The 57,671-nt window shown below is 53.0% G+C and carries 49 protein-coding genes, 2 pseudogenes and 1 riboswitch (2 of these 52 cut by a window edge); of the genes and pseudogenes, 24 read left to right on the forward strand and 27 right to left on the reverse strand.

What is annotated here, in order from left to right; genetic code table 11:
• The 8 genes from EPD59_RS04400 to EPD59_RS04435 form a co-directional block, all read right to left on the reverse strand.
• On the reverse strand, nt 1–1,390 hold the 5' portion of the coding sequence (locus tag EPD59_RS04400; RefSeq protein ID WP_133271723.1) for a peptidylprolyl isomerase. 932 nt of this gene lie to the left of the window's left edge; the window shows 1,390 of its 2,322 coding nt (coding positions 1–1,390); the start codon lies at nt 1,388–1,390; the stop codon falls past the left edge of the window.
• 173 nt (nt 1,391–1,563) lie between these two features.
• On the reverse strand, nt 1,564–1,977 hold the full coding sequence (locus tag EPD59_RS04405; RefSeq protein WP_133271724.1) for an ATP-binding protein: 414 nt from the start codon (nt 1,975–1,977) through the stop codon (nt 1,564–1,566).
• 21 nt (nt 1,978–1,998) lie between these two features.
• Nucleotides 1,999–2,328 carry an STAS domain-containing protein gene (locus tag EPD59_RS04410; RefSeq protein WP_133271725.1) on the reverse strand — a complete coding sequence of 110 codons (330 nt, stop codon included), beginning with the start codon at nt 2,326–2,328 and terminating at the stop codon, nt 1,999–2,001.
• Between the two features lie 14 nt (nt 2,329–2,342).
• A complete protein-coding gene (locus EPD59_RS04415; protein ID WP_133271726.1) occupies nt 2,343–2,999 on the reverse strand; it encodes a PP2C family protein-serine/threonine phosphatase in 657 nt (218 codons plus the stop codon).
• Nucleotides 2,966–4,438 (reverse strand): GAF domain-containing protein, encoded by a 1,473-nt coding sequence (locus tag EPD59_RS04420; protein WP_133271727.1) that lies wholly within the window; start codon nt 4,436–4,438, stop codon nt 2,966–2,968. Before EPD59_RS04420 ends, EPD59_RS04415 begins: the two co-directional genes overlap by 34 nt.
• Before the next feature lie 379 nt (nt 4,439–4,817).
• Nucleotides 4,818–6,290, reverse strand: coding sequence for an IMP dehydrogenase (gene guaB, locus EPD59_RS04425; RefSeq protein ID WP_133271728.1), 1,473 nt, complete (start codon nt 6,288–6,290; stop codon nt 4,818–4,820).
• A 221-nt stretch (nt 6,291–6,511) separates the two neighbouring features.
• Nucleotides 6,512–9,052, reverse strand: a complete 2,541-nt coding sequence (hrpB, locus tag EPD59_RS04430) for an ATP-dependent helicase HrpB (RefSeq protein ID WP_133271729.1) — start codon at nt 9,050–9,052, stop codon at nt 6,512–6,514.
• Between the two features lie 62 nt (nt 9,053–9,114).
• Entirely contained in the window at nt 9,115–9,438 is a 324-nt protein-coding gene (locus EPD59_RS04435; protein ID WP_133271730.1) for a rhodanese-like domain-containing protein, read from the reverse strand.
• Between the two features lie 80 nt (nt 9,439–9,518).
• On the opposite strand from EPD59_RS04435, the gene pnuC reads away from it, so the two are divergent.
• From pnuC to EPD59_RS04450, 3 genes are read left to right on the forward strand one after another with little or no spacing between them, the layout of a single operon-like run.
• Complete coding sequence (gene pnuC / locus EPD59_RS04440; RefSeq protein WP_240731618.1) at nt 9,519–10,151, forward strand: nicotinamide riboside transporter PnuC; 633 nt, start codon at nt 9,519–9,521, stop codon at nt 10,149–10,151.
• On the forward strand, nt 10,151–10,678 hold the full coding sequence (locus tag EPD59_RS04445; protein WP_133271731.1) for an AAA family ATPase: 528 nt from the start codon (nt 10,151–10,153) through the stop codon (nt 10,676–10,678). The genes pnuC and EPD59_RS04445 overlap by 1 nt, the downstream gene beginning before the upstream one ends.
• The gene (locus EPD59_RS04450) at nt 10,675–11,553 is read left to right on the forward strand and encodes an aldose 1-epimerase family protein (RefSeq protein ID WP_133271732.1); all 879 of its coding nucleotides are present in this window, start codon (nt 10,675–10,677) and stop codon (nt 11,551–11,553) included. Before EPD59_RS04445 ends, EPD59_RS04450 begins: the two co-directional genes overlap by 4 nt.
• A gap of 115 nt (nt 11,554–11,668) precedes the next feature.
• On the opposite strand, the gene EPD59_RS04455 is transcribed toward EPD59_RS04450, so the two are convergent.
• On the reverse strand, nt 11,669–11,914 hold the full coding sequence (locus EPD59_RS04455) for a hypothetical protein (protein WP_133271733.1): 246 nt from the start codon (nt 11,912–11,914) through the stop codon (nt 11,669–11,671).
• Nucleotides 11,915–12,114: 200 nt separating this feature from the next.
• Nucleotides 12,115–12,236: riboswitch (TPP riboswitch) on the forward strand.
• Nucleotides 12,237–12,294: 58 nt separating this feature from the next.
• Between EPD59_RS04455 and EPD59_RS04460 the strand changes: the two genes are divergently transcribed.
• Nucleotides 12,295–14,793, forward strand: a complete 2,499-nt coding sequence (locus EPD59_RS04460; protein ID WP_133271734.1) for a TonB-dependent receptor — start codon at nt 12,295–12,297, stop codon at nt 14,791–14,793.
• Nucleotides 14,794–14,904: 111 nt separating this feature from the next.
• On the opposite strand, the gene EPD59_RS04465 is transcribed toward EPD59_RS04460, so the two are convergent.
• Nucleotides 14,905–16,644, reverse strand: coding sequence for an APC family permease (locus tag EPD59_RS04465; protein WP_133271735.1), 1,740 nt, complete (start codon nt 16,642–16,644; stop codon nt 14,905–14,907).
• Nucleotides 16,645–16,928: 284 nt separating this feature from the next.
• On the opposite strand from EPD59_RS04465, the pseudogene EPD59_RS04470 reads away from it, so the two are divergent.
• A pseudogene (locus tag EPD59_RS04470) lies at nt 16,929–18,163 on the forward strand (acyl-CoA dehydrogenase family protein).
• A 157-nt stretch (nt 18,164–18,320) separates the two neighbouring features.
• On the forward strand, nt 18,321–18,656 hold the full coding sequence (locus tag EPD59_RS04475; protein ID WP_133271736.1) for an HIRAN domain-containing protein: 336 nt from the start codon (nt 18,321–18,323) through the stop codon (nt 18,654–18,656).
• Nucleotides 18,657–18,709: 53 nt separating this feature from the next.
• Here the strand turns inward: EPD59_RS04475 and EPD59_RS04480 are convergent, their stop codons facing one another.
• Nucleotides 18,710–19,219: a DUF4268 domain-containing protein gene (locus tag EPD59_RS04480; RefSeq protein ID WP_317128450.1), complete on the reverse strand. Its 510-nt coding sequence runs from the start codon at nt 19,217–19,219 to the stop codon at nt 18,710–18,712.
• A gap of 190 nt (nt 19,220–19,409) precedes the next feature.
• On the opposite strand from EPD59_RS04480, the gene EPD59_RS04485 reads away from it, so the two are divergent.
• From EPD59_RS04485 to queG, 4 genes and pseudogenes are all read left to right on the forward strand, one after another.
• Entirely contained in the window at nt 19,410–21,401 is a 1,992-nt protein-coding gene (locus EPD59_RS04485) for a monovalent cation:proton antiporter family protein (protein WP_133271737.1), read from the forward strand.
• A gap of 260 nt (nt 21,402–21,661) precedes the next feature.
• Complete coding sequence (gene ruvB / locus EPD59_RS04490; protein WP_133271738.1) at nt 21,662–22,714, forward strand: Holliday junction branch migration DNA helicase RuvB; 1,053 nt, start codon at nt 21,662–21,664, stop codon at nt 22,712–22,714.
• 231 nt (nt 22,715–22,945) lie between these two features.
• The gene (locus EPD59_RS04495; protein WP_133271739.1) at nt 22,946–23,368 is read left to right on the forward strand and encodes a hypothetical protein; all 423 of its coding nucleotides are present in this window, start codon (nt 22,946–22,948) and stop codon (nt 23,366–23,368) included.
• 141 nt (nt 23,369–23,509) lie between these two features.
• Nucleotides 23,510–24,442 (forward strand): annotated as a pseudogene (gene queG / locus EPD59_RS04500) (tRNA epoxyqueuosine(34) reductase QueG); the annotation flags it as partial.
• Between the two features lie 105 nt (nt 24,443–24,547).
• Here queG and EPD59_RS22210 read toward each other — a convergent pair.
• The 5 genes from EPD59_RS22210 to EPD59_RS04525 form a co-directional block, all read right to left on the reverse strand.
• Nucleotides 24,548–24,736, reverse strand: coding sequence for a hypothetical protein (locus tag EPD59_RS22210; RefSeq protein ID WP_133274592.1), 189 nt, complete (start codon nt 24,734–24,736; stop codon nt 24,548–24,550).
• Between the two features lie 259 nt (nt 24,737–24,995).
• On the reverse strand, nt 24,996–25,877 hold the full coding sequence (locus EPD59_RS04510) for a ferritin-like domain-containing protein (RefSeq protein ID WP_133271741.1): 882 nt from the start codon (nt 25,875–25,877) through the stop codon (nt 24,996–24,998).
• A gap of 23 nt (nt 25,878–25,900) precedes the next feature.
• The gene (locus EPD59_RS04515) at nt 25,901–26,608 is read right to left on the reverse strand and encodes a ferritin-like domain-containing protein (RefSeq protein WP_240731619.1); all 708 of its coding nucleotides are present in this window, start codon (nt 26,606–26,608) and stop codon (nt 25,901–25,903) included.
• A 204-nt stretch (nt 26,609–26,812) separates the two neighbouring features.
• Nucleotides 26,813–27,802 carry a ferritin-like domain-containing protein gene (locus EPD59_RS04520; RefSeq protein ID WP_133271743.1) on the reverse strand — a complete coding sequence of 330 codons (990 nt, stop codon included), beginning with the start codon at nt 27,800–27,802 and terminating at the stop codon, nt 26,813–26,815.
• 49 nt (nt 27,803–27,851) lie between these two features.
• Nucleotides 27,852–28,616: a ferritin-like domain-containing protein gene (locus tag EPD59_RS04525; RefSeq protein ID WP_133271744.1), complete on the reverse strand. Its 765-nt coding sequence runs from the start codon at nt 28,614–28,616 to the stop codon at nt 27,852–27,854.
• 294 nt (nt 28,617–28,910) lie between these two features.
• Between EPD59_RS04525 and EPD59_RS04530 the strand changes: the two genes are divergently transcribed.
• The 6 genes from EPD59_RS04530 (at nt 28,911) to EPD59_RS04555 (ending at nt 35,585) form a co-directional block, all read left to right on the forward strand.
• Nucleotides 28,911–30,401 carry a BatD family protein gene (locus tag EPD59_RS04530; RefSeq protein ID WP_165963471.1) on the forward strand — a complete coding sequence of 497 codons (1,491 nt, stop codon included), beginning with the start codon at nt 28,911–28,913 and terminating at the stop codon, nt 30,399–30,401.
• Nucleotides 30,402–30,581: 180 nt separating this feature from the next.
• On the forward strand, nt 30,582–31,661 hold the full coding sequence (gene aroC / locus EPD59_RS04535) for a chorismate synthase (protein WP_133271746.1): 1,080 nt from the start codon (nt 30,582–30,584) through the stop codon (nt 31,659–31,661).
• A gap of 150 nt (nt 31,662–31,811) precedes the next feature.
• Nucleotides 31,812–32,435, forward strand: coding sequence for a NifU family protein (locus EPD59_RS04540; RefSeq protein ID WP_133271747.1), 624 nt, complete (start codon nt 31,812–31,814; stop codon nt 32,433–32,435).
• A gap of 147 nt (nt 32,436–32,582) precedes the next feature.
• Nucleotides 32,583–33,182: an RNA polymerase sigma factor gene (locus EPD59_RS04545; protein ID WP_133271748.1), complete on the forward strand. Its 600-nt coding sequence runs from the start codon at nt 32,583–32,585 to the stop codon at nt 33,180–33,182.
• Nucleotides 33,157–34,545: a hypothetical protein gene (locus EPD59_RS04550; RefSeq protein ID WP_133271749.1), complete on the forward strand. Its 1,389-nt coding sequence runs from the start codon at nt 33,157–33,159 to the stop codon at nt 34,543–34,545. Before EPD59_RS04545 ends, EPD59_RS04550 begins: the two co-directional genes overlap by 26 nt.
• Nucleotides 34,546–34,718: 173 nt before the next feature.
• Nucleotides 34,719–35,585, forward strand: coding sequence for a hypothetical protein (locus tag EPD59_RS04555; RefSeq protein ID WP_133271750.1), 867 nt, complete (start codon nt 34,719–34,721; stop codon nt 35,583–35,585).
• 93 nt (nt 35,586–35,678) lie between these two features.
• On the opposite strand, the gene secDF is transcribed toward EPD59_RS04555, so the two are convergent.
• From secDF to EPD59_RS04575, 4 genes are all read right to left on the reverse strand, one after another.
• Nucleotides 35,679–38,669 (reverse strand): protein translocase subunit SecDF, encoded by a 2,991-nt coding sequence (secDF, locus tag EPD59_RS04560; RefSeq protein ID WP_133271751.1) that lies wholly within the window; start codon nt 38,667–38,669, stop codon nt 35,679–35,681.
• Between the two features lie 142 nt (nt 38,670–38,811).
• Entirely contained in the window at nt 38,812–39,054 is a 243-nt protein-coding gene (locus EPD59_RS04565) for a hypothetical protein (RefSeq protein WP_133271752.1), read from the reverse strand.
• A 333-nt stretch (nt 39,055–39,387) separates the two neighbouring features.
• Nucleotides 39,388–40,020, reverse strand: a complete 633-nt coding sequence (locus tag EPD59_RS04570; RefSeq protein WP_133271753.1) for a uridine kinase family protein — start codon at nt 40,018–40,020, stop codon at nt 39,388–39,390.
• 207 nt (nt 40,021–40,227) lie between these two features.
• On the reverse strand, nt 40,228–40,812 hold the full coding sequence (locus tag EPD59_RS04575; RefSeq protein WP_133271754.1) for a non-canonical purine NTP diphosphatase: 585 nt from the start codon (nt 40,810–40,812) through the stop codon (nt 40,228–40,230).
• Nucleotides 40,813–41,447: 635 nt separating this feature from the next.
• Between EPD59_RS04575 and EPD59_RS04580 the strand changes: the two genes are divergently transcribed.
• From EPD59_RS04580 to EPD59_RS04605, 6 genes are all read left to right on the forward strand, one after another.
• A complete protein-coding gene (locus EPD59_RS04580; RefSeq protein WP_133271755.1) occupies nt 41,448–41,693 on the forward strand; it encodes a type B 50S ribosomal protein L31 in 246 nt (81 codons plus the stop codon).
• 181 nt (nt 41,694–41,874) lie between these two features.
• Nucleotides 41,875–43,083: a GlmU family protein gene (locus tag EPD59_RS04585; protein ID WP_133271756.1), complete on the forward strand. Its 1,209-nt coding sequence runs from the start codon at nt 41,875–41,877 to the stop codon at nt 43,081–43,083.
• A gap of 40 nt (nt 43,084–43,123) precedes the next feature.
• The gene (locus EPD59_RS04590; RefSeq protein WP_133271757.1) at nt 43,124–44,257 is read left to right on the forward strand and encodes a DNA polymerase III subunit; all 1,134 of its coding nucleotides are present in this window, start codon (nt 43,124–43,126) and stop codon (nt 44,255–44,257) included.
• A gap of 222 nt (nt 44,258–44,479) precedes the next feature.
• Nucleotides 44,480–45,448, forward strand: a complete 969-nt coding sequence (gene hemC, locus EPD59_RS04595; protein WP_133271758.1) for a hydroxymethylbilane synthase — start codon at nt 44,480–44,482, stop codon at nt 45,446–45,448.
• Nucleotides 45,449–45,662: 214 nt separating this feature from the next.
• The gene (locus EPD59_RS04600; protein ID WP_133271759.1) at nt 45,663–46,169 is read left to right on the forward strand and encodes a peptidylprolyl isomerase; all 507 of its coding nucleotides are present in this window, start codon (nt 45,663–45,665) and stop codon (nt 46,167–46,169) included.
• Between the two features lie 87 nt (nt 46,170–46,256).
• Nucleotides 46,257–47,162: an SDR family oxidoreductase gene (locus EPD59_RS04605; RefSeq protein ID WP_133271760.1), complete on the forward strand. Its 906-nt coding sequence runs from the start codon at nt 46,257–46,259 to the stop codon at nt 47,160–47,162.
• A 666-nt stretch (nt 47,163–47,828) separates the two neighbouring features.
• Here EPD59_RS04605 and EPD59_RS24025 read toward each other — a convergent pair.
• From EPD59_RS24025 to EPD59_RS04630, 5 genes are all read right to left on the reverse strand, one after another.
• On the reverse strand, nt 47,829–48,464 hold the full coding sequence (locus tag EPD59_RS24025; protein ID WP_394347223.1) for an ABC transporter permease: 636 nt from the start codon (nt 48,462–48,464) through the stop codon (nt 47,829–47,831).
• Between the two features lie 143 nt (nt 48,465–48,607).
• On the reverse strand, nt 48,608–48,826 hold the full coding sequence (locus tag EPD59_RS22215; RefSeq protein WP_165963473.1) for a hypothetical protein: 219 nt from the start codon (nt 48,824–48,826) through the stop codon (nt 48,608–48,610).
• Entirely contained in the window at nt 48,823–49,875 is a 1,053-nt protein-coding gene (locus EPD59_RS04620) for an ABC transporter permease (RefSeq protein ID WP_133271763.1), read from the reverse strand. The genes EPD59_RS22215 and EPD59_RS04620 overlap by 4 nt, the downstream gene beginning before the upstream one ends.
• A gap of 6 nt (nt 49,876–49,881) precedes the next feature.
• Nucleotides 49,882–51,618 (reverse strand): ABC transporter substrate-binding protein, encoded by a 1,737-nt coding sequence (locus EPD59_RS04625; protein WP_133271764.1) that lies wholly within the window; start codon nt 51,616–51,618, stop codon nt 49,882–49,884.
• 147 nt (nt 51,619–51,765) lie between these two features.
• Nucleotides 51,766–51,963 (reverse strand): hypothetical protein, encoded by a 198-nt coding sequence (locus tag EPD59_RS04630; protein ID WP_133271765.1) that lies wholly within the window; start codon nt 51,961–51,963, stop codon nt 51,766–51,768.
• A gap of 746 nt (nt 51,964–52,709) precedes the next feature.
• On the opposite strand from EPD59_RS04630, the gene EPD59_RS04635 reads away from it, so the two are divergent.
• On the forward strand, nt 52,710–53,855 hold the full coding sequence (locus EPD59_RS04635; RefSeq protein WP_133271766.1) for a hypothetical protein: 1,146 nt from the start codon (nt 52,710–52,712) through the stop codon (nt 53,853–53,855).
• 78 nt (nt 53,856–53,933) lie between these two features.
• Here EPD59_RS04635 and EPD59_RS04640 read toward each other — a convergent pair whose 3' ends face one another.
• On the reverse strand, nt 53,934–55,970 hold the full coding sequence (locus tag EPD59_RS04640; protein WP_133271767.1) for an OmpA family protein: 2,037 nt from the start codon (nt 55,968–55,970) through the stop codon (nt 53,934–53,936).
• Nucleotides 55,971–56,069: 99 nt separating this feature from the next.
• A complete protein-coding gene (locus tag EPD59_RS04645; protein ID WP_133271768.1) occupies nt 56,070–57,131 on the reverse strand; it encodes a tetratricopeptide repeat protein in 1,062 nt (353 codons plus the stop codon).
• Nucleotides 57,132–57,434: 303 nt separating this feature from the next.
• On the opposite strand from EPD59_RS04645, the gene EPD59_RS04650 reads away from it, so the two are divergent.
• Nucleotides 57,435–57,671, forward strand: the 5' portion of a protein-coding gene (locus EPD59_RS04650) for a BrxA/BrxB family bacilliredoxin (RefSeq protein WP_133271769.1). The gene runs 186 nt beyond the window's last position; the window shows 237 of its 423 coding nt (coding positions 1–237); it begins with the start codon at nt 57,435–57,437; the stop codon falls past the right edge of the window.

Below are 57,671 nucleotides of genomic sequence, written 5' to 3' on the forward strand. Positions count from 1 at the left end.
TCACAAAGCGCGGATCAGCGCCAGCGCGTGCGCGCTGACCTTGCTGCACATAGGCCAGAAAGTCCTTGATGGGGTAGGGTTTGCCTTTGATGGTAAACAGCGGAGCATCACCGTTGACAACTAGCTCACCTTTTTTGCGCTTGCCACTCGGGAATTTGCTCAAGAACGTTTCTGACTTGAAACGGCCATTTACCAGCGCTGTATCGGCTTGGGCCAACAAAGCGTCGCGAACGGGGGGCATTTCTACGAACTGGTTTTCCTGCCGGATGCGCTTGAGAAAGGCCGCCCGATTTAGCTCCGAGCGCGAGTCTTTAGCTACTTTGCTCTTTAGTGTAGGAGCCATGGCCTCAAAGGTGGGCACAGGCTGCTTTTCGATAAGCTTGATGATATGCCAGCCATACGGCGTCTGAACGGGCGCTGAAATGTCGCCGGGCTTCTGGAGCTTAAAGGCTACTTCCTCAAAGCTTGGAATCATGCGCCCGGTGCCGAAAGCAGGCAACTCGCCGCCATTGGCCGCCGAGCCGGCATCTTCTGAAAACTGCGTTACCAGCTTATCCCAATCCTCACGGCGCCGTAAGCGGGAATAAAGTTCATCAACCTTCTTTTTAGCCGTTACCGAATCGGCCTTGGGCATGCCGGGCGTGGCCCGAATCATGAGGTGGGCTACTTTAATCTCGCCCTGAGCCGGCCGCACGTCGTTGACTTTGATTACGTGGTAGCCAAAGCGCGTCCGGACGGGCGCCGAGACTTCGCCCTCTTTCGTCTTGTACGCTACATTTTCAAATGGATACACCATTTGCATAGCTGTAAAATAGCCGAGTTGCCCGCCATTATCACGCGCCGAAGGATCTTCGGAGGCCTGACGAGCCACTTGGTTGAAGTCTTCACCGCTGGTAACGCGCTGCCGCAAAGCCACCGCCTTTTGATACGCTGCTAGTGTATCCCGCGGATCGGCGTCAGGAGCTACGCGCACCAGAATATGGGAAGCGCTGATTTCCTTGCTTAGCCGGTCGTAGGCCTCCCGCACAAGCTGATCGGTCACGCTTTTCTCCGTGAGATAGGGCTGCGCCAGCTGCTGCTTGTAGCCATCCAGCTCACGCTGAAAGGCCTGCGTGGTATCCAAGCCACGTTGCTCGGCTTCCAGCACCTTCAGCTTGAAGTTGGTGTACAAATCCAGGTATTCCGTCACATTGGCGCGGGTCCCATAATTGGGAGCCGTAGCGTTGTTTTTCCGGTATACGTAGGCGAATTCCGAGGCTGGTACTACCTGCTTTCCTAAGGTAACTACAGCAGGCTGCTTGGCAGCAGAAGTAGTTGACTTGGTAGACTGGCATCCGACGGCCAGTAGCGCGCCGGCTGCGAGGCTGGCGTACAAAATGCGTTTGGGCATAAAGAAAAAAAGATGCGAGACGAACAATAACTCCCCTGTGACCCTGAGGGCCGAGTCGTTGCCAGGTGCAATTTTACGGATTTTTTTCGGCCTAACTCAGCGCGCTAGCAAACTGAGCGTGTACAAAAAAGCCCCCCAGGTCTTGGGGGCTTTTTGAAAATCAGAACGTTGAACTACACCACTTTCTTGTAGAGCCGGCAAACGTTGTGGTTGCCGGAGGAAGAAAACTCTACGCGGTCCATGATGCGGTTGACGAGTGCCATGCCTACGCCACCTTTCTTCCCAAGCCGGATATGCTCCAGCAAATCGGGCTCTCGGAAGGTTGACGGCAAATACGATTCCTTGCTGTCGTCCTCTATCTCGATGCCAAACATGTGGTCTTCCATAGCCAGCTTGAGTTGCAGATACTGCGATTCGTTCTCGGCATTGGCATGAATAATCAGGTTGGCCACGACCTCATCAACGGCCAGCACAATCTGATTGATATGCAATTCGGATAAGTGGTACACCGACAGATAGGCGCTCACAAAGTCGCGCACTATCTTCAGGTTAGCCCGGCTACAGCTTATGCGAATTACGTTCTTCATCCCCTCGTTACGCTGTCAAGCTTAAATGGCAGTGGCTTCCGACTCGGAAGGCACGATGGTCATCAGCGTATCTAACCCCAGAATTTCAAATACGTTGTGCACTTTTTCCTGCATGTTAAAAAAGACCAATTTGACATTGGCATCCTGGAAGCGCTGGAGGTGAGAAATAAAGACGCCAAGACCTGCGGATGAGATGTAATTCAGGCGCTGGCAATCAATTAATACTTTCTGATAATTCAGGATTTCGGGCTTCGTCAGTTCCGTATCCAGAATCACTGAAGAGCTGGCATCCAACTCGCCATCGAGGCTGAGCGTGAGCGTATGCGCGGTGGTTTGTTGCGTGATTTTCATAGGACCCATCTACGTCAGACGGTTGGTTCTGGTTGAGACGCCCGGAACTTGATAACAAGCAAGGTCTGGTCGTCGTGAATTGGTTGACCACGGCTGAACTCCGCTAAGTCTTCCAGAATCATATTCTTGATTTCTTCGGCCTCCAGATAATACGTGCGCTCCAGCATCTGTTGCAGACGATCCTCGCCGTATTCTTCCTTATTTGCCCCCCGCGCCTCCACAATGCCATCTGTGTAGATTACCATTACGTCGCCGGGGTTGTAATCGTAGAATTGGTTCTTAATATGTTTCTCGTAGGAGTCTTGGCGAATAATGCCCAAGCCTAAGCCCGTAGTGCGGAAGTACGATACCTCCTCCTTAATAGAGTGGTAATACAAGGTGTGACAATGCCCGGCGCGTGCAAAAACGAAGCCACGGTTCTCATAATCTATTATATATAGCGATGCTGTAATAAAAGACGACTTTTCGAGGCAATGCACCAGCGCTTTATTAGCCATAGCCATGAACTTGCTGGGCACCGGAAACTTTTCGCGCTCATTACGAGCCAGCGGGTTTTCCTGCATCAAAGCATGAAAAATGCCTTTCATCTGGGCCATATGAAAAGCCGCTGTGATGCCCTTACCCGACACATCGCCGATCAGAATAGCCAGGCGCTGACCCGGCAGGTGCAAGAAGTCATAAAAATCGCCCCCACTTCCTTGGCAGCCAGCGCATGCGAGCTGATTTCAAACCAGTTGTCAATGGGAAGATCTTTCGGAATTAAACTTTCCTGTACGGTGGAGGCAATTTTAAGCTCCTCCTGCACACGCTCATTCTGAATAGAAGCCGCTACCAGCTGAAGGTTCTCAATGCTAAGAATCGTCTGGCTGGTAAAGGTTTGCAGAATGCCCAGGTTCTCGCGGTCGAAGCCTTGAGGCTGGTTTTTCAGCATATACAAGGCTCCGTACTGGCGCTTCGCGGAGCGCAAAGGCATCACGATCAGCGAACCGAAAGGCAAGCCTAAACTGCGAAAGCCGCTGCTATTCGGCAGGTCATTATTCAGGTATTCAATGTGGCCCAAATTGTAATCAGCCAGCAGCCCCCGAATGGCAGTACACTGTTCCTCAGTGATATGGTAGCGTTGGCCTTTGTATGTTTCGTCGCTTGCTTCTACATCAAGCCAGGCGGCATCGGCTTCCACCGTTTGCACCGTCGCATCGAAGAGCATGCTGTATACATCCTCCTCCGTTTGCCCCCGCTGAATAAGCTGCGTGAGGCGCTGTAAACTCAGAATTTCTTCTCTTTTCTGCTCAAAGACGCCTGCTGTGGGCAAATTGAAAAAGGTGACAAATAGCCCCATCACGGCATAAAAAGCCGCGAAGAATACCGTAAGCAGTAAGAAAGCATGCTGCGGTTCGGGAGCTATCAGCTTCGGATCGTACTGAATTCGCACGAAGTAGGCTACGAAGATGGTCATGCACAGCAGGATAGCCAGCTGCATAAAGACCACTTCCCACTTCTGCCGTCTATTCAAATATGCTACCCATTTCTGGTTGCCGCTCAGATACACGCCAAAAATGGCCAACCCACCCACAATCAGTAGGGATACAGGAGTAGGCAAATCCCAGCCCAGAAGCCGAAACAGGAGCGTGCCGCCTAATAGGATTTCAAAAAGCTCCCACTCGCGGCGCAGCCGGCCCGTAGATCGGAACAGCACCAACGACCGCCACGTGTAGGTAGTACTAGCCAAGAACAGGATAAATAACCCTAAGTTGATGGTATAAATTACCGCAAAGAAGGTCCGGTCGCTACTCGGTAGCTGGTACTGTACAAAGCGCTCAAGTAGATGTAGCGCTACGCAAATACTGGCCAGTATGCCTGGTCCGAGCACTAATCGACGGAATAACCCGACAAAGTCGGTGCCCCGCAATGGATCTGGCTGGAGGCGGTAGTACATGAACACCCCAGCAGCAAATACAGCTTGGGCAACCAGAGTCACCCAATCGGGCAGGGCAGATAGAGAAGTCGTTGCCGACGGGCTAGCGCGAAGAAGCGTACTAACCAGCAGCACGACCCAGCTAAGCAGCGTAAGGGGTAATAGCGTGGCTGTAAGCCTCTGACTAGAGGGCATAGAGAGTAATTAAATACAAATTACGCGTATCGAAAAGCAACCGGTGTAGACTGAAATATAGAGCAAGATAAAGCCTTATTAATTAAATAAGGCCTGCCGTCTTTTTGCTTACTCACGACGCATATTCAGAATAAGGTAGCTCTGAGTGAAGGCCACCTAATGTAATCTAAATCTGGATGAGTATATTATAAGCTGTAGGGCGCAGCTTATGTAAATTGTAGGGCTACGTACTTATGACAATTATTTTGAGTACAAATACGAGGCCTGATTTCGTCGTTATATGCTTGCCGCAACACCTAAGAAATAGGTTCAGTAGCCATAAGAATGCCACCAGCTAATAAGCTGGTGGCATCGTATAATTCAATCCAAACCCAGAGAGTTAGCGGCTGCTATAGTTAGGCGACTCACTGGTAATTTGGACATCGTGGGGGTGACTTTCACGCAAGCCAGCGCCGGTAATGCGCACCATACGAGCTTCCTGTAGTACAGCTATAGTTGGAGCACCACAGTAGCCCATGCCAGCTCGCAAGCCACCAGCTAACTGATACAGGACCTCACCCACGCCGCCTTTAAAAGGCACGCGACCTACAATCCCTTCTGGTACGAGCTTTTTTACATCATCTTCGGCTGACTGGAAGTAGCGGTCTTTCGAGCCGTCTTCCATTGCCTCCACTGAGCCCATGCCCCGGTAGGTTTTGAATTTGCGGCCTTCATAAATAATAACTTCACCAGGAGCTTCCTCCGTGCCAGCCAGCATGGAGCCAATCATCACAGAGGAGGCACCACCGGCAAACGCTTTTACAGCGTCGCCCGAAAACTTGACGCCACCATCAGCAATAAGAGGTACACCAGTGCCTTCGAGGCCACGGGCGGCTTCCAAAACGGCTGAGAGTTGCGGTACGCCAATGCCGGCAATGATGCGTGTAGTGCAGATAGAGCCGGGCCCAACACCTACTTTAACGGCATCGGCACCGGCATCTGCTAATGCACGGGCGCCTTCTGCAGTAGCGACGTTGCCCGCAATTACTTCTAAGCCAGGGTACTCTTGTTTTATACGGCGAACGGCATCTAATACTCCTTTGGAATGACCATGAGCCGTATCTACGCTTACTACATCTACCCCGGACTGAACGAGAGCAGCTACGCGTTCCAGCAAGTCGGGCGTCACACCTACGGCAGCGCCCACGCGTAAGCGCCCGAATACGTCTTTGCAAGCGCGAGGGGTGCGGCGGCGTTTGCGAATGTCTTTATAGGTGATCAGGCCGGTAAGGCGGCCTTGCTCATCGACAACGGGAAGCTTTTCTACTTTAAATTCCTGTAACAGGTCTTCGGCCTGAGCCATGTCGGTGCCGGTAGCCGCTGTTATCAGGTTGTCGCGGGTCATTACATCCGCTACGGAGCGCTCCATATCCTTCTCGAAGCGCAAGTCACGATTGGTCAAAATGCCTTTGAGATGACGCTGCTCGTCAATAATCGGAATGCCGCCGATCTTGTGCTGGCGCATGAGCTGTTTGGCATCGCCAAGGGTAGCCGTTTCGGACAGCGTAAATGGGTCCAGAATCATTCCGCTTTCTGAGCGCTTCACCCGGCGCACTTGCTCCGCCTGGTCCTTGATGCTCATGTTCTTGTGAATAATACCGATACCACCCTCCTGGGCCATCGTAATGGCCAGCTCATATTCGGTCACGGTATCCATGGCTGCCGACACAAAAGGCAGGTTCAGACGAATATTCCGGGTAAGCTGGGAGCTGGTGTCGGCGTCGCGGGGCAATACCTCCGAATAGGCAGGTAGCAGCAGAACGTCGTCGTAGGTAAGGGCCTCGAAGGCAATTTTGGCAGATTGGTCAGCCATGGCAACAAGAAGATTAGGTGACTCTTATTGCCGGGTAAAGCTACGACGAAAAGTTGGGTTACGTCGTTGACATTGAGAATCTTCTCGTTATTAAATAGTGAAGCAACCCCTAAAAGCAGGCACTAGTAGGCATGTTTCCTTGAAATTTGCCCCCCACCAAGCCCAACTAAAACAAAGGACTAGACCGGCCTGAACTATCACTACGGAACAAAGAGTACCGCTTACTTCAAGCCATTTTGCCGACGGGTGCCGCGCATAGGTTCTGCTTCCAGCGGATTATCGGGCCAATAATGCTTCGGGTAGCGGCCGCGCATATCCTTGCGCACTTCGAAGTAGCCGGTGGCCCAAAAGCTGCGCAAATCCCGGGTTACCTGAACTGGTCGGTGGCCGGGCGAAAGTAAGTGCATGGTAAGCGGAATTTGCCCCCCAGCCACTCGCGGAGTATCTAACAGCCCAAAAACCTCCTGTAGGCGCACGGCCAGTGCGGGAGCAGCGGGGTCAGCATAATCGACCCGGATGCGTGAGCCGGTAGGAACGACCACGTGGGAGGGCGCCAAGCGGTCCAGCTCCTGACGATGGGACCAACCGCCGGGCAACCAGCTCAGTAGAGCTTCGCTTAAGTCTAGCCGGTTTATCTCCACAAGCGTGCGCAGGCTGGTAATGAAGGGTCCCAACCAATGCGGTAAGTGCAGGAGCAACGCTGCATCTGACACATCGGGCCATTCATTGGGCAGGTGATGGTGCAGAAAAGCCAGCCGCTCCCGCAGGTGTTGGGCTTCTTCTGTCCACGGTAAGCGTTGAATTCCCTGACGGCGTAATCCATTGAGCAGAGCATCTTCAACTGCCGATGGATCAGGTTGAGCAAGTGGTTGATCAGCGAGGGTTAGTGCGCCTAGGCGCCGCAAACGACGGGATGTTACTCTGCCAGCGGCCTCCTCCCAGCGTACTTCTTCTGTACTGGTTATCAGGTCTGCAAAGTGGGTTTCAAGCTCGGTACGGTCTACGGGGGCAGCCAGTACGGCACGCGGCGCGGCGGCATTGCCATCTAAGTGAGCCACCGCAAAAAATACGGATTCCTGCCCAAAATGCTCGGCTGGCAGTACGGCGCGCTGGCCGGTTACTAGTCTGACGCGCTCAGAGGTTTCGCGCTGGGCCAGGCGGTCGGGGTAAGCTAAGGCAGCTAGTAGTCCGGCTGCATCCGGCTCAATAGGAGAGTTAAGAACAGATGCACGGTTGCGAAGCACGGCTGCGGCCTCCCGCACCCGATGCAGGGCACCACTATCGGGCACTAAGCCGGGCAAGGGAGGGCGTCCCGTCATTAGGGCTTCCAGGCGCAGGCGCAAATCGGGTGGGGCAGGAGTACTGTCGGCGGGACGTAATAAGTCGCGCTCCGTAAGCAAAGCGGCCAAGGCGCAGGCCGTAGCGCCGTAGCCCGCTTCTTTGCCCCGCAGTACCAAATGCCCTAAGCGGGGCACTAGTCCTAGGCCAGCCAACGCGCGGCCATGTGGCGTAGGAGGGCCGGGGGGCAAAATTGCTCCTAACCTGACCAGTAAGTCGCGGGCCTGGGCCAGCGCCGCAGCAGGTGGTGCATCAAGCCAGCGCAATGCCGCCGGATCGTGGGTTCCCCACAGCGCCAGCTCGAGGGCAAGGCTGCTCAGGTCGGCGGTAAGGATTTCGGGGGGCAAATGCGCCGGATGCTCAGCGTGCTCGGCTTCGGTCCACAATCGTACGCAGGTTCCGGGCCCTAAACGGCCGGCGCGTCCGCGACGTTGGTCGGCCGCAGCCTGACTCACGGGCACCGTTTGCAGGGTGCTTAGGCCCGTGCGAGGCTCGAAGTGCGGCACTCGGGCATAGCCTCCGTCAATCACCACCCGCACGCCTTCAATAGTCAGGCTGGTTTCGGCAATGCTGGTGGTCAGCACGATTTTGCGCCGCCCAACGGGAGCCGGACGAAGAGCCGCATCCTGCTGTTCGGCGGGCAACTCGCCATGGAGCACATGTACATCAACCGTTGTCGACAGCGTGCCAGCCAGGCGCTCTGCCACGCGCCGCTGATCGGCTAGGCCAGGCAAAAACACCAGCACGTCACCAAGAGGATGTTGAGCCAAGGCTTCACGGATGGCCGTTGGTACCAAGGCCGTCAGTCGTTCGGTAGGTCGGTTGCCGGCTGCCGCTACCCGACTGGGGGGCAAATAATGTGTGCTGACCGGGTGCTGCAGGCCCGCGCTACGTACCACCGGTGCCCCGAGCCAAGCGCCCAAACGTTCCGCTTCCAGCGTGGCACTCATAATAAGAATCCGTAAGTCGGGGCGCAATACTGCCTGAGCATCTAGGGCCAACGCCAGGCCCAAATCGGCCTGCACGCTCCGCTCATGAAACTCGTCGAATAACACGGCCGCTACGCCTTCCAGCGCCGGATCATCCTGCAACATGCGGGTCAGAATAACCTCCGTGGCTACTTCAATCCGCGTTTTGGCCGAAATCCGGCTTTCCAATCGCACTCGATACCCCACCGTTTGACCTACCGGCTCGCCCAGAAGCTGAGCCATACGCGCCGCTGCGGCTCGTGCCGCAAGCCGCCGCGGCTCAAGCACGATAATGCGTCCGGTGGGGGGCATCCAGGATGCATTCAAGAGCGCCAGCGGTACCAAAGTCGTCTTGCCTGCTCCGGGCGGCGCCTGCAATACGGCACAATTCGTTGAGCCAAGCGTAGCAAGTAGCTCGGGCAAGGCCGCGCGGATAGGCAGGTCAGGCAGTTGCAAATCGAGTTTTCCTTAGAGATCTTATTTATAAGCAGATGCTTTGCGGCACTCTGCATGACCGGTTAATATATCGCTACCGAAGGATCTACCTGAACGCTCCAAGCATGGATGCCGCCGCGCAGGTTCAGCAGGTTTGTTAAGCCGTGGCGGTGTTGTAGGTAACCTAATGCCTGAGCCGAGCGCACGCCGTGGTGGCAGATAAGTACCACCGGCCGGTCGGTGGCCAGCTCCTCTACATGCTGCGGCAGGTCACCCAAAGGCAGCAACAGGCTACCTTCTATATGACAGTATTCATACTCCTCCGGCTCGCGCACATCCACGAGTTGCACGGGCTCGCCGCGCTGTAGGCGGGCTTGCAGATCTTGGGGCGTTAGTTCGGGGAGCATAAAGCGAGAATAGGGTAGGAGGCAAAAAGGCGATTGGGGGGCAAAAATAAGGGAACCCTTGCTACCTTCGGTCTTTCTTCTTGTTTAAAGAACCGCGCGTGGACGTATCCGAATTGTGGTCTGGCTTGCTGGCCAGCAGTCCCGTAGAGTTGGCTGGGGTGATAACGGGCATCGCCTGCGTATGGCTGGCCGCTCGCAATTCCATCTGGAATTTTCCTACTGCACTGGTCAGCTGCGCCCTCTACGTTATCGTATTTTGGGAGGCGCGCCTTTACTCCGACATGGCCTTGCAGGGGGTATTTATTGCCCTCGCATTTTATGGCTGGTACCAATGGCTGTACGGCGGACCGCAAGCCCAAGAGCTACCCGTAACCCGGGCTACCGCGCGGCAATGGACGTGGCTAAGCGCGGTGGGAGTGGCTTATGCCGTAGGAGTGGGCTATGCTTTGAGCGAGCACACGGATGCCGCTATTCCGTACTGGGATAGCTCTACCACGGCCATTAGCTTGGTAGCGCAAGTGCTGCTAACGCGCAAAAAGCTCGAAAACTGGATTCTTTGGCTGGTGGTCGATGTAGCCTACATTGGTCTGTACTGGCACCGTGAGCTTTATCTGACGGCGGGTTTATATGCGGTGTACTTGGTGTTGGCCGCCTATGGCTACCTGGAGTGGCGCCGTTTGCTACGTGCTACTCTTAAGCCGCAAACTGCCTGATGCTGCGCGTTGCTATCACCGGCCCCGAGTCGACGGGAAAATCCACGCTGAGCCGTCTGCTGGCCGAGCATTACGCTACCACTTGGGCGCCCGAATATGCCCGCCAGTATCTGGAAGAAAATGGTCCCCGCTATACGCTGTATGATTTAGAGCAAATCGCCCACGGCCAGCTTGCCGCCGAAGCCTCGGCCGCCGCTGCCGCGCGCGAAGTCGTATTCTTCGATACCGATCTGTTGGTTATCAAAATATGGGCGGAGGACGCGTTTGGGCAGTGCCCGGACTGGATTCAGCGCCACTTGGAGCAGCAGCGCTATGATCTGGTGCTGCTGCCCGGTATCGACTTGCCCTGGGAGTTTGACCCCCTGCGTGAGCACCCCCACCGTCGCCAGTACTTTTATAATCTATACTTAGCCCAGCTGCAAAAGATGGGCGCCACTTACGTTGAAATAAGCGGCACAAGTGGCCAACGCTTTGAGCAAGCGCGTAAGGCAGTAGATGTTCTAAGAAAACAAGCTCTCACTTCATGACTTTTTCTCTCGAAAACGATCAGTGCCGCGTAACGGTGAACTCCTTTGGCGCTGAGTTAAGCAGCTTCATCCGCAAAGATTTCAACGACCTAGAGTACATCTGGCAAGCCGACCCAGCCGTGTGGGCGCGTCATGCGCCGGTGCTTTTTCCTATCGTTGGCCGCTTGCCCCAGGATACCTATCTGCATCAAGGCAAGGAGTATAAGTTGTCGCAGCACGGCTTTGCCCGCGACCAGCAGTTTGCCCTGCTCAGCCAAACCAGCGAGGAGCTGACATTTAGCTTAAAAGCCAATGAGACGACGCACGCGCTGTATCCGTTTGACTTTGAGCTCATCATTCGCTACCAGCTGCGAGTCAATATGCTAGTGGTAAACTGGCAGGTAAACAACCTTGGGGCGGAGCAAGAATTATTGTTTAGCATTGGGGCGCACCCTGCCTTTCGGTGCCCATTGCTGCCTGATGAGCAATTCGAAGACTATTATTTCGAGTTCGATCATGCCGTTAGCTTCGAGCGCCATCTGCTGACGGGTGGTCTGCTCACGGGCCAGACGGAACCCGTGCTAAACGACCAGACCGAACTGCCACTGACCTACGAGCTGTTTGCCGATGATGCGCTGGTTCTAAAGAAATTCGACTTTACCCATCTCACCCTACGAAGCCATACATCCGAGCGCGCCGTGCGCTTGCGCTTTGATGGGTTTCCGTACCTAGGCCTCTGGACCAAAGGGCCCGGCGCGTCTTTCGTGTGCGTGGAGCCCTGGCAGGGCGTGGCCAGCACCGTCGGTGGCCCGCAGGAGCTAGCCGATAAAGAAGGTATTCTGAATTTGCCCCCCAATCAGACGTTTACCACCGAATACAGTATTACGGTGGAATAAAGGCCCCATCGGTTGGCTTACACGAAAAGGCCCCTACGGCCTGCTCCAGATTGCTGCGTCAGCCACGATGACAGCAGGGGAGCGGGCCGTAGGGGCCTTTCTTACTTAACTACCGCTAAGAAAGGAGCGGCGCAGTAGGCCGACTCGGGGAAGTAGGCCGACGGTTGTAGTCGGGTTCCCAGTCGTTGATGGGTCGCGTGATGCCGGGGGGCAAATCTAGGTCGGGTAGGCCGTCATCGAGGGGTTCACCGCCCTCATCATCGTTATCAGTGGAGGGTGGGCGCTGGTAACGACGCCGGGGCACGACCATGAAATAGGCGAGAATGGCAAGAACCACGAGCGTATAAACAAGGCTGATCATGGCGGGTAATGACTGGAGTTCAACGCAGTAAGAAGACCATAGGCTCCGATGATAGCTAACGGGGCCGGGGGTGGAGTTGTTTTCGAACACCACAATTTTCCTGGCCGGTTAGAGCCTTCTCTAAGTTACATAGTTTTTACCTGAAAGTAAAGGCCCGGCCTGCATCGGTAGGAAGTATAAAGCACTGGTTGTAGCTTTACAGCGAAGTTTAGGGGTGCCCCACCAACTTAACCGGTCATTTTGCCGGCAGCGGGGCTGAGATCATACCCATTGAACCTGATCCGGGTAATGCCGGCGAAGGGAACAAACGGTCCGCGAACGTAAAAACCGATCCTCCGACCCCTGGAGGGCGGTTCGTTCCACTTTTACATTTCTCACTTTTGAAAAAGTATGTATTAACCGGTGCAGCGCTTCTGGCGCTATCCGGCGCGGCATGGGCGCAAGGCCCCGTGTCCGGTAGTCTGCAAGCCTCCGGCTTCAGCGCCGAAAAGCAGCCCGTGCCCGGCGCTACCATCTATCTCGATGGCCAGGCTGTCGGCGCAACGACCGCCGACGGGTCCTTTCAAGTGCCGGCCGTGCCCGCCGGTTCGCATGCGCTTCGGTTCACAGCCATTGGCTTCGAGCCTACCACGATACAGGTACTAGGACGGGCCGAAGCGCAGCAAGTGGCGCCAGTAACCCTGCAAACAGCCTCGGTCGTAACACCTGAAGCCCTCGTAACGGCTTCCCGCGCCAGCGACCGCACCGCTACGGCCTACTCCAACCTTAGCCGCGAAGACCTGGACAAGCGCAACCTCGCCCAGGACTTACCTTATCTGCTCGATCAGACGCCCTCCGTCGTGGTGACCTCCGACGCCGGTGCCGGTGTGGGCTACACCGACATCCGCATCCGAGGTACGAGCAACACGGGCATCAACATGACCATCAACGGCGTGCCACTAAACGATCCGGAGTCGCGGGGGGCTTTTTTGGTGAATCTGCCCGATCTGGCTTCGTCGGTGAGCAGCTTACAGGTGCAGCGCGGTGTGGGTACCAGCCAGAATGGGGGCGCGGCCTTTGGGGCCAGCATCAACATCTCCACCCTTGATTCGCGCCGCGAAGCTTACGCCGAAACCCAGAATACCTACGGCTCTTTCAACACCTGGAAAAACAATGTGCAGTTCGGTACGGGGCTGCTTGGGGGGCATTTTACCGTAGATGGCCGCCTTTCGCGCATCGCCACCGATGGCTATATGAACCGCGCCGAGTCGAAGCTGAAATCATATTACCTGGCGGCGGGCTATCAAGCCAAGAACACGCTGGTCAAGTTCATCACCTTCTCGGGCCGCGAGCAAACCTACCAAGCCTGGAACGGAGTGCCTGAGCCAGCTATTACCGGCAAACGCGATTTGCTACAAACTTATGTAGACAACGGCGAGCTGTCGACCACCGATGCTGAGCGGGTGCTGCAGGAAGGCCGCCGCTACAGCTACTACACCTACGATAACCAAACCGATAATTACCAGCAAAACCACTACCAGCTTCACCTCTCGCAGGGTTTGGGACAGGACTGGAACATCGGGGCGGCCCTGCACCTCACGCGCGGCTTTGGCTACTACGAAAGCTTCCGTGCCAATCGGCGGTTTTCGGCTTACAACCTTCCTAACGTTGTGTTGGGCAACCAAACAATTACTCGCACCGACCTCGTGGACCAGAAGTGGCTGGACAATTATTTCTACGGCGGCACTTTCGCGCTCAACTATCAGCCTAAGAATAATGACAAGTTTGAGGCGACGCTCGGTGGGGCTGTCAACCGTTTTGACAACGATCATTACGGCGAAATCATCTGGGCGCGGTACGCATCTACCAGCAATATTCGCCAGCGCTACTTCTTCAACGAGGCCACCAAGTCGGACTACAGCACCTACGCTCGCGCTACCTGGCAGGTGCTGCCCCGGCTGGGCGTGTACGGCGACTTGCAGCTCCGCCACATCAAATACAGCATCGATGGGGTAGAGGATGACCAGAACGACGTCACGACCCGCGCCGACTATACTTTCTTTAATCCCAAAGCCGGCGCCACTTTCTCCCTGGCTGAAGGGCAACAGCTCTACGCCAGCTTCGCCGTGGGCCAGCGTGAGCCCGTGCGGGCCGACTTCACCGACCGTCCTGCCGGCGACCAAAGCGCCAAAGCCGAGCGCCTCGAAGATTTCGAAGCCGGCTATCGCCTCAATTTGTCGGATGTGAACCTGCTTACGCCGCGAACTGCCCTGCGCTTTGAGGCCAATTACTTCTACATGAACTACCGCAACCAACTGGTGGCCACCGGGCAGCTGAACGACGTAGGTACGGCCCTGCGCACCAACGTAGCGCGCAGCTACCGCACCGGTATCGAGCTTACGGGCTTTGTGTCGGCAGACGATAAAATCAGCCTGAGCAGCACGCTCACGCTCAGCCGCAACCGCATTCTGGACTACCGCGATGTTTCCTACGATGAGGAGTTTAACCCCATAGTAGCTACTGAGGGCCGCACGACCACAATTTCCTATTCACCGTCTGCCGTATCGGCGCACACGCTGGAAGGCCAGCCATTGAATGGGCTGCGGGTGGCGCTGCTCTACAAAACCGTAAGCCGCCAGTATCTCGATAATTCCGCCAACGAAGCCCGCAGCATTCAGCCATATCAGGTGCTCGACTTTCGGGTGCGCTACGCACTTCGTCCCACGTTTATGAAGGAAATAGAGCTGGCCTTGCTGATAAACAACGTGCTCAACCGCGAGTACGTGACCAATGGTTACACCTACGGCTACCTTGGCGCCAGCGGCCAGCAAGAAACTTTTAACTGGTACTACCCGCAGGCCACGCGCAACTTTCTGGTTTCAGTCGGGCTAAAGCTCTAGAAACAAGTATTGCCTGTTCGGCAGGATAAAATATTAAAAAAAGCCCCCCATAAACTTGTGGGGGCTTTTTCTTTGGACACTAGGTAGCAAAGTAAACGCTGGTAGGGCAGCTCAGATAATCAGCCGTACGCCACCTAGCTCAGAGACATGGTAGGGAAACTGGTCGCCGGGCGAGCCAATGAACATGAAGTTCTTCGGGATTTTCCACTCCTGTGAGAGCTTGTCAATCAGTTCCGGGCCGAACTTGCCCTCCAGAGTTACAAAATCCACTTCAATCTGGTCGTAAGCGCGATCTAGTACATGGATATCAGTGAGCAAATCCTGCGGATACGTTTCGCCGGGCCTAAGCAGCGTCACGATTTTTAGCTTGGTCGTAAACTCATTCTCCACCACGTACGCCATCACCTTATTGAGGTTAGATACGTTATCCCCTTTCGTGAAAAAGACGAATTCCTGTTGGTGCAGTTCCCGTAGCATCTGCCGTAGCTTGAGGCGAAGCAGGCGCGAAAAGCGCGGCGACTGCTCAGCGAAGGAATTAGCGGCGGCCAGTACCAGGTTCAGGATACCAATGCGATTCAGCATCACATAAATCAGCACCATAGCCGGCAGGAAATACTGCAGGAACACAATCAGATAGTCGGGGTGAATTTTGATGTTGCCATACAAGGCTACTAGAATGCTGACCAGCGCCAGCGTCACAGTGAGAATACCCGCGTACACCGGCCGCGGTAGCTTAGGCCGCTTGCGCTTGAGCAGAAAGTTGCCCAGCGCGAAAAACGCCATCACCGACAAAAAAGAAATAGTATACACGCCCGACAGCGGCCCCAACTGCCCATTCGTGATCAGCAGTACCGATACGCACAGCAGGAAGAAGGTGATGAGAATGATGTAGTTGCTCTCGCGCTTGTTTTCCTTCAGAAAGAATTGGGGCAGAATACGGTCCAGGGTCATGCGCTTCATCAGGCCGCTTACACCCACAAAAGACGTGAGCACCGCCCCGCTGAGTACGGCTACTGCATCTACCGAAATCAATGTGCCCAGCCAGGCGCCGCCGGTAGTGTTGCCCAAGTGGGATAAGAGCGTTTCGGTGTGTTCGCCAACTTCGCCCATTGGTAGAGCCGCTACGGCCAAAAAGGCAATAGCTGGGTTGAAGAAGCTTACCACAATCCACATGTTGCGCAGAGTTTTGCCAAATACACCTCGCGCCTGCTCTTCCACAAAGTTGGCGGAGCTTTCAAAACCCGATATGCCGAGCATAGCCGCGCTAAACCCGAAAAACAAGGCATGTGTGATACTGCCGCCCTTCAAGGGCAAGCTGAAATTGGCAGCAAGCGTATCAACTCCGTGGGTAGCTAGATACCAAACGGCACTACCTACTAGCAGAGTAAGCGAGATAAGATGCACCAAGAAAATGGCCACTGCTACTTTCGCCGACTCAGATATTCCTAGAATAGTAAGTACCAAAAACAAGCCCAGCAGCCCCAGCGTGGCCCAGATAATCGGCAGGCCGTGCCACAGCGTGTGTAAGTAGTGCATGGCTTCGCTGGCCGAAATAACTGCCGTAGCCATGTAAGAAAGAATAGTAAGACAGGCGGCTAAAGCCGCGTTGCGTTTGCTGGTCGTATTTAGGAGCACGTTGTAGGCCCCACCATTCAACGGGAGCGCGCCCACCACTTCGCCGTATATCTTCCGAAACAGGAACAATACGGCGCCCACCATGAGCAGCGCAATCCAGGCGTACTGTCCGGCGTAGGCAATAGCCAGGGCCGATACGTACAGGCACGAAGAGGAAATGTCATTGCCGCAGATGGCAGTGGCTTCCAATTCATTGAGTTTCTTCTCGTGACTCATATAGGTAGTAAAAGCGGGCTACAGAAACGACGAACCGCAGTTGGCTCAGCCACCGACTGAGCCGCCGCTGGGGGGCTTTTTGACGAAGGTAGACGAATGAGAAGTATTCAGTCAACAACGTGGGATTGTGTCGATACGTTGGGGGGCTTTTTAGGGTAATCATTCCGCAAAAAAACTCTGCTGCCAAGCGTGAAGCCCGCCGCGAACCAAGCACAAGACGAACCGGTTCTCCTTGCTGAAACTATTATCTTTGAGCTCCTACCCACCCCATTTATCCTTCCGTTATGTCATCTCAAGCCGACGTTCTCTCGCCCGAAGCTAAAGCCCACACCGCCCAGAAAGGCAGCACCAACGCCGCTGGCTTCACTGATTATTTCGACCTCGACGGCCTGCTCACCGAGGAGCACAAGCTCATCCGCCAGAGCATTCGCGACTTCGTGAAGCGTGAGATTTCGCCCAGCATCGAGAAGTGGGCCCAGCAGGCGCATTTCCCATCTGAAATTGTCCGCAAGTTTGGCGAAGTAGGCGCGTTTGGTCCCACCATTCCAGCCGAGTACGGCGGCGGCGGCCTCGATTACATCAGCTACGGCCTGATTATGCAGGAAATTGAGCGCGGCGACTCGGGCATGCGCTCCACCGCTTCAGTGCAGGGCTCGCTGGTTATGTTCCCCATCTACCAGTACGGCTCGGAGGAGCAGCGGCGCAAGTTTCTGCCCAAGCTGGCCTCGGGAGAGTGGCTGGGCTGCTTCGGCCTCACCGAGCCCGACCACGGCTCCAACCCCGGCGGCATGGTTACGAAGCTGCAAGACAAAGGCGACTACTATATCCTAAATGGCGCCAAGCTCTGGATTTCAAACTCGCCCGAGTGCCAAGTGGCTGTAGTATGGGCCAAAAACGAAGAAGGCCGCATCAAAGGCGTGATAGTGGAGCGCGGCATGGAAGGCTTCACCACCCCCGAAATTCATAATAAGTGGAGCCTGCGCGCCAGCACTACCGGCGAGCTGGTCTTCGACAATGTGCGCATCCCGAAGGAAAATGTGCTGCCCAACGTGGAAGGACTTAAAGGCCCCTAAGCTGCCTCGACTCGGCCCGCTTCGGCATCGCCTGGGGGGCAATTGGTGCCGCCATCGACTGCTACGAGTCGGCCTTGAAATACTCCTTGGAGCGCGAGCAATTCGGGAAGCCGATTGCCGCTTTTCAGTTGCAGCAGCGCAAGTTGGCCGAAATGATTACCGAAATCACCAAAGCCCAACTCATGGCTTGGCGCCTGGGCGTGTTGAAAAATGAAGGCAAGGCCACGAGCGCCCAAATCAGCATGGCCAAGCGTAATTCCGTGGATATGGCTCTGCATATTGCCCGCGAAGCCCGCCAGATTCACGGCGGCATGGGTATCACCGGGGAATACCCCATCATGCGCCACATGATGAACCTGGAGTCGGTGATTACCTATGAGGGCACGCACGATATTCACTTGCTCATTACGGGCGCGGATATCACGGGTATTCAGGCGTTTAAGTAGCAGACACTATACTAGTTTGAAAAAGGGCCGACTTATGTAAATAAGCTGGCCCTTTTTGATTGGCTCATTTTGCTAATACAGACTAACATTATCACTGCTTTCTAACAGTAAACCTATATTAGCCCATCTTTTACAAATATCCTCCTCGCTTGCTGCTATGGCCGCCGACTCCACTTCGCCCTTAGTAATCCTCGAATGCCTGATTGCGGGCACCTCCCACCGCGAAGGGTTGAAAGCCTACGAGCCGAACCTACAACCCGGCCAGGACCTGACTGTAGCCCGGGAAGCCGACAGCGCCTACGATGACTGGGCCGTGCGCGTGTACACCGCCGGCCCCGAGCCGATGTGGCTAGGCTACTTGCCCGAAGGGCGCAATGAAACCGTGGCTCGTTTGCTCGATGCCGGTTTTAAGTTAGCCGGCCGCCTTACCCACAAAGCCTGGGAAGACGACTGGCTGTATCTGGAAATGGAAGTACTGCTCTTGAATGAGTAGCCGATCTACAAAAAAGCCCCCAAGCGCGCTTGGGGGGCTTTTTTGTAGATCGGCTACCGAAGTTCCTCAAACGCGTACTGTGCGTTGCTCCAGAATTCATCCAGCGCAATAAGGCGCGGCTTGAAAAAGGAAATCAGCTGAGGCCAGTCGTCGCGGCTGAATAGATTTACGGGTTGTAGCTCTCTATAAATGCGACTGATGGGGTGGCCATTAGCGTCTTCCGCTTCCAATTCCCACGTCCAAGCTTCACCCAGTGTTTCCTCCAGCATAGCTTTCAACTGCTCGAACTGCTCAAAAAATAGCTGGCGGATTTCCGCGTCGGTGTGCGTTAGCTCAATGCCGATAGAGGCACGGCGGTTGTCGGCGTGCAGGCGGAAATACAGGTTTTTATAGCCGGTTTTGTAGTTAATCCAGTTGGTGGGTATGCCTTCCGCTGAGGGTACTGGGGCCATATATTGCCCAAAGGCCGTCCAGAAGGCCTGGCGCAGCTGCGCGACTTCCGCTTTGCTATACATTGACTTTAGACTTCCGTTAGTATCAATTACGATGTGTTCTGGTGCCATTCTTACGAGATAGTGGCTTCCGTGACTTACGCAAAGTACACCCTCGCCATACCAGACAAGCTACTGCTACCTGCTATATTCAGGCAGCTACTGGCGCTAAGCGGGCTATTAGTTGTGAGAGAGAAGCAAATGTCAAGGCGCTTCTTGGTAAAATTACCCCCCAAGCCTTTTCCATTAGTGGTAGAAGCCTATGCATGTTCCCATATTTTCGGACGTCATTATTATCCTGCTGCTCTCGGTAGGGGTAATTCTGGTCGTAAATAAATTGCGTCTGCCCTCCATTGTGGGGTTTCTGGTCACGGGTATTGTGGCCGGTCCATCGGCGCTCCGGCTCGTGAAAGCCCAGGACGATGTAGACATGCTGGCCGAGCTTGGCGTGATTCTGCTCATGTTTACCATTGGGTTGGAGTTTTCGCTCTCTAGCCTTTCCCGCCTAAAGCGGGCCGTGTTTCTGGGGGGCTTTTTGCAGGTCGGACTCACCATTGGCGCCACGTATTTGATGGCCGTTTTCTGGGGTTTTTCGGCTGTGGAAGCTGTTTTTATGGGTTTTTTGCTTTCCCTAAGCAGCACAGCCATTGTCCTCAAGCTCCTTCAGGATCGGCTTGAGATGGAGTCCCTGCACGGGCAAGTCACGCTGGCTATCCTTATTTTTCAGGACCTGATTGTGGTACCCATGATGCTGCTTACGCCTATGCTGGCCGGCAAAGGCGCCGGCAACCCGTGGACTGATCTGGGGTTGCTGGCGGGCAAAATCGTTGGGGTGCTGGCACTGGTTTGGTTCGGAGCGCGATATGTTATGCCGCGCCTGTTGTTTGTGGTGGCCCAAACGCGCAGCCGCGAGCTGTTTCTACTCACCATCATCGGTACCTGCCTGGGTGTAGCATGGCTAACCTCAACGGTGGGACTTTCGCTGGCGCTGGGGGCCTTTTTGGCCGGCCTTATCATCTCCGAATCGGAGTACAGCTACGAGGCAGTAAGCAATATTCTACCCTTCCGCGAGATATTCGCCAGCTTCTTCTTTGTCTCCATCGGGATGCTGCTGGATGTCCGGTTTTTCTTGGAAAACCCAGTTACTATTGTGCTGATTACCTTGGCTGTAATGGCTGTTAAGCTGCTGCTTACGGTGGGGGCGGCATTGGCACTGCGCCTGCCTATGCGCTCGGTGCTGCTGGTGGGCTTGGCCTTGTGTCAGGTCGGAGAATTTGCCTTTATTCTCTCCAAAGTAGGTCTGGAGGCTGGGCTTATGCAGGAGCGGGAGTACCAATATTTCCTGGCCGTTTCCATCCTGACCATGAGCCTGACCCCTTTGGTGATGCTTGGTGCCGAGCCGTTCACTACGTTCCTGCTGCGCCTGAGCTTGTTTAAATCATTAGATCAAGGCTTACGCATTCAAACCGAACAATTGCCCCCCGAGCAAGAGCAAGCGCTAAATGACCATCTGGTGGTGATGGGTTATGGCTTCAACGGCCGCAACTTGGTAAAAGCAGCCAAATATGCCAAAGTGCCCTACGTCATTATCGAGACCAATCCCATTACAGTGCGGCAGGAGCGGGAAAAGGGCGAGCCAATTCTGTATGGCGACGCCTCCCAGGAGCATGTATTGGAGCAGGCCCACGTAGAGCATGCCCGTGTAATGGTGGTGGCTATTTCGGATCCGGCGAGCAGCCGCCGCATTGTGGTAGCTCTACGCAAGATGAATCCGAACTCCTGCATTTTCGTGCGCACGCGCTACATCCACGAAATGGAGGAACTGTACCGCCTTGGCGCCACTGAAGTAATACCGGAAGAGCTAGAAGCATCTATCGAGATTTTCTCGCGGGTATTGGCCAAATACCTGGTGCCCATGCCCGAAATCGATAAGCTGATTGGCGAGCTACGCGCGGGCCGCTACGATATGCTGCGCCGCCGTTCCCTCACAGAGGACGAGTGGTCATCGATGCACGTGTCCTTGGCCGATGCCGGAATGTCTACTTTTCAGGTGTCGCCGGAAGGAGAACTGGTGGGCAAAACCCTATCCGAAACTGAAGTGCGGCAGCGCTTTGGCATTAGTTTGCTCGCCATTCGCCGTGGGGGGCAAATGTTGTACGAAATGACGGGCGACACCATTATTAAGCCCGATGATACGCTCTATATCTTCGGCCCACCGGAGCGAATACAGGAGTTTGCCCGCAAGGCTGATTAATTTTATTGTTAATAGCTGGTTCAAATAGACCGTCATGCAGAGCGAAGCGAAGCATCTCGCGTGTTTAGTATGATTAGTAATCCAGCATCAGCGCGCGCGATGCTTCGCTTCGCTCTGCATGACCTTCTCTAGAAATAACCTTTGATCCATTGCTAATATAATTAGCTAAAATCTGCTATACTAAATATTTTTACTAAAACGGGAAGCATTTTGCCCCACAAAGCGTTACCTTTATTCAACGCCAAACTTAGTATTACGCCATGCGCGAAGCTTTTCTCACTGGTGGCAACGACCACATGGACCCTTCCGAAAAGGAGATTGACAAGGCTCTGCGGCCACTCAGCTTCTCCGACTTTACGGGTCAGGATAAGATTGTCGAGAACCTGAAGATATTCGTGGCTGCTGCTCGTCGGCGCGGCGAAGCCCTCGACCACGTGCTGCTCCACGGACCTCCCGGCCTGGGCAAAACCACCTTGTCGCACATCATTGCGGCCGAGTTGGAAGCGGGTATCAAAATGACCAGCGGCCCTGTGCTCGACAAGCCTTCCGATTTGGCTGGCTTGCTTACCAACCTGGAGCCCAACGACGTGCTCTTCATCGACGAGATTCACCGCCTCAACCCCGTGGTAGAGGAATACCTGTACTCGGCTATGGAGGACTACCGCATCGACATTATGCTCGATTCGGGTCCGAATGCGCGCTCCGTGCAGATTTCTCTGTCGCCGTTCACGCTCATCGGCGCTACAACGCGCTCTGGCTTGCTGACGTCGCCACTGCGGGCCCGCTTTGGTATTAACGCCCGCCTGGAGTATTACGATTCGGCCCTGCTGACCAGCATTGTGAAGCGCTCGGCCGAGATCCTGAATACGCCTATCCACGATGATGCGGCCTTCGAAATTGCCCGCCGCTCGCGTGGTACGCCGCGTATTGCCAACAACCTGCTGCGCCGTACCCGCGACTTCGCCCAGATAAAAGGCACCGGCACCATCACCGTTGATATTGCCCAGTTTGCCCTGAACGCCCTCGACGTAGACCAAAACGGCCTCGACGAAATGGACGTGCGCATCCTGACAACCATCATCGACAAGTTCAAAGGTGGCCCGGTAGGCTTGAGCACCATCGCTACGGCTTGCTCCGAAGAGTCTGAGACCATCGAGGAAGTATACGAGCCCTTCCTAATTCAGGAAGGCTACATCAAACGTACCTCTCGGGGCCGCGAAGCCACGGAAGCCGCGTATCGGCACTTGGGCAAGCTTATGCCCCAACATCTGCGCGGCAACTCACCCGGTGACTTATTTGGCGAGCCTGTTTAATTAGGTTTTCGCTGTAAGTAGTAAAGAATGAGCCGAGAAGCAACTGAAGATGCTTCTCGGCTCTTTTGTTTGCAAGATATTTGATGCTGGTGCCTGTAAGATTTGATAGTAGCGTAAAGCATATTATTATCGGATTATTTCGCGCTACTATCAATAAATTGATGCTACTGGCTGTTGCGCATGTCCATATGTTAGGTGTAATTTTATAGATATTAATTATTAGAAATATAAATGGGGAAATATTTGCAAAATGTACAATTTAGGCATGATCCGCTCGTAGGAAAGGAGCGACTATTAGAAGAAGCACAGAAAATATCTGCCGACTTAAAAGTAATTGAGACATATTTCAACAAACATCTTCCCAAGAAAATAGAAATTGGAAATCAAATATGGCGGTTTATAATTATGTTAACGCCAATAGCAGATAAGAATAGACTGACTGAAGTCATTGGATTGTGTCAAGACTATTATGTCTATATTGATTATAAAAAAATATTAGGGTTGCAATCCAGTGAGAGGCGAAAAGAATTATTAAATATATTCGTTTTAGGTATTAAAAGATGTTGCGAAGCCAATAATTATAAGAACGACCTGTTCCAACATATATATGAAAAAGTCAAAGAAGAAATGGAAAGGGAAGCATTTAAAGATTAAGAAAAAAATATAGATAACACACGTTCACAAAGCCAAGTGTACCCGAACCACTCGGATGTGCTTTTTTGTTGACTACGAGCACCGGCAAGCTCCCAAACTTATACAAAAGGGAAGCTGCTTGGTTCTTCCGACCTTTGCCTGATGCTTGCCTCCGACCTTATCCGCTCCGAACGAACTGCCTTTATCAAGCGCCGGGCGGCGGAACTGGGCTTTATGTATTGCGGCATCTCGAAGGCAGAGTTCTTGGAAGAAGAAGCCCCCCGCCTCGAAAACTGGCTTAACCGGCAGATGCACGGGCAGATGGGCTACATGGCCAACCACTTCGATAAGCGCCTCGATCCGCGCCTGTTGGTAGATGGAGCCAAGTCGGTGATTTCGCTGCTGCTCAACTATTACCCCGCCGAGGAAGATCAGCAGCCCGACGGCACGCTGCACATCAGCAAATACGCCTACGGCCGCGATTATCATTTTGTCATCAAGGACAAGCTCAAAACCTTGCTGACCGATATTCAGCAGGAGATAGGGGAGGTAGGCGGCCGCGTATTCGTCGATTCGGCGCCGGTGATGGATAAAGTGTGGGCCAAGAAGAGCGGCCTGGGTTGGGTGGGTAAGAACTCTAACCTGATTACGCCCGGCGTGGGCAGCTTCTACTTCATCGCCGAGCTCATTGTGGATCTGGAACTGGAGCCCGACGGACCGATTAAAGACTACTGCGGTACGTGCCGCAAGTGCATGGACGCTTGCCCTACCGATGCCATTTCGGAGCCGTACGTGGTAGATGGCAGCAAGTGCATCAGCTACTTCACTATCGAGCTGAAGGACCAGATTCCGAGCGAGGTGGGGGGCAAATTAGGCAATTGGGTATTCGGCTGCGATATCTGCCAGGATGTATGCCCCTGGAACCGCTTTGCCAAGCCCCATCAGGAGCCGCAGTTTCGGGCGCATCCCCAGCTTAAGGAAATGAGCACTACTGATTGGCAGGAAATTACCCACGAGCTATTCACGGAGCTGTTTCGGCAGTCGGCGGTAAAACGCACTGGCTACGCTGGCCTGACGCGCACTATTCAGTTTGTTACGGATCCGCAAACGGGTGTTCTTGACAAGGAAAAAGCCCCCGCGAGGAGGCCTAAGTGGCGGCTCGCGGGGGCTTTTCTTGGTACTGCTTACTCTACTTTAGCTTCAAGCAGCTTGGGCAAAAACGCGGTTGAGTATGCGCTGGTAGATGCTGGCGAACTGCTCGTAGCACCAAGCTTTTAGTTGCATTAATTCCTCTGGCACAAGCATGCGTAAGGCCTTACGCAACTCTTTCTCAAATAGGATTTTGTCGAAGCTTACTTTAAGCAGAATGGTTTTTGCATATTCCAACATCGCTATGAATAGTAATAAAGGTGGGTGGTAAAGGGTAGGACAAGAGGGGTTGTAGGTATACGAGAGCCATATAAAAAGGCTCTCTCCGGGGAGCAAAAGCGTTACTATTTTTTCAAACAGTCCAACGCCAGTAAAGTATAGTACCAAAGATAAAAAGCCCCCCATGGGGTTGCAAGCTCATGGACAAAAAAAGAGCGACGTAAGTCGCTCTTTTGAAGTATATTACGTATAAAAATTGATATTATACGTAACGCGCTACTTAGTAGGTAAAAATACTTACGAGTGATGTTGCCGTACTGGCCGGTATAGGCTCATCGAAGGCCTCGGCTACTTTAGCCACCGCCACCACCGTGTTTAACGGGGCCTGATCGAAGGGTACCTGCCTGAGGCCCGCTATGAATTGATTGACCAACTCTTCGCCGGCATATACAGCCTCGGTTTTGCCCGGCACCGCAATGCTAGCGTCGGTGGCGCTTACCCAATTCTTAACATTTGCCCCCCGCGCCCGCCGCATTGTGCGAATGTGAGACGCATGGCGCGCTTCTACTGCGTGAATGCGTAATGCCGCTTCAAGCAATGAGTTGTCGGTTTGCAGGAACCCAACTTGCCCTTTGTAAGCCCGTACGCCGGCATCTTCCAGGGTTTGGGCTACTTGCAGAAACGTATCGAAGTTGGTGAACACATCCGCAAATACGGCGGCTTGAGCGCCATTCTTACTGCCCGTAAAGTCGAAACGAGGCTTCGCGGGCAGTGTGCCACCCGAGGCCTGAATCACGCGCTCCAAGAACCGCACATGCTGCTGCTCATGGCGATAAATTGTTTCGATGGCCGGACGCGTGCCCGCCGGGAAAAAACCGGCGGGTACGCTGGGTGCGCCAGCCACGAGTCCCAGCGCACGGGCATAAAACTCGCTCTCCAAATATTCCAGCACAAGAGCGAGGTTCAGCGAATCGAGGATAGTACGGATGTCGCGGGCGTGGGCTGGTACGATGGCGGTGGCCAAGGCTACGGGTAATGCCGCCAGCGCCGCTTTACGACCTAATTTGCTCAGGGGGGCAAAAGCAGCCCGCCGCGAACTCAACCGGTCGTACAGGGTAGGATCAACTTCGGCCAGATCGGCGAGGAGTTTGAGAATATTCATAACGCGGGAATAACCGAAGAAACTTAGCTAGGCAGGCCGGCCGCCGAGATAGTAATGTTGAGAAAAGTATTTACTACAGCTATAACCTGAGCCGGCGTTTTGGCCGCATCAAGACCGTCGAACTCGCCACCGTCATTGGCCACTACATCGGCCGCAGCGAAAGAGTTGGGCAGAACCAAATCGCGGATGAGCGCCGCGTGACGCGCTTCTACGGAGGCTATCTTGCCCGCTACGCCCAAGTACACCGGGTCAATGAAAAGCTTGCCCGCACCATTGTAGGCAGCTACACCCAAGTCTTCCAGGGTTTGAGCAGCCGCGAGCACACCAGCACGCGTGGTAAGCGTAAACGAGCCGAAGTTGAATACGGCCGTGCCGATGGCGCTCGTGCCCAGTGCAAACTTGAAGAACTCGCGGTGAATGACTTCGTGGTCGCGCAGATCAGTGAAGTAAGCCAGCTCAGCGGCCGACATATCGGAGGGCGGCGTGGCTACAACTTTATCGTAGAAAGCGGCTTCCAATTGCTCCAGCAAGTACGCATAGTTGAGCAGACCAGTGTCGCCGGTGCCGAGGGTAAATGTCTGTTCGGCTGTGACCTCCGGGGTTTCATCATCCTTCGAGCAGCCTGCCAATACCAAAGCGGATGAAGCAGCGGTAGCGCCGGCCACTCTGAAAAAAGTGCGTCGCCGCACCGGTCGCGCCGCAAACAGGCGAGAGAGAGAAGTAGAATTCATATGCATATAAAGCGAAAGAACCAATCCAAAAAAGCCCCCAGAAGCAATAGCGGGCGCAACACAAGCAAAGATAGGCCGATAAGCCAAGCTCCGCTTATTGATCAGAGCCTACAAAGCTGCAAAGTGTTGCATGGTTGAGCTAAAAAACAAAAAGGGACGGCCTACGGGCCGTCCCTTTCAGGAAATCATAACTGAAAGCAGCAATTAGATGAACGTGCTGCCAGTGATAACAAACGTGCGGGCGATGTCGGATACTACCGGTACGGGTAGGGCTTCGTCGAAGGCCTCCGAGAAAGCGGCCGCCGGGAAATTCAACGAGCTTAAAGCCGTCTGGAGGTTTACACCGCCCTGCGTTACGTTCTCTTCGCCGGGGAAAGTAATAACTGCGGGTGTGTAAGCTGGGGCAGCGCCCATGCCGTATACGGCAGCCGTTTGGGCTGGGGCTGGTCCGCCGCCGTCGTTGCCGGAAACCCAGCTCTTAGGCGAAGCGCTCCGGTCGGTGCCAGCAGCCGTTTGCGAAGCCGCATTGTTCATGGCACCAGCACGACGCATCGTACGAATACGCGAGGCATGACGCGCTTCTACCGAGTGAATGTTCAGCGCGGCAGTCAGTACGTCTTTGTTGCTGGCGAGATAAGGAGCACCGCCTTTGTAGGCACGTACACCGGTGTCTTCTAGCGCCTGAGCTACGGCCAAAAAGGTAGCAGGAGCAGTGAATACCGTAGCGAAAGGACCAGGTGTACCACCTTTGCCACCCGTGAAGTCAAACGTGTTAGCAGCCGGAGCATCAATAGCGTTGGTGCCAAGTGCCGTGCGCAGGAAAGCTACGTGGGCAGTTTCGTCGTTGCGAATTTTGTCCAGCGCCGCTAGGTTGGTGGCGCTGAAGCCAGCCCGCAGAGCAGTTTGTACAGCAGTAGCCGTACCGTTCGCGGCGCCTAACCCTTGGTTATAAAAGGCCGCCTCCAGATACTCCAGCTTCAGAGCGAAGTTGAGAACATCATTTACGCCGGGAGCCATGCTGGTTTGCGCATAAGCTTTATTCAAAACGGCGCCGAAGGCCATTGGAACAGCGGCCGCGGCCAAGGTTTTGCCCATGCCGCTCATGTGCTTGAAAATGCTGCGGCGGGAGTCAAGACGATCGTACACCTCAGGGTCTACTTTCTCGATTTCAGAAATTATTTGGAAGATGTTCATAACTACAAGTCAATGAGTGAGTGGGGATGAAGACTACAAGCAACCTGCTTTAGACGAGGCCGGACACATTCAGCTTAGAGCCTTCAGCCAAGAATGTATTGGCCGCCGCTACAACCTCAGTTGGTGTCTTAGAAATTTCTAACCCACTGGAGTTAATCACGTCAGTACCTACGAAATTGCCTTCCTGCAGCAAGTCGCGGATAATAGCCGCGTGACGAGCCTCTACCGAAACGATTTTGCCGGCTAGCAACAGATAAAGAGGGCCATTGCCCGTAGTAGAAATGAATCGGCCGGCACCATTGTAAGCTGATACGCCTAAGTCTTCGAATGCCTTGGCGGCACCCAATACACTCGCCCGATCATTGAAGTTGATAGCGCTGAAGTTTGGCGTCAGGTCCTTGATAATAGCCGTTGGCGCTGCGCCCGTAATAGCGGCCTTAAAGAACTCGCGGTGAATAACTTCGTGATAGTATAAATCGTCCAGAATCTGACGCTCGGCGCTGGTGGCGTTCAGGCCAGTGTAGTAAGAGCCGGTCCGTAGCTGCGTATAAAATGCCGCCTCAAGCTGCTCCAGGGCATAAGCATAGTTCAACACGCCCACATCACCTGATCCTACACTAACCGTGGTGCCTGGGGTAGGGGTAGGAGGAGTTGGATCGGCGAATACTTCATCGTCATCGCAACCCGACAGAAGAAGGGCTGTGGCACCAGCCGTAGCGCCAGCATACATAAAGAACGAGCGACGCTTGATGGGCACGTATAGCGGCTTATCAAAGCCAGTATCGTCTCCGCCTGCTTTGGTGATTTTAGACATGAGAAAAAGATTAGGGTGAATAGTGAAGAAAATTTTAGGCAATAGCTTTCCAGCACGCCTTGGGTGGCGTTTTTTGTAATAATCTTAGAAGGAGCTATTATTTGAATACCACTTACGGCCCAGTTTATAAATCGGATTGCATCATGTGATTTTATTTTGTGTAAGCTTTTGTTATAAATATTAAACAAAGTCATAGTTCAGCTGCGAAACACTGGGCTGCTGGCACCAAACCCGCTTTCTGCGTAGCTTTGATAGATTGTCTAGTGCTGCTATGCTCAGTCGTTGGTTTGCTCTTTGGGGGCTTTTTTTCTGGTTCTGTTCTTTGGAGGCGGCATTCGGGCGCAAACTCCTGCTGTGAAGGCGCGCATCGTTCTGGGCAAAGCGGACTTTCCTATTAATGAGTACTACACGATCAGCTTTAGCCTGACTGGCGCACCGCTTGAGCGTTATTCCGACTTTCCAGATCTGGAAGGCTTTAAGAGGAGCGGTAAATCCAGTACTACGACTACCCGCATTGTGAATGGGAAGAGCTCGTCGGAGCTAACTATTACGCAGCGCTACGCGGCGTATGATGAAGGCGAGTTTGTGGTGAAGCCCTTCACCATGACCATCAATGGCTTGACTGTGCGCTCAGCGGGAGCCACCCTAACGGTTAAGCCGCAACCAGCCACCGCCTCTGCCCCGAGTGCTTCGGCTACTCCGGCCCCGCCGCCCGGGCAGGATGCACCGGGTATTGGGCTGCTCGATCAGCTGTTTGGCAAGCCCAAGCCGCAGGAATATGTGGAGCCCAAAGACAATGCTTTCTTGGCTTTAGTCCCCGACAAAACGACCATCTTTACCGGCGAGGGTGTGCATATCGGGCTGTACTTCTACCTGACGCCCTCCGATCAAGGCTTGCTGGCCTTTCATAATTTTGCCGGTCAGCTCCCCGATATTCTGCGCCAGCTGCGCCAACCTACGGCGTGGGAAGAATCGTTCGACGAGCAGGAGATTTATCCCGAAACGGTGGTGGCGGGGGGCAAAACCTACTTACGGTACCGCTTGTATGAGGCCGCATTCTATCCGCTCAATACCCAGCCCTTGGTGTTCCCGGAGGTGGCGTTGGAAATGGTAAAATACCGCCTCGCTAAGAAACCGGAGGCGGGCCTTGATAATAGACTGGCGGGGTACAAAACCTACCGCACCACGGCGCGCACCATTCCGGTACGCGTGCTGCCGCCGCACCCGCTCCGCGACCAAGTGCCGGTGGGCAACTATCAGCTGCGAGAAGCCATCGACCGCACGGCTTTCCGCACTGGGCAGGCATTCACTTACTCGTTTGTTGTGGAAGGCGAAGGCAACCTGACGACCGTAAATGCCCCCCAAGTGTCGCAGCCGAGGAAAGGACTGGAAATTTATGGCCCCGATGTGGAGCAGGAACTTACCCGCCAGGGTGGAAGGGTAGGCGGCAGCAAGCGGTTTCGCTACCGCTTAGTGCCCACCAAGCCAGGCACAGTGCCGCTCGATAGCCTGTTTTCGCTGATTATCTTCAACCCAACCACCGCCCGCTACGATACCTTGCGGGCCGAAATTGCCCCCCAGGTGCAGGGGCGCGAGCAAGCCGGAGCCACCTTTCATGCCCGCCCCGATGATCCTTTTTACCAGCAAGTATTGACCTCCGCCGACAATACCGTGCAGCCAGTGGATGCGTATGCCGCCGTGCGCCGCTATGCCAATATTATTCTGGGGGCGCTGCTCATTCTGGCGGGAATAGGCTGGTGGCGCGGTCGGCGCGTGGAGCCGTAAGGCTGCGTGAATATTGGCTTGGCTGCGCGGGCTGAAACATTTCTGTCGGAAATAGTTATTGGGAAGCCAGGGTAAGCGCGCGCTACAACTGACCGCATCGGCCGCTGCTTTGTTAGTAGCTTTGAAGCCACAAAATGCGCGGACTCCTGTAGTCTGGCTCCTCATTACAGGCTGTTATATATGAGCAACTCTTTTGGTAAGCTATTTCGAATCACCACCTTCGGGGAGTCACACGGCGTTGGGATAGGCGTAATAATAGATGGCTGCCCGGCTGGCCTTGATGTGGCAGCCGGTACCATTCAAGCGGCGCTGGATCGGCGGCGACCGGGCCAGTCAGACCTGACTACACCGCGCAGCGAGGCCGATAAAGTGGAAATTCTGTCTGGGCTGTTTGAGGGCAAAACGACGGGCACGCCCATCAGCTTGCTTATTCGCAACCAGGATCAGGCCAGCCACGACTACGCCCACGTGGAGCACGCCTACCGCCCATCGCACGCCGACTACACGTACGATATGAAGTATGGCCGCCGCGATTATCGGGGTGGGGGCCGCAGCTCGGCCCGCGAAACGGCAGCGCGTGTAGCCGCCGGGGCCGTGGCCGCTCAATTTTTAGCCCACTATGGCATTGTGGCCCAAAGCTACGTGTCGCAGGTAGGGGCCGTGGCGGTGCCGGTGGGGTATGAGCAGCTCGATCTGAATTTGATAGAAAGCAACGCCGTGCGCTGCCCCGACCCGGCTACTGCCGAGCGGATGATGAGCCTCATTCGCCAGACCCGCGACCGGCAGGATACCGTGGGCGGACTGGTGACGGGCGTGGTGCGTGGGGTGCCTGCTGGCTTGGGCGAGCCCGTATTTGATAAGCTCCACGCGGAGCTGGGCAAAGCTATGCTAAGTATCAATGCAGTTAAAGGCTTCGAATACGGCTCCGGCTTTGAGGGTACGCTGCTATTCGGCTCGGAGCACAACGACGCATTCTACACCGACGAAGCTGGTGCCGTGCGCACCCGCACCAACCACTCCGGGGGTATTCAGGGGGGCATTTCTAACGGGCAGGACATCTATTTTCGGGTCGCCTTTAAGCCTGTAGCTACCATTTTGCAGCCCCAAACGACCATCAATGACCAGGGTGAGGAAATTACGCTGGCTGGGAAAGGCCGCCACGACCCGTGCGTGTTACCCCGCGCCGTACCCATCGTAGATGCGATGACGAACCTGGTGCTGGCCGATATGCTGCTGCGCAGCCGGGCTAATAAGGTATAGGCCAAGGGCAGCCGCCCCGCTATTCCCTGTTGTTTTGGTATCTTTGCAACATCCAGCGGGCGTAGGTGGTTTTAGCTCTAACGGGCTAGCAATTCACCGTTAACCTGCGTAATTTCTCTTCGTATTCTCGCTTTTAAGCCCTTCAACCTTATGGCTGAACTAACTGCCCCGGCCGCTCCGGTTTCTATATACGCCGAAGCCAGCCCCAATCCCGAATCCATGAAATTCGTGCTCAACACCCAGTTCCTGAGTGAAGGGGTGAGCGTGGATTATCCTAACCTGGAGGCTGCGACCAACTCGCCGTTGGCGCAGGAGCTATTCAATTTTGACTACGTAGGTCGGGTATTCATCGCGGCCAACTTTGTTACCATCACCAAAACCACTGACCATCAGTGGGCGCACCTTATTCCGGAGCTACGCAGCTTCCTGAAGTCGTATGTAGAGGCAGGTGGACCCGTTTTCTTGGTCGATCCAGCTGCGGAGCAGAAAGCCGCGCAGGAAGTTGCCGCCAATGGCAGCCACTCCGAGCAGGACCAGCAAACGAGTCAGAAGATCATTGATCTGCTCGAAAACTATGTGCGCCCAGCCGTCGAGCAGGATGGAGGTAATATTACCTTCAAAAGCTACCAAGATGGTATCGTGACTGTGAACCTGCAAGGCTCGTGCTCCGGCTGCCCTTCGGCCACGGTTACGTTGAAGTCGGGTATCGAAAACTTGCTCAAGCGTATGGTTCCTGAAGTGAAAGAAGTAGTAGCCGAAGGCATTACCATCTAATACCTTCCAAGAAGTAAATAGTAAAAAAGCCCCCAGAGATATTCTGGGGGGCTTTTTTGTGTCTTAACATACATAAGCGTATTTTTTATGTGGCAGAGGCAACCCTTTTCCAGCTTTTGCCGAGTAGGTGAGTAAACTCCTGCTGCCGTGTCTCAACCCGACCACGATTCTGCGCTGCTTACGGCTCTGCTGGCTGGCTGTCGGCGTGCAGACCGGGAATGCCAGCGTCGGCTGTATGGGCAGTATTACAGCTTAGCCATGAGTGTTTGCCTGCGCTACTTGCGCAACCGGGAGCAAGCAATGGAGGCAGTGAATGATGGATTTTTGAAGGTGTTTCGAGATGCGGACCGCTTCGACGTTCGCTTGCATCTCGATATAGCTGGCTCCTTCCGGGCTTGGCTCCGCAAAATCATGGTGCACACGGCTATCGACCACTTTCGGATAGCGGAGAAACATGCTTTTCAGCAGACCCTCGACGAAGTAGCCGCGCTCCACCCCGACCCTGGCGTTTCTGCCCTTGATACACTCTCGTTCGATGAGTTGGTGGCGTTGGTGCATGGGCTGCCGGCGGCCTATCGGGCCGTGTTTAACCTATACGCCATTGATGGCTTCACGCACGAAGAAATCGCGGAGCAACTGGGCATTTCGGCGGGCACGTCGAAATCCAACTTATTTAAAGCGCGGGCTCACCTAAAGCATTTGTTAAAAAAAATTAAGCACCATGCCTACGCCAGACATGTCGGATGACGAGCTAGACGCGCTGTTTCGGCGTGGGGCGGAGGCTTACCCTGAGGAGCCGCCACCCCTGGGGGCCTGGGCGCGCATGGACGACAAACTGAACACCGCGACGGTGGCTACTTTGGTGCGCCGCAAACTGATGCGCTTGTTTGGGGCAGCAGTAGTTGTGCTGCTGCTCACCTTCCTGGGGTGGCAAGGCTATCGTGAGTTCGTCTCCCGCCCCGTAGATAATTCCGCAAAGTCGGCTTCCTCCGACACGAATAAAAACCAATCCACTCCTGAGTCTTCCGCCGTAAATAGCGCATCACAGTTCTTCCCGGATGCGGTTGGAACTGAGGCGTCATCGGACTTGCTGGCTGTAAGGTCGCCAAGTGCCGCGGCCAAGGCTCCAGCAACCATGGAGAAGAAGGAAAATCTACTACCTAAAGCAACAACCAGGGGTAGGAGCGACTCGCAGCCTGTTGCAGCATGGCTTCCGCCGCCCACACCTCGTCGTCCACAAAATGTCCCCCGGCGAGAGTTGGGTGCGGTCGGATCGACTGGGGGGCATTTTGCTGGTATTTCCAGTTTGGGTCAATCAGAAAATGTGCCCCTGCCAATGCCAAACTCAGAGGGGAACTTAACCAACTCAAGATCAGAACAACGGTTAACCAGCCAAGTAATCCCCGATTCCGTTGTCAGCCAGCCCATTGTAGCAGCTTCCGATTCCATCCAGTCTGCCCCGGCTGATTCGGTAAAGAAGCCGGCGCCAGGTGCCACGTTGCCTTTGTATCGCTGGAGCCTGGGGCTGATAGGCGGCCCCTCAGCCAGTGGAGTGCGCGCAACGGAGGGTGCCCGCCTCGGCGGTGAGATTGGGTTAACCCTCGATTACCGTGTTACGCCCCGTCTGCGGGTGCGCTCTGGTTTGGTTCGGAGTGTGAAGCGCTACGCCGCCCGCGGCAGCGACTACTACCCGCCGTATGGATACTGGCAGGCAGGCAGTCCTATTCTAGCTCTGGATGCCAACTGCCGCATCACAGAAATACCGCTCGATGTGCGCTACGATATAGTGGTGCGCCCCACGTACTCGCTCTTTCTGAGTACCGGCCTGACCACGCTGCTCATGCGCAACGAGCGTTACGCCTACCAATATGAAAGGAATGGAGCTATAACCACGGCTACCTGGTCGCTGGCGCACGGCTCCAATCATGCCCTAGGGGTGCTCAACCTGTCGGGGGGCGTGGAGCGTGCGGTAAGCGCCCGTTGGTCGGTACAGGCCGAGCCATTTTTGAAACTGCCACTGGGTGGTGTAGGATTTGGCCAAATCCGGCTGCGAAGCGCAGGGATGGCCTTTTCAGTCAAATATGGATTGTTCGGGCGGGTTTCGCCCTGATTTTTTACGCTTTGCTTCCGTGCGTTTATCAGCTCCGCTCGCGACGGGGCTACTTACCGGTGGTCGCCTTTACCCGAACGCAGTGTGCCGGGCCCAGCACACTTTGCTTAGAGTAACTGCTGCTACTAACTGATTTCTCTTTGTCAGTCAACCTTTTACTTTCAGGCACCGCTATGTTTATACTTTCCATGAATACACTGCGCCGGCGTTTGCTCGCTGGCTGCACGGCCCTGCTGTTATTTTTCACGTCGCTGGTAGTCAGTAGTTGCGACGACCTAGATGGCGTGATTCCTTTTGGCCCCAAGCCCACAATACGCATCAGCACCAGCCCTACGCTCGGGCCCTATCTGGTCGATAAGGATGGAAATACCTTGTATTACTTTGCCTTTGATGTGGCCGGTACTCCTAACTGCACTGGCGCCTGCGCGGCCCGCTGGCCCGCCTTTTATGATGCCAACCCGGTAGTAGGCAAAGGCCTCGATTCAAACGATTTTGCTACCATCACCGGCTCCGATGGCCGCCTACACACCACCTACCAAGGTTGGCCGCTTTACTATTTTGCCCCCCAGGCCACCCCAGAAAGCCCGAATGTGCGGGAAGCCCCTGGCGCTACGGGCGGCGATAATTTTGGGAGTGTATGGTTCGTGACGAAGCCCAACTATGCCTTGCGCATAGCCCGCGCTACTGTAACGAATAAAACCACTAATCAGAGTTCCGTAAAGAGTTTTCTGGTAGATAGTAAGGCTCGGACGCTCTACGTATTCGCTCCTGACCGCACCAGCCCAACTACCCAGCCTAATTGTATTGGCCCCTGCGCTAACGTGTGGCCGTCCTTTTTTGAGTCTGGTCGGGTATTGCCCACTGCTTTAAGCAGCAATGACTTTGGTACGATTACCCGGCCTGATGGCCCTAACGGCACCACCCGCCAGCAGACTATTTACAAAGGAGTGCCCCTGTATTACTTCGTAAATGATAACGCCACCCGCGGCAAAACTGAAGGCGAGGGTATTGCCAACTTATGGTCGGTAGCCACCCCGTAAACGTTGACTCGTTCCAGTCGATATAGTCTAGAATTTCAACAAAAAAGCCCCCAGACACGATCTGGGGGCTTTTTAACTAGGTGATAAGCAAGCCTAGCGCGTTACCGGGGCCGATAGCTTGGAGGCATCAGCGTCAGGGGTGTCGGTAGCTAGTGGATCGTGATGACGGCGCTCTTTGCTGCCATAGGTATCCAAAACCAGCGGAGTGGCAATAAACAGCGTTGAATAAGCACCCACAATTACGCCTATAATCATAGAGTAAGAGAAGGAACGCAAGGTTTCACCACCAAAGATGAACAACACGATTACTACCATCAACACTGTAGCCGAGGTGATAATGGTACGGGAGAAAGTACTGTTCAACGCGGGGTTCGCTACCTGAGCAAACGTTAGCTTCGGGTTTTCCTCTAGATATTCCCGAATACGGTCGTAGATAACCACGGTATCGTTGATCGAGAAACCCAGAATGGTAAGCACCGAAGCCACGAACACTTGGTCCATTTCGTAGGTGATACCAAATAGACGAGCAATCGGGAAGGCCACAATCACGAAGAGTACGTCGTGCAACAGAGCGACAACGGCGGCCATGGAGTACTGCCACTTCTCGAAGCGGAACAACACATACACGAAAATGCCGATAACAGACAGCAGCAAGCTAATAACCGATGACTGCTTGATATCGTCGGCGACGGTAGCGCCCACTTTCGAGCTGCTTTTAATAACTGGGTTGGCTGAAGCGTACTCGCGCAGACCCGCTTGCACTGCTTGCTCTACTTTTTGGTCAGCGACGGTGCTCTCATCGTTGGCGAGGTAGCTGGTCGTAATGCGCAGGCGGTTAGGTGCACCGAAGGTTTTTACTTCAATGCCTGCTTCTGCTAGGTCATCGGTGAGCGACTCCCTTACATCGGAGGCAACCATGGCCTTGTTGAAATCGACAGTGTAGCTACGGCCACCCCGGAAATCAACGCCCAAATTTGGGCCACCTTGAATAGCCATCAACACAAAGCCAAATACGATAATGGCCGTTGACACCGCATAGGCAATCTTGCGCTTGCCTACGATGTCAAAGTTGAAACTTTTGTTCAGGTTGAGCGACAAAGGTCCCTTGAAGCTTAAGCTAGCAGCAGTTTTACCCTTAATCATCCAGTCGATGATGAGGTGAGAAAGGAACACAGCTGTCAGGAACGAGGTAAGAATACCAATTCCAAGCGTGATGGCGAAGCTTTGTACCGGACCTGTGCCGAAGAAACCCAGAATAAGGGCGATGAGCAGCGTGGTAATGTTAGAGTCGAAGATAGCCGAAAAAGCAAGGCTATAGCCTTTGTTAACTGCATCCTGAATACTCAAGCCTGCCTGTAATTCCTCTCGTATACGCTCAAAAATCAGTACGTTGGCATCAACGGCCATACCGAATGTCAGTACCAAACCGGCAATACCAGGCAGCGTCAGCGCAGTGCCAAACTGAGCCAGTACACCCAACACCAAGAAGATGTTGAAGATGAGGGCCAGGTTGGCGACCATACCAGCTTTGCCGTAGTATAGGGCCATGAACACAACAATGATAATCAGACCAGCCAGCGAAGAGTAAAGGCCCTGGGCAATAGCTTCTTTACCCAGCGACGGACCAACAACGGCCTCTTCTACAATGCGAGTAGGAGCGGGCAGCTTACCGGCCTTCAGTACGTTGGATAAGTCTTGGGCTTCTTCAATCGTGAAATTGCCGGAGATGCTAGAATTGCCCCCCGAGATTTCAGCCTGCACTACAGGAGCCGAATACACATTGTCATCAAGCACGATAGCTACCTGCCGGCCTACGTTAGCAGCAGTCAGCTTCTGCCACCGGCGGGCACCAGTGGGGTTCATTTGCATCGAAACCTCAGGGCGTCCGCCTTGGTCGTAGTCTTGGCGGGCGTCGCTTACAACTTCACCACCGAGGGGCGCTACAGCATCCGTCGTTTTGCGAATGGCATACAGCTGCAGATATTCCTGCTTGTCAACGACAGTAGGCTTTACATCCCACAGAAATCTCAGGTTGGGGGGCAAAACTGCTTTTGCTTCGGCGCTTGCAAGCAAGTCGTTTACACGGGCAGTATCGCGCACGTTAGAACCCAGCGCGCCAGGCATCGTGAACAAGCGGGCCAACAGGCTGCTCTGCTGCAGATTGGTTGTGTCGGTAGTAGCAGCGGCTTTTTTCTTGGCAAGCTGGCTAGCCAGTGACGTTGAGTCGCCAGTAGCAGCAGTTGCAGCCGTGTCAGTAGTTGTAGTTGCAGCTACGGCAGGCTTGGTGCTAGCGTCTTTCGCTACCAGTACTTCGTTCAACTGATTGAGGTAGGGGGCAAATTCATCGTTGCGCCATACTTCCCAGAATTCCAGTTTGGCCTGACCTTGCAACAGCTTGCGTACACGCTCGGGGTTGTCTACGCCGGGCAATTCGATCTGAATGCGGCCGGTGCCTTTTACCCGCTGAATGTTGGGCTGATTTACTCCAAACTTGTCAACGCGGGTACGCAGAATGTTGAAAGAACGGTCGATAGCTTCTTCTACTTCCCGGTCGATAGCACCAATAATCTGAGCATTCGTGGAGTTAATGTCGATGCCGCGGCTCTTGTTGGTTGTGTTGGCGAAAATGCGAGCCAGTTTGCCCTCAGGCGCAATGGAACGATAAGCCTGCGAAAACAACGACGTAAACGGCGTGCCCGAATTGGTTTTCTGTAGCTCCTGTGCCTGCGCTAGCGCTTTGGTGAAAGCCGGATCTTTAGAGTTGCCCGACATAGCCCGGATGATCTCAACCGGCGAAACTTCCAGCGTCACGTGCATGCCACCTTTCAAGTCAAGGCCAAGACCTAGCTCGCTCTGACGCACATCTTTATAGGTGTAATCCACACCGAGCACGTTGATCACGGGTGCGCGCCATACCGAGTCGAGGTAGCGCTGACGCTTGAGTTGGTTTACCTGTCCATTGCTGGTGGCGTAGGTTTCGGCCTGCTGCTGCACCCGGCGCGACACCATGGTGAACGACAGGAAGTAAATGCACAACACCGATACAATAAGGGTGAGGGCGATAATAAGTCCTTTATTACGCATACTACTAAGTTGATTTGTTACTGTGCTATTGTGCTGAGTACTTCAAATGCTATTATTCTGCTGAGGCAGCTTGGGAGAAGCGATAAGCACCCGATACTAGCGGTGCATCAGCTTCCTGGTCAGTAGAAAAGCAAAAAATCAGCTAGGGAGCCTGCGGCGAGAGCGCAGCCAAAAGCAGGCGGGCGCGGAAAAAATCCGGTAAAGCACCGGGCTGGGGGGCAAATTTTAAGGTCTTCGCCAGCAAGCGAGGCCAAGTAAGCGGCACCGACGCCGGAAACCAAGCGTCGGCGGCGGGGGCTAGCCAAACGGCGGCGCTACCCGTGGCTTCCAGAGTTACTTTCTGCTTTACTACAGCTGCCTTTGGGGCCGCGCCAATACGCGCCATTTGCCCCCAGGCACCCGCAGCGTAGCCACTGTTCGGTGGTTTAGCCCCAGTACAAATAGCAACGTAGCCGCGAGCAGCACGAAACGGAAATGAGCTAAAAAAGTGAGGCGAGCAGAGAACATTAGCAAACTAAACGCTACAAATATAGCCATTTGGACTGCGCAGCCCAAAGTAGTTGCATCTCGGGGGACTATTTTAACCGCTAAATGCAACTGCTGCTGCTACCAAATGATTCAAAAATAAATCACCCAAACACTGCTCAACAGCTGTTCTAAACACAAAGAGCGTAGCCGTGTAGCTACGCTCTTTGTGTTTGCTTCCCTATGAAAAAGCCTACTCTTGGCGAGCGGCGGCCACTTTGGTGCGCAGAAATGAAACCAGTACTTCTAGACCTTTATCAAAGTGTCGGTTATTCGGAATCACGATGTCAGCATCCTGCTTGAAAGGCTTGATATATTTCTCGTAAGTAGGCGCTACGTGGTGGGTGTAGCGATAGAGCACATCTTCCAAATCGTAGCCCCGCTCGTCGCGGTCGCGCACAATGCGGCGCTGCAACTTCACGTGCTCGCGGGCATCGATGTATACCTTCAGGTCGAGCAGGCGTGCCACTTCCTCGAAGTAAAAAACAAAAATGCCCTCCACCACAACGATAGGGGAAGGGCGAAACACCAGCTCTTTAGGCTGAACATTCGGGTTGTTGAACGTGTACTCCGGGCGCCGAACCTCCAGCCCCTGACTGATGCGCAAGACATCAGCCGCATAGGCTGCCGAGTCGATAGAAGAAGGTAAGTCAAAATTAGTGACGCCATTGGGGTCAACCAGTTGGCTTTCACGCGGGTGGTAATAGTTGTCTTGGGATATCAGACAAATATCGTCCTCAGGAAAAGAAGCGAGCAAACGGCGCAGAAACGTGGTTTTGCCAGAGGCGCTGCCACCCGTAATACCGACGATGAAAGGATGTTGCATGGGGTGGGAAAGCGGCCCGTACCAGCAGGGCCAACCGTGCAAAATTAAGCAAAATGACGCCAGCGTTACGCCTTTTTGAAAAAAACGTAGCCGAGCTAACCTACTTGCTTCACCCTGTCTAGTTGGTTTAAACCACCATCTAGTAGCCGTTATCAAACAACAAAACTTGTTTTGGGGGGCTTTTTTACTTGAAAATAAGTTCGCGGTCTAGCTCCCCCGGTTGCTCAGAAAAGTGATCAACTCAGCTACTGCCCGGCCCCGATGACTTAAGCTGTTTTTCTGCTCAGCTGTCATTTCGGCAAATGTTTGGTGGTGGCCAGCGGGCTCAAAAATCGGATCGTAGCCGAAGCCTGCCTGCCCACGTGCTTCCTCCACAATGCGGCCTTCCACAACACCATTAAACTCCTGCCACTCTCCATTAGGCAGCACCAGCGCGATAACGGTACGAAACTGAGCGCTACGGTCTGCTGTGGGGGGCAAATCCTGGAGCAGTTTGGCCATATTGTCGGCGGCATTGCGCTGGGGGCCGGCGTAGCGGGCTGAGTATACCCCAGGCGCGCCGTCCAATGCCTGCACCTCCAGGCCGGTGTCATCGGCAAAGCAAGAGGTTTGATAGTGTTGCCACACGTATTCGGCCTTTTGCCGAGCATTGCCGGACAGCGTATCCTGCGTTTCGGGCAATTCCTCGTGACAGCCTAAATCCTGCAAACTCACCAGCTCAATCGTCGACGGCAGCAAGGCTCTGACTTCAGTAAGCTTATGTTCATTATTCGTGGCAAAGCAGATACGCATGTAGTCAGATGAAAATGTGTGTTAAAAAGCTGACCAAAGCCAGCATCTGAGGTAAGTAGATAGCGGTAAATAATTCTTACAATGATTACCGAAACAGTACCCGGATACTGTGCCAGGCCTGTTCCAACTCCTCCGAAACGGAATTCCAGAGCTGGAGAAGACCATTCTGGGCACTTTGCTGGTTTCGGGTACTAGATAATTTGCTGTTATCGGCCTGCCAAGTGATGGAGTCCGTTGCCGCGCTGGACGGATAAAGCTTTTGCCCAAATGCATACGCTCCTTTCTGAGTAGGAAACTGATACGCGAATGCTTGCGGAGCAAAGGGTAAAGGTGGAGTTGTGCTTGCTGAATATTGAGCGTAAGAATAGGCTTCTCTGACGGGTGGTAAGGTGGAAAAGCGAAGCTGCAAAGCAAGTATAACCAAGAGAAAACCAGTTGAATACACCATAAACCAGTAGTAAAAACGCAATAAGGGTAGTGCTCAAAACTAATCAAAAACCGCTAGCGTACTCATTATAAGGCGTAAGGAGTGTGAAATGCCGCTCGTAAGTTTTTAATTTCAAATGGAACGCGTACTTTTGCAATCCCTTCCGCAAAATCGGCAGGCATAGAAGGTTTTAACGGTATTTCCGATCATGAAAAAAGACATCCATCCCGAGTACCGCGAAGTCGTGTTTCAGGACACTTCCAGTGACTTCAAATTTATCACTCGCTCCACGATGAACTCTACCGAGACCATCACGATGGAGGATGGTAAGACTTATCCAGTTGTAAAAGTGGAAGTTAGCAGCGCTTCGCACCCTTTCTACACTGGCAAAAACGTATTTATTGACACCGCTGGCCGCGTGGAGAAGTTCCGCAACCGCTACCAGAAGAAGTAGTCATTCGGTTATCCGTTCTGCGCCGTCCTTTACGGCGACATACAGAACCTAGTATTAAAAACTCCCGCTGGCATGTCTGGTGGGAGTTTTTATTTGTGCCAACTTGCCGCCGAATATATCTGGGAGCCAAATTGCCCCCCAGTCATGACAACCGATTCGTGACGCCTGTCACCAAAAAGCTATGCACGTCTTACTCTTCGACGATCCTGCTATTCGGCCGCGCCTGTTGCCCTTCACGTTCACTCGGCCCGTGGCTGCCCTGCGCTGCGGCATCCTGACCATTGCCGAGAAGTGGCAGCACCGTTTGGGCCAAGAGATTTTCTATCTAACCGAACCCTACTTACAAGCCAAGTTTCCGGCTGGGGCTGTAAGCGGTCCGGCTCTAGTAATCAACGGGGCCGTGCTGCCCGATGAATTATTGGCGCGACAGATACGGAATTTGCCCCCCGGACAAGCACTCGTTGATGGCGAATTGCTGGTGGCTGCTTATCTTCCTGACGCTAGCAAAGTAGCTGAGCTAATTCAAGATGGCTTAGCCAGCACCACTGAAGTGGCTGAGCCCGTTACCGTAATCAGTGAATTGTGGCATCTGTTCCTGCGTAATGGCGCCGAGATACGGCAGGATTTCGACTTGCTCACCCGCGGTCGGCAATCAGGGCCCATTGGCGATGTCCATACCATCGTGTACGGCGCCGAAAACATCTTTATTGAGCCAGGAGTAAAAATTCGGGCAGCCATTTTGAATGCGGAAGACGGCCCAATTTACCTAGGTAAAAACGCTCAGGTTCACGAAGGCGCTATTATAAAAGGCCCCCTAGCTTTGTGCGAAGGGTCCCATATCAACGCGGGCGCCAAAATGCGCGGCGACAACACCGTGGGACCTTATTCCAAAGTGGGCGGTGAGGTAGGCAATTCCATCTTTTTCGGCTATGCCAATAAAGGCCACGACGGCTACCTCGGCAACTCCGTGATAGGCGAGTGGTGCAACCTGGGCGCTGATACCAATACTTCCAATCTTAAGAACAACTACGCCCCGGTCAAAATCTGGAGCCACGCGGCCGGCCGCTTCGTGAATACTGGGCAGCAGTTTTGTGGTCTCATGATGGGCGACCACAGCAAGTGCGGTATCAATACCATGTTTAATACGGGGACGGTAGTAGGGGTGGGGGCCAATATTTTTGGGGCAGGCTTCCCGCGCACCTTTATCCCGAGCTTCAGTTGGGGTGGCGCTGCCGGCTTCGAAACCTTCAAACTGCCCAAAGTAGCCGAAGTAGCCGAACGTGTTATGGCGCGGCGTCAGCTTGAATACGATGCCACGGAGCAAGGAATCATGCAGCATGTGTTTGAGGCAACAGCCAAGGATAGAGTGTGGGAAAAATCTATTGGATAGCTAGTACAAATTAGAATAACCTAACTGAGCGACTACGTTCATGCGCTTCGCTGAAATACCTGATCAAACCAAAGTCAAGCAGTTGCTGGTGCAATCGGTGCAGCGGCAGCACGTGGCGCACGCGCAGCTTTTTCGGGGCGCTGAGGGCTCAGCAGCTTTAGGACTAGCCCTTGCGTACGCTACATTTCTGAATTGCGAGGGCCGCACCCCTACCGATGAAGATTCTTGCGGCCGATGCTCAGCTTGTCAGAAACTGGATAAGCTCGTTCATCCAGACTTGAATTTCATCGTGCCCGTCACGAGCACGAAGCAGGTGCCGAAGGATGCAGTCAGCAGTAAGTTTGCCGCCGATTGGCGCACGTTTGTGCTGGAGAATCCTTACCAAGGGCTGAATGACTGGATGCAGCACATTGGGGCCGACAACAAGCAAGGCAGCATTTCCAAGGAGGAAAGTCTTCAACTGTTAAAGCTGGTATCACTGAAAGCGTTTGAGGGCCGCTTCAAAATTGTGATTATCTGGCTGCCCGAGCTCATGCACCCTGCGGCCTCCAACGCCGTGCTGAAGCTACTTGAAGAGCCGCCGGCGGCCACCATTTTTCTCCTGGTTAGCCACGCGCCCGAGCAATTACTGCCCACCATCATTAGCCGCGTGCAGCCCGTGGTAGTTCGGCCTTACACGGAAGATGAGCTGACGACTTATTTGCACGATGAGCACCACATACCGGAGGCCAAAGCCCGCCAGCTTGCCCAGGTAGCCAATGGTAACCTTGGGGCTGCACTAGCGGCCCGTACCGCCCCCGACAACGACTACTTCACCTTCTTCACTGAGTGGATGCGTCTGTGTTTCCAGGACAACTTTGCCAAAGTGTTGGAAAAAAGCGACGAGTTCCAGAAAATGGGGCGTGAAAATCAAAAGGAGTTTTTACATTACGCCCTCGGATTGTTACGCAAAGTGCTGCTGCACGGCCTCGACGCACAATTAATTCCGCATCTGCCTGCCGCCGAGCAACAGTTCGTGACCCGCTTCAGCCGCTTCGTGCATCTTGGAAATGCTGAGTCTATTACCACTGAGTTGAACGATGCACACTACCATGTGGAGCGCAATGCGAATCCGCGTATGGTCTTCGTGGATACCTCGTTGCGCATAGCTGAATTGCTGAAAATGCCTGCCTAAATGCCGTAAAGGCACTAAATACAGTTTGCTAAATTACTATAGCTACTGCTAAATGAGCTATAGCCATGCCATTGCTAAAGGCATTTGTAGCTTTGTATCACCATAGGGAAGGGCTTGATACAAGCAATCTCAGATGGGTTAGGCTGGGGTTGCCGAAGTATGACGGCGTTAAAATTGCCCCCCGACGTGCTTTAACCAGTTGTCATTAAGTAAAACTGTTAGTTGGAAACTACGCTCTTCAATCGTCCCATTCGCATAGGTACCCGTGGTAGCCGATTGGCCCTGTGGCAAGCGAATCATGTAGCGGCCTGCTTGGAGCGGGAATTATTTCAAACCGAAATAGTCATTATCACTACGAAAGGTGACGTAGTGCTCGACCGCTCTTTGGATAAGATCGGAGCAAAAGGCGTGTTCACGGAGGAGCTAGAAGAGAGCCTACGGAATGGCTTTATTGATATTGCTGTCCATAGCGCCAAGGACGTACAAAGCACTATTCCCGATGATCTGGAACTGCTGGCTTTTATGGAGCGGGAGAAGGTCAACGACGTAATTGTCAGCTTCGATCCTAGCTTCTCCCTACAGCAGCCGAACATTGTGCTGGGTACCAGCAGTACGCGACGGCGCTCCATGCTCAAGCGCTACTACCCAGATATCATTACAGCGGAAGCTCGCGGCAACCTCCAAACCCGATTGCGCAAGTTGGAAGAAGGGCAATACGATGCACTGGTACTAGCATTTGCTGGCGTGCACCGCATGGAGTACGACCACCTGATTACGCATGTGCTGCCCGAAACGCAGTTTGTGCCGGCGGCTGGGCAGGGAAGTGTCGCTATTGAGTGCGCCAAAAACCTAGAGTTAGGGCGTAAGATAGCGCTCCAAGGTATTCTGGACCATACGGATACTCATGCCTGCCTGCGTGCCGAACGGGCGTTTCTGCGCACTATGGAGGGCGGCTGCAGTATTCCATCCTTTGCCTTGGCTACCTACACCGATGAAGGCTTGCTGCAACTCCACGGCGGTCTCATCAGCCTTGATGGGCAGCAGTACGTAGAGGAAATAAGCGCCATTACCGACGTTGATCAAGCAGATGCAATAGGCGTTAGTTTAGCCGAAACCGTGCTTCGCCGTGGCGGCAAGCAGATATTGGCTGAAATTCGCAGCCATCGCGAGTCGGAATCGAGCACGTTTTAAGCTACATAAGCTTGAGGCACGTATTCGACAGCTATTGAATCCACTTCATTTCAACCAACTACAATTAGCGTTTTAGCTCTATGAACCATGTTTCGCGCGTCTGGGCGCTGACTTTAGCTTTTGTCTTGACTTTCACATTTGCGGTTCAGGCTAAAAAAGCCCCCGCAAAAGCAAAAAGGATGAAGTAATTACTATCAGTACCAATCTCGGTGAGATGAAGCTAATTCTCTTTGAAATGACGCCTCAGCATAAGGCTAACTTTTTGAAGCTGGCACAGAGTGGTTTCTATGATGGCACCACTTTTCATCGCGTCATTCAGAATTTTATGATTCAGGGCGGTGACCCAAATACCAAGGATACCGACACAAACAATGATGGCGCTGGTCAGCCCGATGCCGCAACCATTCCGGCCGAAATTCGGCCTGAGCTGCTCCATAAGTTTGGGGCTGTGGCTGCCGCCCGTCAGGGCGACTACGTTAATCCTACCCGTGCCAGTAGCGCGTCGCAGTTTTACATTGTGCAGAATCATCAGGGCACGAAGCACTTGGATGGGGCCTATACGGTATTCGGGCAGGTAATCAGTGGGCTCGACGTTATCGATAAAATTGCCACGCAGCCCACTGGCCCCCGCGACCGGCCGACCACCGATGTGAAGATGACTGTCAAGGTGGATAAACTGAAAAAAAAGAAAATCACCGAGTTGTATGGGTATCAATACTAAGGTTGCGGGTGATCTGCTAGTTAAGAAGCTGGCAGATCACCCGTAGTTCTTTGTAACAATCTCATCTATCTAAGAAACAATTTGTGTATGCGTATTCTGCTCACCGGTTCTAATGGATTGTTAGGTCAGAAGTTGGTCGAACTGCTTCGCCAGCAACAAGGCGTAGAAATCATTGCTACTTCTCGCGGGACCAACAAGCTGGCCGCTCTCTATCCTGATCTGCGCTTCGTGCCGCTGGATGTAACTGACCGCACCCAAGTTCAGCAAGTGTTAGGTAACGAAAAACCTACACATCTTATTCACACAGCCGCTATGACCAATGTGGATGAGTGCGAACTGAATAGGGAAGCATGCTGGCTGCAGAATGTGACGGCCGTAGAGCACCTTGTGGAAGCTTGTGAGCACCACAATATTCACCTCACCCATGTGAGCACTGACTTTATCTTCAGCGGCGAAAAAGGCCCCCTAACGGAAGAAGAGGTACCAGCTCCCATCAATTTCTATGGGGAAAGTAAGTGGGCAGCTGAGCAGATTGTACAAGCTAGTAAGGGCGCGTGGGCTATTGTGCGCACAGTGCTCGTATATGGTATTGTGCACGATTATGGCCGCACCAATATTGTGCTTTGGGTGCGTGATTCTCTACGTGCCGGCAAGCAGATCAACGTTGTAGACGATCAATTCCGCACGCCTACTTTGGCTGAAGACTTGGCTCAGGGCTGTTGGCTGGTGGCGCGCCATAATGCAACTGGCATCTACAATATCAGTAGCAGCGAGTTGCTGACGCCCTACCAGATGGCCTTGCAGGTAGCCGACTATTTTGGGCTCGACAAGTCGCTGATTGTAAAAGCCGACGGTAGTACGTTTACCCAGCCTGCCAAGCGCCCTCCCCGCACTGGTTTCATCATTAGTAAAGCCCAACGCGACCTAGGCTACAAGCCACATACTTTTCAGGAGGGGATAGCCTTGCTAGCACGCCAAACGGAAGAGGCATAAACGCAAAAAACCCGCGGGCAGAACCTGCGGGTTTTTTAACACACCTATTGCAACAACCTTTATTGTTTCGGCAGCGCCGCGAGCAAAGGCCGCGTGCCGAAACCATTTATTTTTATTTTACCAATTACCATCTGTTGCTGAGGCTACCATGCCTACAAGCAAATTACCAACTATGACTGCCCGGCCACTGCGCAAAGCAGATTGCGCCACAGCATAGGGGATCAAGTCTCCATCAATGGTTTCGAAATCTGACATCTGCGGGGCCGATTGCCGCGCCATTTCTATCAATAAGTAACGCAAAGCGTACCCCTGACGACGTTTGACAAGTAAAGAGGGCATAATGACTTAGGACAGGCAAGCGGAGTGAAAACCAGCAATGCTTCCGGGCACTGCCTGATCTTCGTTACAATAGTACGACCTCAATAGGCCTCGTGGAAAGGAACGTAAACCCGCTTTTGTGACTTGAACTATTTGAATATTTTTTGCTTATTCTTCTTTATCATACTCGTGTGATTTGCCTAGTAGCATTGGTTCTTGCCCTTTTATGAGGTTTTAATGAATTCAAGCCTCTTAAAACAAATAGTGATGCTATCAAACCTCGTTTAACTATATATCTGCTCAAAAGGAAGAAATAGTTGTTATTTGTGACATAGAGAAAATAACATATTAGGCAGAAATTTTATTGATAGTGACTTGACGGAGCGCTAACGTGGTTCCGGCAAGCGCTAAAGCTGGAAAAATAATCAACCACCAAGCAGTCGGATCAAGACGGGCCGCGGCTAATGTTCGTCCCCAACTAGGCATTTCGGGTGGAAGACCCACCCCGATAAAGGAAAGTGTGGTTTCTAAACCAATAAGGGCACTAATGCTAAGTGGAAACGCCGTGCGCACAGTTCGCCAAGCATTTGGTAAAGCATGTCGCCACAAAATTTGCCCCCCAGACAAGCCTATAGCTCTAGCTGACTCTATGTAAGGCAAAGCACGCACCCTCAGAAGCTCAGCCCGAACTAGGTGAGCTGGCTCAGGCCAATAAGTGAGAGTTAACAGGAAAAATAGGCCTATTAAAGAAGAATCTAGCACGGCAGCTAACGCCAGAATAAGCACCAACCGAGGTACTGATGCTAATAATGACGCGGCCCCTAGCACAAGTCGGTCGGTCGGGAAGGGCCAAGTGCGCTGCAACGCAGGTACACGCTTTAGAAATTTACTTGTAACGACAGCAGCAGGTATGCCTAAAAGAAGTGGCCACCACGTCAAACTAGAATCAGAAATGAATACCCCCAGAAAGAACAAAGCCCCCATTAGCCAGTAGGCAATGGGTATACGAAGCCCAGAATTACCCCAGAAACCGGCAGCACTGCCCAAAAAAGTACCCAATACAGTCGCAAAAAATGCTGCTGGCAAGCTCACCAAGAAAGCAGTGCGCGCTCCATACACCAATGCCGTTAACACGTCGCGACCAGCCCCATCGGTCCCAAGCCAGTGATGGGAAGTTGCAGAGTCGTTGGGGGCAAAAATGGTGATTGCGCTACATGATTTAGGTCGATAGAATCGGGAGGAAAGGGCAAGGGAAGCCAAGGTGCCAGCAGGGCAACACTCCCTATTACCATCAACCAGCCGATTGCAATTACGTGCCGCGCATTGTCCTTTTTCTGCAGTCTCATGCCTGCAAGCGAATTCGTGGATCCGTCAGAAAATACAGTGTATCAGCTACTATGAGGCCTAGCAAGCGCATTATTGCCACCAATAAAACGCCCCCCACGAGAACCGGAAAGTCATGGCCGGCCGCCGCATCAGCCATCAGTCGGCCCATACCAGGCAATGCAAAAATCACCTCCACTACCACGGCCCCAGCTACAAGTGCGGGCAGCAAATCGGTGAGTAGGGCAATGACTGGCAGTAGCGCATTGCGTAGGGCATGTCGCGTAGCTACCTGATAAGTCGAGAGTCCTTTGGCGCGAGCAGTAATTGCATAATTAGCTCCCAACTCATGCCGCAGCGCATCATGTAGTTGAACAACCAAGGAGGGTAGCTTCACTAAAACTAAACTGGCTAACGGGAGCGCGCTGTAATACAAATAAGAGCTAATCTGCTCGCTCCAAGGGGCATTTTCAAGGGTTTGTTGGCCCATGCCATACGCAGGAAAAAGCGGGAGAATATCAGGATTGGCAAGCAGAAGTAATAACCCCAAAGCCACTACAAATAGTGGCAGCGCATCAATTCCGTACAGAATAGTGAGTAAAAATGCTGGCCCACCGCACACAAGCCACAAGCCCAGAGCTATGGAGAGCAGGGTAGCTAGTAGCGCAGCACTGATGGTAAGCGGCAAAGTAAACCGCAGCGCCTCACCCAACACGGCTGTAACTGGTTGGCCACTGCGATATGATTGGCCCAAATCGCCGTGCACTGCGCTCCTAAGCCACCGGTGGTATTGATTGTCACTGCCATTCCATTGCCACACTGTGCCCGTAGATGACCGACTTCGGGAAAAATAGAAGACAGGCCCAGCAAGCCCTAGGCGTTGCTGTACCCGCAGAAGCGCATTTTCACGTTCGGCGGTAGTAATGCTTCGGCTTCCTGTATTTTCATTGAGGAGAGCTTGGTTTAATAATTCATCGGTGGGCAGCGTCCGACTAAGCAGAAAAACCAGCGAAACAATAGCCCACGTGGCTGGAATAGTGCGTAGAAGTCGGTACAGCAGAAAACGCCCCATGCTGATTTAACTTTCTGGCAGAGGTTCGATCGTCGTAACGTCGTAGCCCGGGCGTAGCCCCGATACGCGCAAATTGGTAAGCTCTCGATCTGCAGCGAGACGGTAGCGATAAAAAAATAGAACAACAACAGGACTTTCTGTTCGCATAATAACCTGAAACTTGCGCAGCAACTGTGCCTTCTGGGCTGGGTTTTCCTCGCGTACAATAGCTTTAATAAGCTTGTCACTTGTTGGTGTTCCAAAACGAGTAAAGTTGCTGATGTCTATACTCGAAGAGTGTAAAAGTGGGCTAAAATCGTAGGCAAAGGGATTTCCTGACAGTGTACGCAGGTAAATATCAAAGTTGCCGGTCCGCAGCTTGCCCAATAGCAGCGTTGATTCTGTAGGCCTCAACTGGATGGGTATGCCAAGCTGCGCCGCGGCGTTGCGGAGTTGTAAAGCGATGGTTTCGAAGGTGGAATCACCGGCCCGATAAGCAATGCTCAACTCCAAGGCTTGGCTTTGACCACCTGCTAAGGGCTTAGCCCAACTGCCTGTACTTTGCCGCATCCAGCCTGCTTGCTTCAATAGCATTTCTGCCCGTTGGGGGGCATATTTGAGTAGAGGCAGGCTATCATTATACAATGCCTTTTCCTGCGGATTGATGAGGCCAACACTCGGATATGCCATTCCATTTTGGGTGGCTTTGATGAGTGCCGGTATATCAAATAAGTAGCTTAAAGCCTGGCGCGTGAGCCGATCATTCAGTGGCACACGGCTGGTATTAAAGCCCGCCAGAACCATCTCATAGGAATCGGCTGTATAAAATTGCAATGTTTTCTTTCCGCCTTCCGATGTACGCAGACGGTCGAATTCGTTTGCGGGCACCATCGGGAAAAGGTCTATGTCTCCCCGTCTTAACGCCAGCAACGCCGTGGCATTATCCGGAATAATCTGAAATTCAATCTGTTTTGGCTTAGCTACTAAGGGATGCTGCTGTACCGGCAGTCGGTCGGCCCACCAGTTTGTCTTACGGCGGAAAGTTAGGGCTTGCCCGCTACGCCAAGATGCTAGCTCATAAGGCCCTGACCCAGGAAGATTCATTGGGCTCTTATCCAAATTAGCCGCATTATAACGCTTCACAAAAGCTGCTAACCCGGGATATTTACTCAAAGAAATAGGATTGGGCTGGGTTAGTACCGTTAAGGGAATAGTGCGTAGCTGGCGTTTCGGATCTAGGGCGTACTCAGGAAGAATAGGATAATCGCCGGAAACATCTGCGAACTCTGGGGCGCGCCCCCGACACACAAGCGTAAACTGACGTGTATCGGTTGAGTCTAAGCGCACATCCTGAATAAAGCTGAAGGTGGTTCGGGCTACTTCATTGGGCAAACCCGGCAAGTTCATTATCTTCAAGGTAAAGGCCACATCCTGAGCTACTATGGGTTGCCCATTGTCCCAGGTAGCCGCGCTTCTGAGCCGATAGGTAAGTAGCGTTAGCGAATCTTGGTACTGAACTGTAGGTAGACTTTCGGCCAACCACGGTACCCATACCTTCTTTTGATTGTCTACGGTCAGCAGATTCTGGTATAATAACCCTATGGCCTGATTGGCAAGATCGTTAGGGATTGTGAGTGGATTTAAAGACTCAGGATCGCGCACCCACCGCACCCGAACAGCATCAGGAGACGACGCTTGTGGATTGCAAGCGGGCAGCAAAATAATAAGAAGATAGAGCCCCAGCCCCCTGAGTAGTCGCCGCATAAGCTAACAACCGCGTAGAAACGGCGCCGGGCAAGTTAGCTAAGATTCCCCAACTGGTGGAGATGTATCTTAGCTAACTTGCCCGAAGCGTATATAAAATGGTAGATAAAGTAGCTGTCTACCGAGCGTTTCTAGTATGAATAGAATCTAGCGAGCATTACCATCGCTCCAGCCGCTGCTGCCGCCTTGAGCTGTTAAGTTACCATCACTCCAGCCGCTGCTACCGCCTTGAGCTGAAGCTGTTTTATTGCCATCGCTCCAGCCGCTGCTGCCACCGTCAGCATTAGCAGGAGAAGAAAATACAGTAGCGAATTGAAGAAGGGCGAGAGCAAGTAATTCTAGCATGGTGTCAGTTAGTTGTGTGTAGTTCAGTCGATGAACTACACAAATGTGGGGTACCAGGAAAGAATATGAAAGGAAGATTAATGCGTAAATATGACTAGGATATTGTAAATATTAATTTGGGTATAATTGATAATAAAAAACAAATCTATTCTTAATTATATTATTTTTCCTATAGCTTTGGCATTATAGGAAGGCAAGTTTGAATCCTTTTGGTATAAAAATAAGATATAGTGTAATTATGAAATTAGCTAGCTTTAAATCTGCGTATAAGTCGTAGGTTGCTTACTTTGAAAGTGTAAATCATGGATATTTGCCTCATTACATATCAAATGCATCCAATTTCCTAAAATTGTACTCTATCTATGGAAGACATCAGTAATCTGGCTAAAATAATTATAGATAGACGGGTTGGGATGCCTCCTCTGATTGACTTTAGCGCGAAATCGTCTTCCAACAAAGAGATTGATCTCGTACAGATGCTGAGTAGTGAACAGCAGGCCACCCAACTCCAGGTCGTAAAAGCACTTTATTCCAAAGTTAATTCCACGAATCAGGCCGCTTTTCGAAAGCTGAAGTCGAGAGTACAAAAGAAGTTACTCAACCACTTATACTTCCTTGATCATACCGATCCTCGTCATTTAATCTCACGGCGATATGAGCTGCAATGCTTAGAACTGTTTCATCAAGCAAACATTCTGTTTAGGGAAAGTGAGTTTGAGCTTGCCGAACGGTTAGCTCGTAAGTGTTTGCGGCTGGCCTTAGAAGGCGAGTTTACGCAGTATACAGTGATGAGTTTAGGCTTTCTACGGGATTTATACGCCCAATTAAGAAGGCCCACGCAATACCGATCCATCTCCGCTCAACTGGTTCACTATCAGAATATAGCAGTGGTTGAGGATCAAGCTAAAAATGTGTATTTGGGTGTGCGCATGGAGCAAGCCCAAACGGTGCGTTCTCGACGCGTACTATTAAATGAACTCTCCGAACACATTGCCAAAATAGAGGCGCTACATCGAAAAATAAATACTTACAATACCTTCGAGTATGTGTATCGCTTACAATTGATGCGCGAAGAATTATCAGGGAATTTTGAGGAAATCATTAAAATAACCAGCACTACCGAGGCTTTATTTGAGGAGGGAAAGGTCAATAAAAAGCGGTTTGATACCCGATTTAATAAGTTCATCAGTGTGTGGGCGCATTTGCGGGGCCGCCAGGTAGAGCATGGATTACGGCTTGCGGAAGAATATATCAAGGATTTTCATCCTTCCTCGGCCAACTGGTTTTATTTTCTCGAGCACTACATGCTGCTGGCCTTGCACGCCAAGGAGTATAGCAAGGCATACGAAATACTGCGTTTGGCGCGCAAAAACCCCTATTATGGGAAGCAGCGTGCGGCGGCTATACAGCGTTGGGACCTGTTTGAGGTGTATCTGCACTTCATTCAGCCTGAGGGATCTTCTCTGCGGCTACAGTTCAGCCAGTTTATCCAAACCGTACCTGATTATAGTCGGGACAAGCAGGGATACAATGTGGCCATCTTGGTGCTACAGTTTCTGTATTATCTGCGGCAGCGCAATCTGGATGCGTTGCTTACCCGTCTGGAAGGCCTGCGAAAGTATGAGCAGAACCACTTGCGCGACCCAGCTACCTTGCGCAGCCAGCTGTTTTTTCGGCTACTGCTGCTAACGGTGCGGGAGGATTTTGCCCCACTGGCCTGCGAAAAGAAAGGTCAGAGCCTGCTCAACCGTTTGCGCGAAGCTCCGCAGCCCGGCGATGCGTATGCCGAAAGCGAGATCATTCCCTACGAAGATCTATGGGACTTAACGCTCAATATTCTGCGGGTTAATGCGGAGGCCCAAGCCGCCGAAGAAGCAGGGCATGAACGCTAATTTTGGCAGGCACATGTCACAAAAAAAGCCCCCCGGAAACCTTCCGGGGGGCTTTTTTTGTGACATGTGCCTGCTGTGCTATTTGCCAGTTACTTTAAATTCCGTGCGCCGGTTGAGCTGGCGACCGGCTTTCGTGGCATTTGGTGCTACGGGCTGGGCATCGCCGTAGCCAGCAAAGGTGAGGCGCCCTTTATCGACGCCTTTGCTCACTAAGTAATCAACTACGGCTTTAGCCCGGCGCTGCGACAAATCTTTATTGTAAGTGGCTTGGCCCACATTGTCGGTATGGCCACTGATTTCCAGACGCAATGCTGGAGCTTCGGCCAATAGCTTTTGCAGTCTCTCTAGCTCACTGGTGCTTTCACGCCGCAACGTGGCCTTATCAAAGTCGAAAAAGATATTATTGAGCACAACTTTTACCCCAACATCAAGCTTTTTGAGACCGATATCTTTTATTACCTCCGAATAGGCTGCTCCGGCTGGCAGATCAAAGTTTTCCGAGTGGAACAGGTAGCCTTCCTGACGTACTACAATACCGTAATTAACGCCTGAAGGAAGCGAAACTAGATAACGGCCCGACTGCGCATTCGCCAAAAACGAGGCAATAACTTCGTTGCGCTGGTTATCAATTACTTCGATTGTAGCTTCTAGCGGTTGCTTTGTTACGTCATCGGTCACTACGCCTTTCAAAATCGTTACCTGAGCCGTAGCAATGGGGACGGACGGAGCTAACAGCGCTTCCTTCACAGGCTGGGCCCGACTGGCGAGGAGTTGATCCTCTTGGGAAAGCATGGGGGGCTTTTCCGGACCTAAAAAAGTAATCTGGTAAATGTCTTTGCCGCCTAAGCCTTCCTCGCGAAAACTAGAATAGTAGCCGTGGCGACCTGAGGCAGAAATCACAAAAAAGACATCATCATCGGGCGTATTAATGGGCCAGCCGAGGTTTTCAGGCGCGCTCCATTTACCGTTCTCAAACACTGCTTTAAAGATGTCGTAGCCGCCCATCGAGTTGTGACCCTCCGAGCTGAAATACATGGTTTTACCATCGGGATGCAGGAATACCCCCTCCTCGCCGTAGGGCGTATTTATAACGGGACCTAAGTTCAGAGCCGGACCACGGCCTTCCAATTCCACTTTATAGATGTCGCGGCTGCCCAGTCCGCCTTCTTTGTCGCTCACAAAATAGAGGCTGCGTCCATCGGGGGTATAAGCCGCCGACGATTCGTGGCCTTTACTGTTAATGCGGGCGCCTAGACGCTGTGGCTTGCGCCATTCGGCGCCACGCAAATTCGCTTCGTGCAAGTCGCCGCCGTTGTCCTCCACATACACTAGCATGCGCTGTCCATCGGGAGAAAGCCCAACAGTGGCATCGTGGCCATCGGTATTGACCGGAACTTTCATATTGCGGGCCGCGGCCCACTTCTGGCCGGTGCGTGAACTTTGATAAATATCTTCAAAAAAACCGCCGGTTTCGGGGTCGGTTTGCTCTCCTGTTGAGTTGTCGCGCCGCGAAGTAAACATCAGCACCGATTCATCAGCCGAGATTACAGGACTGTAGTCGGCATAGGGTGAGTTGATAGTGGGGCCAGCATTATCAATAAAAGCGCGTACGGGCTTTTTGCTCATTTTCTGGCCGTTCTCGCACTCGGTAATCTTCTTACGAATGTCAGCCAGGATCGGGGCAGAATTTTTGCCCCCCGTGGCCGGCTGAGCCGCTTTGTATTCAGCAATGGCCTCCTGCCATTTTCCATTCAAATGAAGGCCACGACCCAACAAGTAATGAATGCGCGAATCAGCATCAGGGCTCAACTTATACGACTTTTGCAGAAAGCTAAGTGCCCGTGGCTTGAAGCCTGAATGCAGGTAGCAATCACCAATTTTAAGATTCAGCTCCGCATTATCTGGGTTAAACTTTTGTGCGGCTAGGTAGTGAGGCAAGGCCTGCTCGTAGCGGGGCGGATCCATGTCGTAACTACCGTCGCCTTCTTTTATCTCGCGCAACGCCGCTTTTAGGCCCTCTTTATCGTCACCGAAACGGTCTTTACTAAACTCCACGCTCTGCGCGTGGACTGCCTGGGCAAAGAGCAGGATAGTGAGTAGAAATAACTTATACATTGTGGTACTGTATTATTCTGATGTGTTTTCTCCTGAGCTGATCAGTATCAGGAGTCATTTGACATTTTCCGTCGCGTAGCTCGCCGTATATATCTTGCTTTATTCGCTGCCACAGCCGGAGTTCGCGGCATAGCTGCTAGCGGCTTCTAAGCCAAGCTCGGCAGCTTTGCGCCAGTCTTGGCAAGCGCCGGCCGCATCGCGGATCATTTCGCGTGCGTGGCCACGGTTGAGATAGGCTTCTGCATACTGTGGGTTGAGGCTGAGAGCCTTGCTTGCGTCAGCAGCCGCTTTTTTATAATCCTCCAGCTTGAGATACGCAGCCGCTCGATTATTCCAGGCAAAAGCATAAGAGGCATTGAGGCTGAGCGCTTTGCTAAAATCCTCGACTGCTCCGCGGTAGTCAGCCGCCTCATAGCGGGCACTGCCACGGTTGCTGTACGCAATGGCGTTATCCTGTTTCTTGGTCAGATAGTCGTTGTAATCGGCTATAGAACCTTTTAAGTCACCGGCACGGCGGCGCGTTGCCGCTCTATTGAGCAGCGCAGGTAGCAAATCGGGCTGAAGCGTCAGTGCTTTCGTATAGTCCTGAATGGCGGCCGCAAAGTTGCTGAGCTGCCGTTGCGCACTACCCCGGTCGTGGTAAGCGTAGGCATAATTTGGGTCGGCTTTCAGTGCCTGATCGAAATCCGTCTTAGCCGCTTGATATTCACCTTTTTCAAATCGCAGGGCTCCCCGATAGTACCAAGCTGGTGCGAAATCAGCTTTGGTTTCAGCGGCTTTCGTATAGTCTTGCTCTGCTTCCGTACGCTGCCCCAACGCCTCGCGGGCTTGGCCCCGTCCAAAGTAGGAAGTATGGCCCGCAGGCTCCAATCGGATGGCGGCGTCATAATCCTGCACGGCCAGCGGATACTCTTTTAGCTCGTAGCGGGTAGTAGCACGATTATAATATGCTTTGGCGAAGTCGGGACGGGCAGCCAGCGCTTTATCAAAGTCTTGAAGAGCAGCTTGATAGCTCTTGTTGTTAAATTTTGTTACGCCACTGTTATAGAGCTTCTCCGCTAGTTGGGCGGGCGGTAGCGTACTGGCGCGCACTGTGTCTACCTGGGCATGGGCAATACCAGCACTACCAGCCAGAATGAATAGAATATATATGCGTAGCATGTAATTCAATGTAAATGATTTCTAGGTGATAAATATAATTTTATTTGCCCAATAAGCTTGTTATATGGCTATTAAGTTTATTTTAATTGTATTTAAATAATAATAATTTGACATACGACATAGCCTTAAAGGGTTGTAGTAGGCAGTACTATATGTCGTGTGCGACTCATCATGTTTAATTAAATATGATGAGTCGCAACCAGTGTCCTTAAATAATGGTTGTGCAGGCAGCGCCGAAGTTTGCGTATTTTTGCGCGGCCTTCGGGCGTCTCATTTGATTTTTCATTTCAGCCTATATCTCTCATGGCATCTTATCCCGAATACATGGTAGCCCCTATCCGCCAAGACCTTACGTCGGCCGGATTTGAGCAGCTTATGACCCCCGAAGAAGTTGATTCAGTGCTCAACGAGCAGAGCGGCACCGTGCTGGTAGCCGTAAATTCGGTGTGTGGCTGCGCTGCTGCTAAAGCTCGCCCCGCCCTAAAAATGGCCTTGGCCAGCACCGATAAGAAGCCCGCTAAGCTAGTAACTGTATTTGCC

The organism is Hymenobacter radiodurans, assembly GCF_004355185.1.
In the GTDB taxonomy this organism is placed as follows: Bacteria; Bacteroidota; Bacteroidia; order Cytophagales; family Hymenobacteraceae; genus Hymenobacter; species Hymenobacter radiodurans.

What these genes read in the sequence shown, in the direction of transcription:
- EPD59_RS04405 (WP_133271724.1), bottom strand. Translation starts at nt 1,977, where the DNA reads ATGAAGAACGTAATTCGCATAAGCTGTAGCCGGGCTAACCTGAAGATA.
- EPD59_RS04410 (WP_133271725.1), bottom strand. Translation starts at nt 2,328, where the DNA reads ATGAAAATCACGCAACAAACCACCGCGCATACGCTCACGCTCAGCCTC.
- EPD59_RS04420 (WP_133271727.1), bottom strand. Translation starts at nt 4,438, where the DNA reads ATGCCCTCTAGTCAGAGGCTTACAGCCACGCTATTACCCCTTACGCTG.
- guaB (WP_133271728.1), bottom strand. Translation starts at nt 6,290, where the DNA reads ATGGCTGACCAATCTGCCAAAATTGCCTTCGAGGCCCTTACCTACGAC.
- EPD59_RS04435 (WP_133271730.1), bottom strand. Translation starts at nt 9,438, where the DNA reads ATGCTCCCCGAACTAACGCCCCAAGATCTGCAAGCCCGCCTACAGCGC.
- EPD59_RS04445 (WP_133271731.1), top strand. Translation starts at nt 10,151, where the DNA reads ATGCTGCGCGTTGCTATCACCGGCCCCGAGTCGACGGGAAAATCCACG.
- EPD59_RS04450 (WP_133271732.1), top strand. Translation starts at nt 10,675, where the DNA reads ATGACTTTTTCTCTCGAAAACGATCAGTGCCGCGTAACGGTGAACTCC.
- EPD59_RS04455 (WP_133271733.1), bottom strand. Translation starts at nt 11,914, where the DNA reads ATGATCAGCCTTGTTTATACGCTCGTGGTTCTTGCCATTCTCGCCTAT.
- EPD59_RS04465 (WP_133271735.1), bottom strand. Translation starts at nt 16,644, where the DNA reads ATGAGTCACGAGAAGAAACTCAATGAATTGGAAGCCACTGCCATCTGC.
- EPD59_RS04475 (WP_133271736.1), top strand. Translation starts at nt 18,321, where the DNA reads ATGGCCGCCGACTCCACTTCGCCCTTAGTAATCCTCGAATGCCTGATT.
- EPD59_RS04480 (WP_317128450.1), bottom strand. Translation starts at nt 19,219, where the DNA reads ATGGCACCAGAACACATCGTAATTGATACTAACGGAAGTCTAAAGTCA.
- EPD59_RS04485 (WP_133271737.1), top strand. Translation starts at nt 19,410, where the DNA reads ATGCATGTTCCCATATTTTCGGACGTCATTATTATCCTGCTGCTCTCG.
- ruvB (WP_133271738.1), top strand. Translation starts at nt 21,662, where the DNA reads ATGCGCGAAGCTTTTCTCACTGGTGGCAACGACCACATGGACCCTTCC.
- EPD59_RS04495 (WP_133271739.1), top strand. Translation starts at nt 22,946, where the DNA reads ATGGGGAAATATTTGCAAAATGTACAATTTAGGCATGATCCGCTCGTA.
- EPD59_RS22210 (WP_133274592.1), bottom strand. Translation starts at nt 24,736, where the DNA reads ATGTTGGAATATGCAAAAACCATTCTGCTTAAAGTAAGCTTCGACAAA.
- EPD59_RS04510 (WP_133271741.1), bottom strand. Translation starts at nt 25,877, where the DNA reads ATGAATATTCTCAAACTCCTCGCCGATCTGGCCGAAGTTGATCCTACC.
- EPD59_RS04515 (WP_240731619.1), bottom strand. Translation starts at nt 26,608, where the DNA reads ATGAATTCTACTTCTCTCTCTCGCCTGTTTGCGGCGCGACCGGTGCGG.
- EPD59_RS04520 (WP_133271743.1), bottom strand. Translation starts at nt 27,802, where the DNA reads ATGAACATCTTCCAAATAATTTCTGAAATCGAGAAAGTAGACCCTGAG.
- EPD59_RS04525 (WP_133271744.1), bottom strand. Translation starts at nt 28,616, where the DNA reads ATGTCTAAAATCACCAAAGCAGGCGGAGACGATACTGGCTTTGATAAG.
- aroC (WP_133271746.1), top strand. Translation starts at nt 30,582, where the DNA reads ATGAGCAACTCTTTTGGTAAGCTATTTCGAATCACCACCTTCGGGGAG.
- EPD59_RS04540 (WP_133271747.1), top strand. Translation starts at nt 31,812, where the DNA reads ATGGCTGAACTAACTGCCCCGGCCGCTCCGGTTTCTATATACGCCGAA.
- EPD59_RS04550 (WP_133271749.1), top strand. Translation starts at nt 33,157, where the DNA reads ATGCCTACGCCAGACATGTCGGATGACGAGCTAGACGCGCTGTTTCGG.
- EPD59_RS04555 (WP_133271750.1), top strand. Translation starts at nt 34,719, where the DNA reads ATGTTTATACTTTCCATGAATACACTGCGCCGGCGTTTGCTCGCTGGC.
- secDF (WP_133271751.1), bottom strand. Translation starts at nt 38,669, where the DNA reads ATGCGTAATAAAGGACTTATTATCGCCCTCACCCTTATTGTATCGGTG.
- EPD59_RS04565 (WP_133271752.1), bottom strand. Translation starts at nt 39,054, where the DNA reads ATGGCGCGTATTGGCGCGGCCCCAAAGGCAGCTGTAGTAAAGCAGAAA.
- EPD59_RS04570 (WP_133271753.1), bottom strand. Translation starts at nt 40,020, where the DNA reads ATGCAACATCCTTTCATCGTCGGTATTACGGGTGGCAGCGCCTCTGGC.
- EPD59_RS04575 (WP_133271754.1), bottom strand. Translation starts at nt 40,812, where the DNA reads ATGCGTATCTGCTTTGCCACGAATAATGAACATAAGCTTACTGAAGTC.
- EPD59_RS04580 (WP_133271755.1), top strand. Translation starts at nt 41,448, where the DNA reads ATGAAAAAAGACATCCATCCCGAGTACCGCGAAGTCGTGTTTCAGGAC.
- EPD59_RS04585 (WP_133271756.1), top strand. Translation starts at nt 41,875, where the DNA reads ATGCACGTCTTACTCTTCGACGATCCTGCTATTCGGCCGCGCCTGTTG.
- EPD59_RS04590 (WP_133271757.1), top strand. Translation starts at nt 43,124, where the DNA reads ATGCGCTTCGCTGAAATACCTGATCAAACCAAAGTCAAGCAGTTGCTG.
- EPD59_RS04600 (WP_133271759.1), top strand. Translation starts at nt 45,663, where the DNA reads ATGAAGCTAATTCTCTTTGAAATGACGCCTCAGCATAAGGCTAACTTT.
- EPD59_RS04605 (WP_133271760.1), top strand. Translation starts at nt 46,257, where the DNA reads ATGCGTATTCTGCTCACCGGTTCTAATGGATTGTTAGGTCAGAAGTTG.
- EPD59_RS24025 (WP_394347223.1), bottom strand. Translation starts at nt 48,464, where the DNA reads ATGGGGGCTTTGTTCTTTCTGGGGGTATTCATTTCTGATTCTAGTTTG.
- EPD59_RS22215 (WP_165963473.1), bottom strand. Translation starts at nt 48,826, where the DNA reads ATGAGACTGCAGAAAAAGGACAATGCGCGGCACGTAATTGCAATCGGC.
- EPD59_RS04620 (WP_133271763.1), bottom strand. Translation starts at nt 49,875, where the DNA reads ATGGGGCGTTTTCTGCTGTACCGACTTCTACGCACTATTCCAGCCACG.
- EPD59_RS04625 (WP_133271764.1), bottom strand. Translation starts at nt 51,618, where the DNA reads ATGCGGCGACTACTCAGGGGGCTGGGGCTCTATCTTCTTATTATTTTG.
- EPD59_RS04630 (WP_133271765.1), bottom strand. Translation starts at nt 51,963, where the DNA reads ATGCTAGAATTACTTGCTCTCGCCCTTCTTCAATTCGCTACTGTATTT.
- EPD59_RS04640 (WP_133271767.1), bottom strand. Translation starts at nt 55,970, where the DNA reads ATGTATAAGTTATTTCTACTCACTATCCTGCTCTTTGCCCAGGCAGTC.
- EPD59_RS04645 (WP_133271768.1), bottom strand. Translation starts at nt 57,131, where the DNA reads ATGCTACGCATATATATTCTATTCATTCTGGCTGGTAGTGCTGGTATT.